The following is a 46015-nucleotide window of genomic DNA, read 5'->3' on the forward strand; positions in this document are numbered from 1 at the left end:
GGCACCGCTGTCCGGCCGGGTCAGCAGGGCTCGGTAGACCTGCTCGTCGAAGGCGCTGATGCCGAGCGCGTCCAGCATGACCGGCCCCCTGCCAGGCGGGTGGCGTGTTCGGACAGCACGCCATAGACGCCACGCAGACTACCTGGACAACCGTTGATCGTCCGGCGTTCACTTCAGTCGAACCCCGCACCGGACGCATCAACTGTCCACTCCCACACGGCCCTTGAAGGCTCTTGCACGCCCGAACCCGGGAGGATTCCCGTGGCGTTCCTGTCACGAAGATCAGCACGTCCCGGGCGCCGCACGATCGGCGCCACCCTCACCACTCTGCTCCTGGCCGCCTCGCCGCTGGCCGCTCCCGCCGCCCCGGCCTGGGCCGCACCCGCACACCCGGTCGCCGGCCGCTACCTCGTCACCCTGGCCGACCAGCCGATCGCCACCTACGACGGCGGCGTCGAGGGCATTCCCGCGACCAAGCCCGCCGAGGGCGGCAAGGTGGACGTCACCACGGCCGGCGCCCGCCGCTACCGCACCCATCTGCTCGACGAACAGACCGAGGTCGCCCAGAAGGTGGGCGCCAAGGTCAGCCGGCACTACGCGGTGACCCTCAACACCTTCGCCGCCGAACTGACGGCCGCTCAGGTCCTCCGGCTGGCCGTGACGAAGGGCGTCACCTCGGTGACCCCCGACCGGCTGTACAAGGTGGCGGACGACAAGAACTCCACCGACTTCCTGGGCCTGTCGGGCCGCAGCGGCCTGTGGGCGGCGCTCGGCGGCACCGCCAGAGCCGGCCGGGGCGTCGTGATCGGCGACATCGACACCGGCATCTGGCCGGAGAGCGCCTCGTTCGCCGCACCGGCCCTGAAGAAGTCCAGGCCGCCGGCCTCGGACCGCTACCGGCCCTACCTGCGCGGCACCACCACCGTCATGCGCAAGGCCGACGGCTCCACCTTCACCGGCGCCTGCGAGACCGGCGCGCAGTTCACCGCCGCCGACTGCAACCGGAAGATCGTCAGCGCCCGCTCCTTCGGTGACGGCTGGCGGGCCGTGGTGCCCGAGTCCAACCGCGCCGACTACGCCTCGCCCCGGGACGGCCTCGGCCACGGCACCCACACCGCCGCCACCGCGGCCGGCGACGCGAACGTGCGCGCCGTCGTCGCCGGCCGCGACTACGGCACCGTCTCCGGCGTGGCACCGGGCGCGGCGATCGCGGTCTACAAGGCGCTGTGGGAGAGCAAGGACGGTTCACAGAGCGGCGGTCTGTCGAGTGACATCGTTGCCGCGATCGACCAGGCCGTCGCGGACGGCGTGGACGTGATCAACTACTCGGTCGGCAGCCTCCTGGAGGACTCACCCGGCTCCCCGGTCCAGACCGCCTTCCGCAACGCGGCGGCGGCCGGGGTGTTCGTGTCCACCTCCGGTGGCAACGCGGGCCCCGACGCGAGCACCCTTTCCAACACCTCGCCGTGGACGACGACCGTCGCGGCCGGGACCGTCGCGCCGTACAAGGGCACGGTCGTGCTCGGCAACGGCGAGCGCTACACCGGCATCAGCACCTCGGTCGACCGGACCGTCGGCCCGGCGCCGCTGGTGCGGGCCGAGGCGGTGAAGAAGGACGGCGCGAGCGCCTTCGACGCCTCGCTGTGCCAGGACGGCACCCTGGACCCGGCGAAGACCGCCGGCGCGATCGTCGTGTGCGACCGGGGCGTCAACGCCCGGGTGGCGAAGTCCGCGGAGGTCGCCCGAGCCGGCGGCGTGGGAACGGTACTGGTCAACCTCTCCGAGGGAAGTACCGACGGCGATCTGCACACCCTGCCCACGGTGCATCTGGACATCCCCGACGCCACCGCCGTACGCGACTACGCGGCCACCGGCGGGGCCACGGCGAGCCTGGTCACCGGCGGCGCCGACATCCCGTACCCGCAGGTCACGGGCTTCTCCTCGCGCGGCCCTTCCGCGAAGAACCACGGCGACGTCCTCAAGCCGGACATCACCGCCCCGGGCGCGTCGATCCTGGCCGCGGTGGCCCCGCCCACCAACAGCGGACACGCCTTCGACTTCTACTCCGGTACGTCGATGGCGGCGCCGCACATCTCCGGTCTGGCGGCTCTGTACCTGGCCGAGCACCCCAAGTGGTCGCCGATGGCAGTGAAGTCGGCGATGATGACCACCGCCACGCCCACGAAGACACCCGAGGGCAAGGACAGCGACGACGCCTTCGCGCAGGGCGCGGGCGAGGTCGACGCGCGGGCGATGCTTCGCCCCGGTCTGGTCTACGACTCGTCGGACCGGGACTGGCTGGGCTATCTGGAGGGACTCGGCACCGACACCGGCACCGGCACGAAGGCGATCGACGCCAGCGACCTCAACTCGGCGTCCATAGCGATCGGCGACCTGTTCGGCAGCCAGACGGTGACCCGGACCGTCACCTCCGTCACCCCGGGCACGTACAAGGTCCACGTCGACCTGCCCGGGGTGAAGGCGACGGTCACGCCGTCCACGCTCCGCTTCACGAAGCCGGGTCAGCGGCGCACGTTCACCGTCCGCTTCGACGTCGACACCGCGCCCGCCGGCGTCACCGACACCGGTTCGCTGACCTGGACCTCCGGCCGTACCGCCGTACGCAGCACGGTCGTCGTCACCCCGCAGACCACCCGGGCACCCGCGCAGGTGACCGGCAGCGGCGCCGACGGCCGGGTCTCCTACTCGGTCACCCCGGCCTCCACGTCGTTCACGGCCACCGCCTACGGCCCGGTCTCCACCACGCCCGAGCACGGCACCCTGACCGGGACCGTCGAGCGGGACCACTTCCCCGTCGTGCCCGAGGGCGCCAAGGCCACCGAGTTCAGTGTGAAGTTCGAGCCGACCTCCGCGATCACCGGCATCGCCTACGGCCGGTGGATCGACGGGCACCTCCAGGAGGGTTACATCGTCCTGCCCGACGCGCACGGCGTGGCGGACGTGGTGCTGCCGCATCCCGACGCGGGCACATATCTGGTCGCCGTCGTGCGGGTGGAGACCGCGTCCACCCCCGCCACCAGTGGGTACACCTACCAGGCCAACACGGTCGGCGCGGACAGCGCCCCGGCCGGCACGTTCACCGTCGCACCCGAGCGGGCCACCGCGGACCCCGGAGTACCCCTGGACGTCACCGCCACCTGGTCCGGTATGTCCCCGGACGCCCGGTCGACCGGATGGATCGAGTACTCCAACGGCGCGGGAACAGTTGTGAGCCTCAACTGACCGGAGCCGCCCGAACCGTTCCCTTACCAGCGTGCCGCACCTTTCGGACGCGGGTAAGGGAACGGTAAAGCGGTGCCGTTCGTTTCCCCGGCATGACAGCTATGACCCCCGGCTCGAACATCCCTCTCTCCACCGCGCGCGTGACGGTGGACGTCGCCGCCCCGGTGCGGCTCGACGTTTCGGGCCTGCTGCTCACCGCCGACGGCAAGGTGCGCTCCGACGACGACTTCATCTTCTACAACCAGCCGGCCGGCCCCGGCGTGAACTACCGCTCCGGCGGCGGCACGTCCCCCGACGCGATCACGGTCGACACGGCCGCCGTCCCCCCGGGCATCGAGAAGATCGTCGTCACGGCGAGCCCGGACGCCGCGGGTCAGACCTTCCAGGGCATCGAACCGACGGCCACGATCCGCAGCGCGGACGACAACAGCGTCCTGGCCACGTTCACACCCCCTCAGCTCGGCAGCGAGACGGCGCTGGTGGTCGTGGAGATCTATCTGCGCAACGGCGCCTGGAAGGCACGCGCGGTGGGCCAGGGGTACGCGAACGGCCTGGCGGGCATCGCGACCGACTTCGGCGTGACGGTGGAGGAGCCGGCGGCCGCGGCGGCACCGGCGGCTCCCGCCGCACCGGTAGCGGCGGCCGCCCCCGTCGCCGCCCCGCCGATGCCCCAGACCCCGCCGCCGTCCGCACCGCCGGCCCCGGCCCCGGGCGCGGGGAAGATCAACCTGGACAAGGGCCGCGTCAGCCTCCAGAAGAACCAGACCGTGTCCCTCGTCAAGGGCGGCGCTCCGCTCCTCTCGCAGGTCAAGATGGGCCTGGGCTGGGAGCCCGCCTACCGCGGCAAGGACATCGACCTGGACGCGTCCGTCATCGCCTACGGCCCCCAGCGCAACCACATCGACAGCTGCTACTTCGGCAAGCTGTCCATCGTGAACGGCGCGATCAAGCACTCCGGCGACAACCTCACGGGCGAGGGCGGGGGCGACGACGAGGTGATCGTGGTCGATCTCGGCCGTCTCCCCCAGGAGGTCACGGGCCTGGTCTTCACCGTCAACTCCTTCACCGGCCAGAAGTTCACCGAGGTGGCGAAGGCCTACTGCCGCCTCCTGGACGCCGCGACCGGCGAGGAACTCGTCCGCTTCGACCTCACCAGCGCCGAAGCCCAGACGGGCGTGATGATGGCCAAGCTCGTCCGCCAGTTCTCCGGCGAATGGGACATGACAGCCATGGGCACCTTCGTCAAGGCCCGCACGGTCCGCAACATGGTGAAACCGGCGGCGGAGGCACTGTAACCGTAGCTGCGGGCAATCGTGCCTCCCCCAGCGCCTCAAGGGCCTGGGGGGACCCCAGGCGGCATGGGTGGGCGCAGCTGCACCCCGCAAGCGCGGGCAAGCGAAACCCACCCCCGCCCAGCCCCAGCACACGGAACCTTTCCAGCGCCTCTACGCCCGCATCCCCTCCATCAGCAACCCCACATACCGCCGGATGACCGCGTCGTCCCCCTTGGCCAACTCCGACGCCGTAGCCACCCCATGCGCCAACCGCAGCACATCGATCGCGTCGACGTCCCCCCGCAGCACCCCCTCCCGACGCGCCGCCGCCACCAGCCGCCCCGCCGCGTCCTTCATATGCGTGCCGCAGGCGGTCACCGCCGCCGCGCTCCCGTCGGTGACGGCGGAGCCGAGCAGTGACTTCATCCCGCGCACCTGGATCGTGCCGACGCACAGCTCATTGAGCCACTCCACCAGCGCCTCCCCCGCCGGCAACTCCCGCCCCAGCTCGTCGGCGCGCGCGGCCAGCGCCTCGATCCGGTCGACATACGCCGACTCCAGCAGCGCCTGACGTGTGGGGAAATGCCGGTACAGCGTCCCGGACCCGACCCCGGCCCGCTTGGCGATGTCGTCCAGGGAGGCGCCCTCCCCGTGCTCGCCGAAGGCCTCCGCCGCAGCCTTCAGCAACCGCTCGTAGTTACGGCGAGCGTCCGCCCGCATAGGCCTGACCTGCGTCATCCAGTTACTCCTTGCGAACCGGGGACCCTCTCCGTATCTTATCGAGCACTAAACGGAGACAGTCCCCGCTTACTGCGTCGTCTCTGCGGGCTGATTCGTGCTGCCCGCATGCTCCACCACTTCACGCGGGGACACCAGACAGGGAGCACCCATGTCCAGCCCGTCCCCCGCCGCCACAGGCCCGCACCCTCACCCCCACCCCGCGCCGGACACCTCCCCGGCCCACCTCCGCACCGTCCTCCTCATCGTCGTGACGGCCTATCTGATGGTCGGAGTCGACTCGACCGTCGTGAACGTCGCCCTGCCCGCCATCCAGCACGACCTCGGCTTCTCTCCCACCGGCCTGTCGTGGGTGCTCAACGCCTACACGCTCACCTTCGGCGGTCTGCTGCTCCTCGGCGGCCGTGTCGGCGACCTCCTCGGCCGCCGCCGCACGCTCACCCTCGGTGTGCTGCTGTTCGCCGGTTCGTCCCTTCTCGGCGGACTCGCCGGAGACGGCGGCTGGCTGCTCGCCGCCCGCGCGCTCCAGGGCGCCGGCGCCGCCCTCGCCGCGCCCAGCACGCTCGCCCTGATCACCACCAACTTCCCCGAGGGCCCCCGCCGCCACCACGCCCTGGGCGTCTACTCGTCCACGGCCGGCATCGGCGCGTCCGTCGGGCTGATTCTCGGCGGCATGCTCACGGCCTGGGCGTCCTGGCGCTGGGCGCTGCTCATCAACGTCCCCATCGGCCTGGCGGTCGCCTTCGCGCTCCCGCGTTCCGTCGCCGAGACCCCGCGCCACGCGGGCCACTTCGACGCGACGGGCGCGCTGACCGGCACCGCCGGGACGACCTCACTGGTGTACGCGTTCATCCGGGTGTCGGAGGCGGGCTGGAGCGACCCGCGCGCTCTGCTCGGCTTCGCCGCCTCGGCCGTACTCCTGCTGGCCTTCGCCCTCGTCGAGTCCCGCGCGCGGCAGCCGATCATGCCGCTGCGGCTGTTCGCGGACCGCGACCGGGCGGGCGCCTACGCCGGCATCCTGCTGCTGCCGGCGGGGATGTTCGGCGCGTTCTACTTCCTCACCCTCATCTGCCAACAGGTCCTGAACTACAGCCCGTTGCGGACGGGGCTCGCGTTCCTCCCGCTGACCGTCGTGATGTTCACTACCGTCCGGCTGGTGCCGCGCCTGCTGGCCCGCTCCGGCGCGAAGCCGCTGATCCTGACCGGTCTCGCGCTGCTCGGCGCGGCCGGTGCCTGGCTGTGGCGGCTGCGCCCCGGCGACGGCTACGCGGCGGGCCTGCTGGGCCCGCTGCTCCTGCTGGGCGTCGGTGTCGGCCTGGCGATGATGCCGCTCAGCGCCACGATCCTCGCGAAGATCCGCCCGCAGGAGGCCGGCGCCGCCTCCGGCCTCCTCCAGACCCTCCAGTGGCTCGGCGGCACCCTGGGCCTGTCCGTCCTGGTCACGGTCTACGGCACCACGACCCGGCACGCCGGCCCCGGCACCCCCGCCGAGATCCTCACCCACGGCGCGTCCCGCGCCTTCGGCGCCGGCGCGCTGATCGCGCTCACCGCCCTGCTGGTCACGGCGTTCGCGCTGACCGGCCGACGTACATCGAGGTAGGGCTCACATCTTCGTCGCCCCCGCCGCGAGGTCCCGCAGGAAGTGCCGTGCCCCGATCAGGAAGACGACGATCAGCGGGATCACGCTCATCAGCGCGCCTGCCATCACCAGCGAGTAGTCGGTGTTGTAGAGGACGTTGAGGTTGGCCAGCGCCACCTGGAGGGTGACCTTCTCGGGATCGATCATGACGACCAGCGGCCAGATGTAGTCGTTCCAGAGGCCGATGAAGGTGAAGATGCCGAGGAAGGCGAGGGCCGGGCGGAACAGCGGCAACGCGACCTGCCAGTAGAGGCGGAAGAAGCCGGCGCCGTCGATCCGTCCGGCGTCCAGGAGTTCGTCGGGCAGCGAGTTCTGCGCGTACTGGCGCATCCAGAAGATGCCGAAGGCGTTGGCGGCACCGGGAATGATCAGCGCCTTCAGTGAGCCGGCCCAGCCGAACTCGGCCATGGTGACGAACTGCGGCACCAGCGACAGCTGCGCCGGGATCATGTACGTGACCAGGAGGGTGCCGAAGAGGAACTTCTTCGCGGGGAACTCGTACTTGGCGAAGGCGAACGCGGCCAGCGAGTCGAAGAACAGCACCAGCACGGTCCCGAGCACGGCGACCACGACGGTGTTGAGCAGCGAACCCCAGAAGTCCACGGTGTCGAGGACCCGCCCCATGTTGTCCAGGAGATGCGTTCCCGGCACCAGCTTGGGCGGATAGCGGTAGATGTCCTGGGTGGTGCCGGAGGCCATCACCACCAGCCAGTAGAAGGGGAGGAGCGAGATCAGCACACCGAGCAGCAGCGCCGCCCGGACACAGACCCGGGTGAGCCTGCTGCCGGCTCCGATGGCGAGCCCGGCGTTGCCGGTCGCCCTCTCGTGGGAGTCAGCGGCCATTGCGGGCCCCCTTCCGGCGCAGCAGACGGGGACGGTCGTCGCGGTCGGAGCCGGAGACCAGCCGCCAGTTGACGATGGTGAAGACCGCGATGATCGCGAAGAGGAGCCAGCCCATCGCGGCGCCGTAGCCGAACTGGTGGTCCTTGAAGGCCTTCTGCCACAGATAGAGCACGATGGTCATACCTTCCTGGCCGGGTCCGCCCGTGGTGCCGACGTCGTCGGACTGGAAGAGCACCTGGGACTCGGTGAAGATCTGCAGGCCGTTGATGGTGGAGGTGACGGCGGCGAAGAGGATCACCGGCCGCAGCTGCGGCACCACCACCCGGAAGAGCGTCTGCCAGCTGTTCGCGCCGTCGACGCGGGCGGCCTCGAAGTGCTCGGTGGGGATGGCCTGGAGGCCCGCCAGGAAGATCAGCGCGTTGTAGCCCACCCACCGCCAGATGATCATGATGGACAGGGCCGACTTGATCCCCCACTCGGAGGACAGCCAGCCGACGCCGTCCAGTCCGACGGCCCGCAGCGCCGAGTTGGCCAGGCCGCTCTGGGCGAAGACCGAGCCGAAGACGATGGTCATGGCGACCATCGAGGTGACGTTGGGGACGAAGTACGCCACCCGGTACGCGCCGGTGAACCGGACCTGCGAGTGCAGCAGGAACGCCAGCACCAGGGCCAGGAACAGCATCGGGACGGTGGACAGGAACCAGATCTCGAAGGTGTTGAGCACCGAGTGCCAGAACACCGAGTCCTCGACCAGCCAGCCGTACTGCTTCAGGCCGACGAAGCGCATGTCGCCGATGCCGTCCCAGTCGTGGAAGGACAGGTACAGCGAGAAGACCACCGGGAAGGCGCCGAAGACGGCGAACAGCACATAGAACGGGGAGATGGCGAGGAGGGGCGGAAGGCTGCGTCCGCGTCCGCGCGGGGCGGTGGAGCGGAGACGGCGAGCAGGGCGCCGTTCGTCCGCCGCCGGCGCGCCCGCCGGGTCGAGCACCGTGGCCATGTCAGCTCACCCCCAGCCGGGACAGCGTGGTCTCGGCGGTGTCCACCGCGTCACGCCAGGCCCTGTCGGGGTTCTTGCCGAGCATTTCCACGTTGGTCAGCTCCTGGAAGAAGGGGGTGTTGGCGGTCTCCTCGTAGGGGCTGAAGTAGACAACCGGGGCCTTCTGGGCGGCGGGGCCGAAGACGTCGATGGGCCGCTGGCCGCCGAAGAAGGCGTCGGGCGCGTGCATCGCGGAGTCGGCGTAGGCGGCCGGAGTGGTGGGGAACAGGGCCATCTCCTGGTAGCTCTTGAGCTGGTTCGCCGGGCTGAGCAGCCACTTCAGGAAGGCGAAGGCGCCCTCCGGGTCCCGGCAGTAGCGGGTGAGGGTGACGTACGACCCGCCGTAGTTGGCCGGGCCGTCCGGCATGGTGGTCAGCCGCCAGGTCCCGGAGGTCTTCGCGGCGGCTTCCTTCAGGCCGTTGATCGCCCACACCGCGGTGGTCATGGTGGTGACCCGGCCCCCGCTCATGGCCGCGTTGTAGTCGGGTGTGCCGTCCGAGATCCTGGCGCTGAGCCCCTGGCGGAGGATCTCCACGGACAGGTCCCAGGCGCGTCGGACATGCGCCTGGTCGCCGATGAAGCGGTTGTCGGCGTCCACGAACTGCTTGGTGCTCTGGAGCAGGACCTGCTGGAAGACGTTGCCGATGTTGCTCACCAGGTACGGCTTGCCCGGTGCCTTCGCCCGGAGCGTCAGTCCGGCGGCGAGGAACTTCTCCCAGGTGGAGGTGGCCTCGGCGACCTCCTGCGGCTCGGCGGGCAGTCCGGCCTTCGCGAAGAGGTCCCTGCGGTAGTAGAGCGCGGTGGGGCCGGCGTCGAGGGGGAAGCCGATCATCCGGCCCGACGGGGTGAAGCAGCTCTTCCACTTCCAGTCGAGGTACTGGTCGCGGACGCTCTGGGCGCCGAGCGTCCGCAGGTCCAGGAACTCGTCCTCGTCCGGGAAGAACGTGGCGAGGTTGTCGGAGTTCACGACCGTCAGGTCCGGCACATAGGCACGGGCGGCCAGACTGGTACGCACTTTGGAGTCGATGTCGCCGTCGGGGATCTGCGCGCCCTTCACCCTCAGCCCCGGCACACCCGGTACGGCGCGCTCGGCGGTGGCGAGCAGTTTGTCGCTCAGCGCGCCCTTCCAGTACCAGAGACTGAGATGGTCCGTGCCGGCCGAGGCCGAGCCGCTGCTCGCCCCGCATCCCGACAGGCCCAGCAGGGCTCCGCCGACGCCACCGAGGGAGACCCCCAGCAGACTTCGACGGGACAGCGTTCGGTGTGGCATGGGCGCGCACTCGCTTTCCGGGCACGACAACGATGTCGGGGCCTCCGTGAACGTTCACGTGAACGTTGCCGTCGAGTATTGAGGCGGCCGAAAACGAGTGTCAAGACACCTGCGTCGGTAATGTGTTGACACCATGCCAGCCGGGCGGACGGGTCAGGCGGAGTCTCGCACGACCAGTTGGGGCTGCACCCACGCGTGCGCGCCGCTCAGCGGCTCCTCGCCGGCCCTCAGTCGGGCGACCTGCTCGACGGCGAGCCGTCCGAGCCGGCGTTTGTCGATGTGCAGGGTGGTGAGGGCGGGCTCCACCAGTTCACCCAGGGACAGCCCGTCGAAGCCCAGGACCGCCAGGTCGTCGGGCACCTGTCGGCCACGGCGCCGGGCGGCACGCATCGCACCGACGGCGATCAGGTCGTTGAAGCCGAACACCGCCGTCATGTCGGGCCGCTTGTCGAGGAGTTGTTCCATGGCCGTCTCCCCGGACGCCACGCTGTGGCCTCCGGAACACAGCACGATCCAGCTCTCGTCGACGGGCAGCCCGTGCCGCCGGACCTCGGCCAGGAAGGCCTCCCGTCGGGGGCCCGGGGCGCCGATCCGGTCGCCGTCCAGCATGCCGATCCGGCGGTGTCCGGTACGGACCAGGTGGGCGATGCCCTGTTCCAGGCCGGCGGCGGCGTCGATGCCGACGGCCGCGAACCGGGTCTGCTGCGGGCCGCGTTCCAGCAGGACGATCGGTATGCCGCCGATGTGCCGGGCGAGCACCTCGTCCTCGTTCTTGAAGTAGCCGACGACCGCGTCCGCCTGGTGGGAGAGCACGTCCAGGGCCTCACGCTCCCTGACGCCGTCGGTGCGGGTGTCCCACACCACCACCTGCCAGCCGCGCTGTTCGGCGGCCTCCAGCACCCCGGCGGCCACCTCGGGGAAGAAGGGGTTCATCAGGTCCGGGATCACCAGTCCGGCCGTCACCGTCCCCTTGCGCACGAGTCCCCGCGCGAACCGGCTCGGCCGGTAGTCGAGGAGCCGGGCGGCCTCCAGCACCCGCTCCTTGGTGGCCGGGTCGATCTCGCCCTTGTCGTTCACCGCCCGGGACACCGTCTGGCGCGACACCCCGGCCAGCTGGGCGACGTCATGGATGGTGGCCCGGCGGCGGGGGCCGTCGGACGCGTCGGAGAGCGGCTCCCGCTGCTGCTTGTCGGCCCACACGCAGTGCACTGTATCCGGCCACCGGGAGAACGCGGTCCGCACGGGCGGGCCCGGGGGCCGTCCAGAACAGCGCGCGGCACGCACGGGCGGACCCGGGGGCCGTCTAGAACAGCGCGCTGTACGCGTTCAGGGCCGGCTGGCCGCCGAGGTGGGCGTAGAGGACCGTGGAGTCCGGGCCGATCTCCCCGCACGCGACCAGATCGATCATCCCGGCCATCGACTTCCCCTCGTAGACGGGGTCGGTGACCATGCCCTCGGTGCGTGCGGCGAGCCGCATCGCCTCCAGGGTCGTCTCGTCCGGGACGCCGTAGATCCCGGCGTGGTAGCGCTCGTCGAGTTCGACGTCCTCGACGGTCAACTCGCTGCGGACTCCTATGAGTCGACCGGTCCGGTGGGCGATGCGGGCGATCTGCTCCCGGGTCTCGGCGGGCTTGGCCGAGGCGTCGATACCGATCACCCGGCGGGCGCGCCCGCCCGACTCCTCCAGTGCGGCGAACCCGGCGACCATCCCGGCCTGCGTCGAGCCGGTCACCGAGCACACGATCACGGTGTCGAAGAAGACGCCCGACTCCCGTTCCTGCTCGGCGACTTCGTACGCCCACCCGGCGAACCCGAGCCCGCCGAGCGGATGGTCGGAGGCCCCGGCCGGAATGGCGTACGGCTTCCCGCCCGACTCCTCGACCTCCCGCAGCGCCAGCTCCCAGCTCTCCTTGAACCCGATCCCGAACCCGGCCCGCACCAGCCGTACGTCCGCCCCGGCCAGCCGGCTGATCAGGATGTTGCCGACCTTGTCGTACACGGAGTCCGGCCACTCCACCCAACTCTCCTGTACCAGCACGCACTTGAGCCCGGCGCGGGCGGCGCAGGCGGCGACCTGACGGGTGTGGTTGGACTGCACTCCGCCGATCGAGACGAGGGTGTCGCAGCCCTGGGCGAGGGCGTCGGCGACCAGGTACTCCAGCTTGCGGGTCTTGTTGCCGCCGTACGCGACACCGGAGTTGCAGTCCTCCCGCTTGGCCCAGAGGGCGGCTCCGCCGAGATGGGCGGTGAGCCGTTCCAGCGGGTGGACCGGCGAGGGGCCGAAGAGCAGGGGGTAACGGTCGTACGAGGAAAGGGACATGGGGTCTCCCTGGTCAGTCGTCGTCGGCCGGATCGGCCAGGTCGGCGAGGTCGGCGAGGCTGCGCCAGATCTCCGCCGTGACCCGGACGGCCTCGTCCACGTCGCCGGCGGCGCAGGCCTCGATCAGCCGCTCGTGCAGCCCCGTCGAACGGCAGTTGCCGCCCTCACCGAAGCGGCGGCGCTCCAGGCGGCGGACGAGCGGTGTGTAGCGGGCGATCGTGGCGGCGGCAGCGCGGTTGCCGGCGGCGCGGACGAGGACGTCGTGCACCTCGTCGTCGGCCTGCAGGGCGCCGTCCACATCGCCTGTGCGTACAGCGGCGGCGAACCGTGTGTTGGCGGCGCGCATCGTCTCCACGTCGGCGGCGAACAGGCCGGGCACGGCGACGCGGGTCACCAGCTCGTGCATGGCGCCGACCACGGCCGCCGCGTCCCGTACGTCGGCGGCGACGACCGGCGTCACCCGGGTGTAGCTCTGCGGCTTGCTCTCCAGCAGCCCCTCGTCGACCAGCCGCGCGAACGCCTCCCGCACCGGCGCCCGGGACAGCCCGAGCCGCTCGGCGAGATCGGCGTCCCGCACCACCGCACCGGGCTCGATGGCCCCGGTGACGATGGCATCCCGGATCGCCGCGTAGGCGCGATCCCTGAGCAGAGTGCGTGGCACGGGCTCCATGAACTGAAATGTTAGATGTCAGTTCGCGTGAGCCACAAGGGCTGGGCGATGGAACGGGAGACGGCTGCGGCTTGCGTGGCCGGCGTTTCTGGTGCGCTGGGTATGTATGTGGGGGGCTGGGGGCGACGGAGGCTGACCGACGTGCTGGAGAGCGGGCCGGCTGCGGCGCTCGACGCGGGTGGGAGACCGGCGCGGCCCCGGGTACCCCGGCGCCGCGCCGCCGCCGTCCGCCGTCCGCCGGGTCGGGCTCGATGCGGGTGCCGGTGCCCGGTTCGGGCCGGTTACCGCTTGTGGCGCTTCCAGGGGCCGGTAATCGCCAGCATGATGCCCGGGTCCTGGATGTTGGCGAACAGGGTCCGGCCGTCGGGCGAGAAGGTCACGCCGGTGAACTCGCTGTACTCCGGCTCGTCCTCGGTGCCGATGTTGAGGTCGTTGCGGGCGATCGGGTAGGTGCGCCCGCTGTCGGTGGCGCCGAACAGGTGCTGGACGCCCTCGCCGTCCTCGGCGATGACGAGCCCGCCGTACGGGGAGACGGTGATGTTGTCGGGGCCGTCGAAGGCGCCGTCGACGGACGGGTCAGGGTTCACACCGAGCAGCACCTTCAGGGTGAGGGTGCGGCGCTTGGGGTCGTAGAACCAGACGGCGCCGTCGTGCTGGACGGGGCTCTCGTCACGGGCGTAGGAGGAGACGATGTAGGTGCCGCCGTCGGCCCACCACATGCCCTCCAGCTTGCGGGCGCGGGTGACCTGGCCGTCGGTGAACTGCTTGCGGACGGGGGTGGTCTTCGCGTCGCGGTCGGGGACGGTCACCCAGTCGACGCCGTACACGGTGCCGATCCTCGTGGCGCGGGAGAGGTCGTCGACGAACTTGCCGCCGGAGTCGAAGCACTTGAACGCCTCGAGGACACCGGCGTTGTCGGCGAGGGTGCGCAGCTTGCCGCGGCCGTGGTGGAAGCCGGCCGGCGGGGTCCAGCGGTAGAGCAGGCCGTTGGGGCCGGAGGCGTCCTCGGTGAGGTAGAGGTGGCCTCGCCCGGGGTCGACGACGACCGCCTCGTGGGCGTAACGGCCCAGCGCCTTGACGGGTTTGGGGTTCTTGTTGGCACGGCGGTCCTCGGGGTCCACCTCGAAGACATAGCCGTGGTCCTTGGTCATGCCGTTCTGGCCGGCCTTGTCCTCGGTCTCCTCGCAGGTGAGCCAGGTGCCCCAAGGGGTGTTGCCGCCGGCGCAGTTGGTGGAGGTGCCGGCGATGCCGACCCACTCGGCGACATGGCCGCCGGGGCGGACCTCGACGACCGTGCAGCCGCCGGACGCGGCGGGGTCGTAGACCAGGCCCTCGGTGAGCGGCACCGGGTACTTCCAGTCCGCCCGGGGGCCCTTCAGCTCGTGGTTGTTGACCAGCAGGGTCGCGCCGCGCGGGCCGTCGAAGGTGGAGGTGCCGTCGTGGTTGGACGGGGTGAACTCGCCGGACTCCAGCTTGGTCTTTCCGCTGTAGGTGACGATCCGGTACTTGAACCCGGCGGGCAGCGCGAGGATGCCGTCGGGGTCGGCGACCAGCGGTCCGTAGCCGACTCCGCCGTGGTGACCGGCTGCGCCGTGGTGACCGGCCGCCGACTCCTCTGTCGTGGTCTCGGTCTCCGTGGACGCGAGGGCGTTCGGCGCGGTGGCGAGTGCGCCGACACTGCCCGCCAGTGCGACCCCGGCACCGGTGAGCGCGGATTGGCGGGTGAAGTCCCTGCGGGTGAGCGACATGGTGTCTCCTGATACGGGGGGTGTGCCGTGGAGGATGGCGGAGCACGGTCCGGCGTTACCGTTCCGCCCATGCCTGAACGGGGGTTGAACAGAGGATGTTTTCGGGTGTCCCGGTTCCATGAATCCGTACAACCCGAGTCACTGGATCGCCAAACAGCCTCCTCGATGACATCACCCGGAAAGCTCAGCCGCCCCACCAGACCGCGCCGCGAAGACGGTGGTCAGCCACCCCACCACGACCGCGCCCGCGAAGACCGTGGTCAGCCGCCCTGCTGCGACCGCGCCTTGAAAGCGGCCTTGCGGGCCTCCTTCGCGATCCGCTTGTCCGGGTGGAGGCGGCCCATCGCCTCCAGGACGTCCGGGGTCGCCGGGTGCTCGACCCGCCAGGCCGCCGCGAAGAAGCCGCTGTGCTGCTGGGCCAGCCCCTCCACGAGTGCCTGGAGCTCCTCGGAGTGGCCCTCGGCGGCGAGCTGCGCGGCCAGGGTGTCGATGGTGAGCCAGAAGACGAGGTCCTCGGAGGGGGCCGGTACGTCCGTCGCGCCCAGCTCGGTGAGCCACACCCGGGCGAGTCCGCCGAGCTCGGGGTCGTCGAGGACTTCGCGTACGGCGGGTTCGGCGGCGGCGCCGACGAGCGAGAGGGCCTCCTGGCAGCGGAGCCGGCGCAGCGGCGCGCCGGGGTCCGAGCCGCGCGCGGCGGACAGCAACTCGCGGGCGGCGGCGACGGGTTCGCGGCGGGCCAGCCACTGCTCGGTCTCCGCGCGGGCGGCACGCGGCCCGTACGCGGCACTGCCGTCGAGGAGGGCGTCGGCGCCCTTGTCGGAGAGTTCACCGACGGCCGGGGCCGTGAAACCGGCTTCCAGCAGGCGCGCCCGCAGCCCGTAGAGGCCGAGCGGGGTGAGGCGGACCATGCCGTAGCGGGAGACGTCGGTCTCGTCGACGGGAGTCGCGGCGCCCTCCTCGGGATCGGCCATCAGCGCCTCGTCGACGGGCTGGTAGACGACGAGCCCGATCGGCTCCAGCAGCCGGAACTGGTCGTCGAGGCGCATCATCGCGTCGGAGACCTGTTCCAGCATGTCGTTGGTGGGCTCGCCCATGTCACCCGGGACGATCATGGACGCGGCGAGCGCGGGCAGCGGGACGGGGCCGTCGCCGGGGCCGTCCTCGCTGCCGGTGAGCAGGTAGAGGTTGCCGAGGACGCCGTCGAGGAACTCGGCCTCGCCCTCGGGGTCCCAGTCGAGCTGGGAGAAGTCGACGGTGCCGCCCTCGTCCATGACGTCGATCACGGCGTCGAGATCGGGTACGGCCGCGTCGGCGATCACCGACTCCAGGGCGCCGAGCCAGACGGTGAGCACGTCGTGCGGGGTGCCGTCGGTGATCAGGGCGAGGTCCTCGCCGGCCATGACCGTGTCGGCCTGGTCGTCGACGACCTCGAGGAGGCCGACGTCCATGGTGACCCGCCATGCCTCGCTCACGAGGGCGGCCGCGTCGTCACCGGTGAGTCCGAGCACCTCGGCGGCGGCCGGCAGCTGCTCCTCGACGAGTCCGCCCCCCGCGTCGACACGGGTGTCGGGGCCGGCCCAGCGGGCGAGCCGGACGGCCCGGGAGAGCAACGGCGTGGACAGCGCGTCGCGCGCCAGCTCCGCTTCGGTGTGCAGCCGTACGGGCGGCAGGGGGGAGCTGTCTGACATCGGCGGGTTCTCCTAGGACACTCAGGCACTGAGCCACTCAGCCTAGACGGATATCGCCCCATGCCGCCCGGTTCATGTTCACGTCAGGATCCGTACATGGCTGAAACCTTGACAACTGACCTGGCCAGGCACGAGATTGACGCGCGTAGAAACTCGCTGGACAGCTGTACACCCGTTTCGCGGGTTCCGCCGATTTATCTACGCGCGTCGCGCACCGCTTTCCACCGGTCGCGGCCCCGGAAACCGTGCTCCACTCCTCGTCCCGGCGCCATGTACGTCCCCCGGAGGGATCCCCTTGCCGAGCAAGAAGTCCGCGCGTCTCGCCGCGCTCACCGTCGCCGCCGTCTGTTCCGCGGCCTCCACCGTCGCCCTGACCTCGCCCGCGCACGCCGACACCGTGGCGATCCATGACATCCAGGGCACGACCCGGCTCTCGCCGTACGCCGGCCGGGCCGTCACGGGTGTGGCCGGAATCGTCACCGGTGTGCGCGCCTACGGCTCGTCCAGAGGGTTCTGGATCCAGGATCCGAACCCGGACGCTGACCCGGCCACCAGTGAGGGCGTGTTCGTCTTCACCAGTTCCATCCCGAAGGTCGCCGTCGGCGATTCGGTCACCGTCTCCGGCACGGTCTCGGAGTACGTCCCGGCCGGTACGGCGTCCGGAAACCAGTCGGTCACCGAGATCACCAAGCCGACGGTGACCGTCGTCTCCAGCGGCAACCCGGTCCCGGCCGCGACGGTGATCGACGCGAAGTCGGTGCCGGGCAAGTACACCCCGGCGGGCGACGCCGCCGCGGGCAACTCGGTCAACGGCGTCACCCTGCGGCCCAAGAAGTACGCCCTGGACTACTACGAGTCCCTGGAGGGCATGAACGTCCAGGTCGCGGACACGCGCGTGGTCACCGCCACCGACCCGTACACCGAGCTGTGGGTGACGGTGAAGCCGCGCGAGAACGCCACCGAGCGCGGCGGCACGCTGTACGGCTCCTACACCTCGCAGAACACCGGCCGGCTCCAGATCCAGTCGCTCGGCGCGACGGCCGACTTCCCTGTCGCGAACGTCGGCGACACCCTGGCCGGCCGGACCACCGGCCCCCTGGACTACAACCAGTTCGGCGGCTACACCCTGGTCGCGAACACCCTGGGCACGCTGAAGAGCGGTGGCCTGGAGCGGGAGACGACCCGTAAGCAGCGCACCGGCGAGCTGGCGGTCGCGACGTACAACGTCGAGAACCTCGACCCGTCGGACGGCACGTTCGAGGAGCATGCGTCCGCGATCGTGAACAACCTGAAGTCGCCCGACATCGTGTCCCTGGAGGAGATCCAGGACAACAACGGCGCGACGGACGACGGCACGACCGCCGCCGACGTGACCGTGAACAAGCTGATCGACGCGATCGTCGCGGCCGGCGGCCCGACGTACGACTGGCGATCGATCGACCCGACGAACGACACCGACGGCGGCGAGCCGGGCGGCAACATCCGCCAGGTGTTCCTGTTCAACCCGAAGCGGGTCTCCTTCACCGACCGCGCGGGCGGCGACGCCACGACGGCGGTCGGTGTGAAGAAGGAGCACGGCAAGGCGGCCCTGACGGTGTCCCCGGGCCGTATCGACCCCGCGAACACCGCCTGGACCAGCAGCCGCAAGCCGCTGGCCGGCGAGTTCGTCTTCCGTGGCCGGACGGTCATCGTGATCGCCAACCACCTCAACTCCAAGGGCGGCGACCAGGCGTTGCACGCGCAGTACCAGCCGGTGGTGCGCAGCTCGGAGGTCCAGCGCCACCAACAGGCCACGCTGGTCAACGCGTTCGTCAAGGGCCTCCTCAAGGTGCAGAAGGACGCGGACGTCATCGCGCTCGGCGACATGAACGACTTCGAGTTCTCCGACACCACGAAGATCCTGGAGAGCCACGGCGCGCTCTGGTCGGCGATCAAGTCGCTGCCCAGGAGCGAGCGTTACACCTACGACTACCAGGGCAACCAGCAGGTCCTGGACCAGATCCTGGTGAGCCGGTCGATCAAGCGGTCCTCCGACTTCGAGTACGACAGCGTGCACATCAACTCGGAGTTCCACGACCAGGTCAGCGACCACGACCCGCAGGTGCTGCGCTTCGAGCCGTAGGCCCGTCAGGCGCTCAGGGGCTGAACACCCCGTCCAGCCAGCCCTGCCAGGCGCTCTCGTTCGCCTTGGCGTCGGCGTCCGCGGCGAAGTCGTGGACGCTGACGCCGACCGGGGCGCCCCAGTGGTTGCGGCCGAAGATCCGCACGAGGGCGCCCTCGGTGCGCAGTCCGACGAAATACGGGTTGCGGTAGTCGAGTACGGCGTCGAACTCCCGGGGTCCGCGCACCGTCACCCGGGCGCCCGTCGCCGTGTCGTCCGCGAGGCCCAGGGCCCGCTCGACGGCGGTGAGCGCGTCGGGCGCCTTGGACGCCTCGGGTCCGTCGAGCTGGGCGAAGGTGACGGGGCGGGGCGCGAAGTGCGTGAGGTACTCGCGCAGGGTGTGCAGATAGAAGTCGGTGTGCCTGCTCGCTCCGTCGTACTGGTTGTCCCAGTCGTCGGTGAAGATCCCGCTGTGCACGTACCGCACCCAGGCACGCCGGCCGCCGTCGCGCGACTCGATGACGTGCTCGAGCTGGTTGACGCTCTGGACGGAGAACCCGACGTCCTCGCTGCGGATGGTGAGGTGGTGCGGCGGGTCCCAGGCGGCGACCGTCGACCCGAACGCCGCGGTGCCGCCCACCCGGGGCTCCGGCGCCTCCATCGGCCACAGGTAGCCCCCGGTGCCGTTGGTGATCGCCTCCCACACCTCCTCCGGCGTGGCGTCGACCTCGAACTCGCGGACGATCTCGAATTCCTTGGACATGGCTGTCTCCTGAACGGTGCTCATTGCTCTGTCGTGTCGGCGATCTCTGGGTTCTGCGGCTTGACCGTGGGATGTACGGCGACGACGATCCGGTGGTCCCGGCCGCTCTCGGCGCCGGGGGCGTCGTACTTGCGGATCAGGGTGGTGACACCGGCGGTCAGTTCCTGGATGAAGGCGGCGCGGTCGGCGGCGGAGGCGAAGCGGACCTCGCCGTCCAGCGCGTAGGTCGCCAGTCGCTGCCGGGCCCTCGTGGCGCCGGTGATCAGCGAGCCGACGTCCCGCACCAGCCGGGCGCCGAGCGCGAGCAGCCAGCGCGCGGAGAGCTGGTCGCGGAAGCGGTCCGGGTCCGGCTGCACGGCGGCGAGCGCGAGCGGTGAGATCACGTACGACGCGGCGGTCGCGCGCATCAGCCGCTCGGTGACGTTGCCCTTGCGGCGCTCGCCGGCCAGTTCGACCAGGCCGTGCCGCTCCAGCGCCTTCAGGTGGTAGTTCACCTTCTGCCGGGGCAGCCCGACCCTTCCGGCCAGCATCGCCGCCGACGCGGGCCCTTCGGCCAGCTCGGCGAGCAGTCTGCCCCTTATGGGGTCCAGCGAGACGGCGGCGGCCTCGGGGTCCTCGATCACGGTGACGTCCAGCATGCGTCCACCGTCCCACCGAAAACTTTTTTTGTCCAGGAGGGAAGAGTTTTCGGTGAAACTCGTCAGCATTGCTTACTCGTCAGCGTTACTTATGGGTACCGCGTAGCAGATTTAAGTGGAGCTTCATCGTCGCGGCCCCGAAACTACCCCCATGACAACTGCGCCCTCCCCTCCCCTCTTCGGCCGCGCCCTCTGCGCGATGGTCACGCCCTTCACCGAGTCGGGCGCGCTCGACCTCGACGGGGCGCAGCGCCTCGCCGAACGGCTGGTGGGTCGGGGCTGCGACGGGCTGGTGCTGTCCGGGACCACCGGTGAGTCGCCGACCACGTCGGACACCGAGAAGGCGGAACTGATCGCGGCCGTACGGGAGGCGGTCGGCGCCCGGGCGTCGGTCGTCGCGGGTGTGGGCACCTTCGACACCCGGCACACCGTCGAACTCGCCCGGTCCGCCGAACGGGCGGGCGCGGACGGGGTGCTGGTCGTGAGCCCGTACTACAGCCGGCCCCCGCAGGACGCCCTGGAGGCGCACTTCCGGGAGATCGCCGACGCGTCCGGACTACCGCTGATGCTGTACGACATCCCCGCCCGCACCGGCACCCGTATCGAGCCCGACACCGTCCTCCGGCTCGCCGAGCACCCCCGGATCGTCGCCGTCAAGGACTGCTCCTACGACTTCCTCGGGACCCAGAAGGTGCTGGCCCGGACCGGGTTGGCGTACTACGCGGGCTGCGACGAACACAACCTCGCCCTGTACGCGGTGGGCGCGGCGGGCTATGTCAGCACGGTCGCCAACGCTGCCCCTGAGCAACTGCGCACCGTACTCGACCTGTTCGACGCGGGCGACACGGCCGGCGCGGCGGCCCTCCAGCAACGGGCCACGGAACTGGTGGAGTTGATGATGACCTCGGGCCTCCCGGGCGCGGTCACGGCCAAGGCCCTCCTCGACGACCTGGACCTCCCGTCCGGCCCGGTCCGCCCGCCCCTGCGCCCCGCCGACCGGAGGACGACCGAGGAACTACGGGCGGCCTACGAACGGTTGGCGGGCTGAGCGACCGGAATTCCAGGGCGCCGGACCCGTCGGCGGCCCTACCGTGAGCGGATGAGCCGTCCGCTGCTGTACCTCGACGTCGACGGGCCCCTTAGCTTTGCGGTTTGAGCGTGTCTCACTGTCTCACTCGCAAGGGTGACAATCCCACCGTTATCGCTTGCACTCCACGACGTCTCACATAACGTGCCGGGCGTGATCCTGCACTTCTTCTCCCCCACTGGCTGGAAGAACTGGGGCTTTCCATCGCGCCCCCTCATCCGAGACGGGATGCCCGTCCTCATCGATGAAGACCTCCGCTTCGAAGACGACAACGGCCCTCGGCCCACTGTGGCGATGAACCGGTGGCTCCAGGAGTTACCCGTCAGTGGAGCCCCCAGCCCCAACACTTGGCGGACCTACGCGCAGCAGCTCAAGTCCTGGTCCGAGTTCCTGGCCGCGCACAGTGTCAACGTGTTTGCCGACCAGTCTCGACTCCGCGCTGCACTGTCCGCCTACGCCGAACACCGTCTGTCCGGGCCCTTGGGAGCTCGGCTGGAAGGCACGAGCTGGAACCTGGCGGTCAAGACGATCGGCACCTTCTACGAGTGGTCCATGCGCAACGGGTACTGCACCGCCGTGCCGTTCAGCTACGCCGAAGGCTCGTACCTGCGGCCCGATGGCGTGCGAGTGCAGTCGGCACGCAATCTGGCGATTGTACGAGGCGCCAAGCGCCACGCCACCCGCAAGTACCTGGAGCGCCCCTACGCCGAGCTGCTGATGAACGCCTTGGCCGGCAACCATCCCGATGGTGAGCCAGACCGCAGCTTCCGCGGCCGGGAAACCGGCCGGAACGCGGCTGGAGTCGCCCTGGCTCTCTCTACGGGACTACGGCTGCGCGAGCTGTCCCACCTGACCGTGTGGGAGCTCCCACCGCTACCCCGGCAACACACCCCTGTACCGATCCCTCTGCCACTCGCTCCGCCTACAGCAAAGGGCAGCAAGGGACGGCAGACGTGGATCGACTACGAGGCTTTGGCCGGTGTCCACGACTATGTGTCGCTGGAGCGCGCCGCCTCCGCTGATGCCTCCCGCTGGCTGCCCGGAGATCCTCTGTACGTCGAAGAGCCCACTTATGCGGGTGCCCGCATCAACGGCACGTACCGGCGGTGGCACGTCCTCACCCCAGCCGAACGACGCCGTCTCGTCGCCCCCTGCGGAGGTAGCGCCTTGCTCGCCGTGCAGTCGGACGGCTCCCCCTTCGTGGACTGGGCCACTGTGTTGCGACGCACCTCAGCCCGCGTCCGCGAACGGTTCGATCCTGCGTTCCCGCACGTCTCCCCCCACATGACCCGGCACACCTTTGCCATGACCACCCTGGAGCGGCTGGTACGGGGCTACTACCAGCGGGCCGCTCAGCTCGTGGTGGACACCGACGGCGACAACGCCATGGCCCTCTACCTCACCAAGGCCGATCCACTGCTGGTTCTGCGGGACCTGATGGGACACGCCAGCGTCGCCACCACTCAGGCATACCTCCACTTGCTGGACACGCAACGGATCTTCCGCGAGGCATACGAGGAAACCTCCCCCACCCCGTGCGAACAGATCGAGGCCGCCACCGAATTCCAGGACAGCGATGCCCGCTGAACTCCGCCATCCTCTCGCCGTCCAATTCGTTCTTCCTGGGCAGCGCCCGTACCTCGGCACCCTCCACGAGCTCCCCGATGCCGTCCTCGCCGCCGATCTCGCCCAGGGGCTCATCTCCGCGACCCACCCCGTCGGGCCGATCCGTACTTACCGCGAGGCCAGGCATGCCGTCCGCTGCGCGCGCCACTTCGCCCGGCACTTGAGCGGTGCCGACTTCAGGGGCAGTCTCAGCGGCCTCACCCCCGCCCAGGTCACCCAGTACTGGCTTGCATCCGGGTTCACCTTCGAACGGCACAGCCGGATCATGCTGACCGGCTACCGCACGAACGGCGGCCAACTCCACGTCGGCATCCAAGCCCATCTCGATGGGCGGTCCGTCAACCGGATGCGCGACTCCACTCCCAACCGGCCCTACAGCGAAGCCGAATGGCGCCGCCTCGATGAGGCCACCAACGCCACCATCACCACCGCCTGGCGGGACCACCGCAAGATCCTGGAAGCCGCCGGCCGAGGAGCCGACCCAGCGACGCACGGCATCACCTTCGACAACCTCGCCTGGATGGTCCACCGCACCGGCCCCCTCACAGCCAAGGCCATCCGCACCATGATCCTGGCGGCTCCCACAACGGCAGAGAAGACGATTGCCGAAATCCGTAACGCCTTCCATCCCACGGCCCCGGTCGCACTCGCCTACAACCTACGTCTGGCGATGCTGACCGGCATCGTTCCGGACGGCATTGATGCCCTCACCTGCACCAACCTCACCCGCACAGGCCCTTCCACCGCCCTGCTGTCCTACTTCAAGGGACGCACCGGCCGCGAATCCCTCAACATCAACGGGCCCGCGGTCCGGCTCCTGGACCAATGGCTCAAGCACTCCGCGCTGCTCCGGGAGCACGCCGCAGACATCGCCGATGACATGTGGATCCACTATTCGGGCAGACACGGCCTGTTCTCGGCCCCACGCACCCCGTGGTGGCGAACACGGTGGGCGCAGGAGATTGGCCTGCTCGACGACAACGGACAGCCACTCGTCCCGCACAGCGGCCGGATCCGCGCCACCTACCACCACCGTCGCGACCGATCCGCCTGGACCGGTCGCACCACCATCGACCCGAACCACACCCCGACGGCCGAAGGCGACCACTACCTGTCCCACCACACCCCCGCGCAGGTGGACGCCATCGAGGGGGTCATCGAAGACGCCCAGCGAGACATTCGACGCAAAGCCGAGCCACCGGTCATCGTCACTCACCAGGACGCAGCCCGCTTCGTAGCCGACTTCCCTCGCCTCGCCGGGCAGAACGGGCTCGACGCCGACGCCGTCAAGCGACTGCTGGCCGGAGAACAGGATGTGTTTCTGGCCTCCTGTGTCGACCCTTACAGCAGCCCTCACGCCCCAGCCGGAACGCTGTGTCCTGCCCGTCCCTGGGTCTGCCTGCTGTGCCCGCTCGCGGTCTTCGCTCCACGTCACCTACCGAACCTGCTCCGCCTCAAGAAGTACTTCTCGGACCAGGCAAGGAATATGACGGCGCCGCAGTTCCTGGCGGTCTTCGGCCCTTACGCCGATCGACTCGATGCCGACGTACTGCCGCGCTTCAGTCCTGCGGCCATCCGAGCCGCCACCGACACCGCCTTCGCACCCCTACACCCGGAGGAGGCTCCATGAGCAGCGCCATTCCGCTGCCTCAAATCGACTCGAACCGGCACCCCTTCCGTGGGATGGACATCCTCCAAACCGCTGGATACCGCACCAAGCCCGGTATGCGCGGCCCCTGCTTCGATCAAGACATCTGGGACCTGACGGCGGTGGCCGACGCTCCTGCGTCCTGGCCCCGCAGCGAGAAGATCCTGGACTTCACCACCATCGCCAACCCTCGCTGGCGGACCGTCGCCCGTGCCTACCTGATGGCTCGCATCCTGCCCACCCACCCGGACGTCGCTGTTCTTCCACAGGCCTACCGAACCCCCCTCGCACTCCCCACCCTTCGTCACGAGGTCAATCGGCTGACAGCCTGGTTCAACCACCTCTCCGGGGCTGGGATCAGCAGCCTCTCGCTCGTCAGGCAGCCCCATTGCGACACCTACCTGAGCGTCATCTCCCGCAGCCGCACGGACCCGGAACGGTCCGTCACTCCCGGCACCGTCGCGGGATACGTCCTGACAGCCCAAGCTCTCATGGCCTACTCGCCGTTGCTTCCAGACTGCTACGCACCCGGCTTCCGTCCCTGGGGTGACCGCAGCGCCGCCGAAGTCGCTGGCTACGAACGCGCCGACGTCAATCAGACCGCCCCTGTGCCCGACGACATCCTGCGGCCCCTGCTCTGCAACTCGATCTACCTCATCAACGTGGTCGGGCCTCACGTCGCAGCCGAAGCCACCCGAGCCCGACAAGCCATCACCTCACGGGCAGGAATCAGATCCTCGCTGCGCCTCGATCAGTACTCGCAGGTCATTGATGAAGTACAGCGGCAGATGAGGGCAGGAGTTCCCGCCCCGCGCACCACACCCGGCTACATCGCCCGGCGACTCGCTGCGGGCTGGGGGCAGGACGACCCACTGCTGCCGTTCGCCTTCGACTCGTTCGTGAGGGACACCGCACTCTCGCTCTCCAAGAGGCGCGATCTGGAACGTCTCCGACCTCACCTGGAAGCCTGGATCAGGCAGTGCGGAACCGAGCCGCCATGGTGTCGGGATGCCACCGCTGTTCCCCGGGCCGATGACCGCTCCGCCGTTCCGTTCGCCATCCCTGTGGACCACTTCGGACTGGAGACCATGGTCCATGTCATCGCCAGCGCCGCGTTCTACCTCACCGCCGCGCTCTCCGGTATGAGGGCCTCCGAGCTGGCCGAGCTCACCGGCGGGGCCTGCCGACGCGAAGACCGCTCCCAAAGTCCCCGATTCTGGGTGGACTCCCGCCGTATCAAGGGAGAGGACTTCGGCGGGGTACCCGACTCCTGGGTGGTGATCGAAGAGGTTCACCGTGCCCTGGCCGCGGCCGAGGCCGTCACTGGAACCAAACTCGGCGAACTCCTCTTCTCTTCGGGAAGTAACTCCGGCAACCGCTATGCCGCTCTCCGAAACTGGGTCAACGGACCTTGCGGACAGCGTCTGGGCCTTGCCCCCATCCCTGATGGGCCGGTGCACCCGCGCGCTCTCCGCCGTACTCTCGCGCTGTCCATCGCCCAGCGCCCGCATGGCCTCCTGGCTGCGAAGTGGCATCTCAAGCACGTATCCGTGGCTACGACAGAGGGCTACGCCGCTCGGCCAGGCGGGCACCAAGCAGCGTTCCTCGCCGAGGTACAAGCCGAAGAGGAAGCCGAGCACACCCGACTGACCGTCGCAGCTTACGAAAGCTACCAGCAGGGGGAGCTACCGTCCGGCCGGGGAGCACGCGATCTCATCGCGGCCTTTCGTGCGGTGGATGAGGAACTGGCCGCGCACGAAACTCAACCCCCCGTCCTCACAGATGACCGGCGGCTCGAACGGCTACTCAAGACCAGAGCGAAGACCCTGCACGTGGGGGCTGCAAACTACTGCTGGTTCACCGACCCGAAAAAGGCTCTGTGTCTGACACTGGCTGGAACTCCGGACGCGACGGAACCGCTCATCGGCATGTGCGACTCTGCGCGCTGCCCGCAGGCTACCCACCATCCGCAGCACCGACAGACATGGGCGAACCAGGCAAAGAACACTCAGGCAGTGTTCCTCGGCAACCCGAGGCTGACCCCGCTGGAGCGGCGGCGGGCTGAGGACGCCTACGACCGAGCGATGCGGATCGTATACGCCATCGATGCCGCATCGACGGGCTTGAACAGCGAGGGGACCGACAGTGGCCAGTGAACGCCACGCCCAGGCGGAGGCCCGAATCCGGGCCGCGATGGAACAGCTCCTGGGCGGGGACATCCCCGAAGGGCTGAGGTGCGACATCAAGTCTCTGAGCACCCTGTCACGTGTCCCCAGAGCGACGCTGTACCGCACCTATCCACACCTCAAGCAGGAATTCGAGCAGCGACTGGGCCGGGTACGGGAAACCGGAGGCGAGCCGGACCCCCGGATTGTCCAAATCGACCGACTCAAGGAGGAAGTCGCCCGGCTACGGGGGCGGATCGCAGGCATGAGCCAAGAACTCTCCGAGGCAGAGGATCTCCGAACCACGGCTCTGTCCCGGCTGGCCGCCCAGCACGAGGAGATCGTGTTGCTGAGACGCGAGCTCAGCGACACCACCGCAGGAGGTCTGCGCATGGTGCCTCCGCGATGAGCCGAATCACCCAGGGGCGCAATGGCTATGTACGCGAGTAGCGGTTCCGATCAACCTTCTTGATCAGTAACGCTTTATGGCTCGATATCGAAAAGCGAGAGGGACGGTGGGGTCGGGGCAAGTACAGCACGAAGGCGGTTGAGCATTGTCTGCCATTGCTTCCAGTCCCCCGGATCGACCCAGTTCGAGGCCGGCCCAGCCTCGTCGCTGATGATGCGGGCAAGGGCGTCGTCAGCGAGCGTCCGAAGGTCGGCAGGAAACACGGGCATGGTGGATTCAGGACCGTACGGACTGTCGATGGGCTCGCCGCCTGGGCACTGCGCCCCGATCAATGCGGCGGCGGCCACCGCCTCTTCCGCTTCCGTGAGGTAGCCGGCGGCGTCCACGGTGCGGGTGAGGACACCGCGGATCAAAGCCTCGCGTTCTGCGGGCTCGGCGTCGTCGAGAGCATCGGCGAAGTCTGCGGCTGTGTCGTTGTCGAAGTGGCCGGTGTCCCAGGTGCCCATGATGATCTCCTTCCTTCAGCACAGGTAGAGCCCCGCGATGCGCGGGAGTCTGGCGGCGATCTTGCAGTCGTCCTCGAAGTCGAAGCTCCAGGCAGGATCGAGAGCGGGATAGTTGATCGTGAAGGCGTCTCCGGGAAGCTCTTCACCGGTTGCTGCTTTGTAGGCGTTCCAGGCGATGTTCAGGGTCTGCTCGTTTTCCAGATCGATGCCCTCGGCTGCCACAGCCCGGACAACCGGTAGATCGGCGAGCTGGTCGGCATCTGCGATGACCTGCTCGAAAGCCGTACGGCCTTGGGCGATCAGCCAACCACGGAAGTAGTCGAAGCCATCGTCGGAGCATCCGCCATTGATGACGTAGGCCGCAGCCCAAAGGGGAGCTTGGTAAGAGGCAGCCATCAGGTCCCACAGGATCTGCTGGGCATCGATGATCTGCTGGGGCTCATGGGCAGCCAGTAGTGCTACGGCCCGGTCGGCGATGTCCTCGGCATCGGTTGCATCGGTGGCTCTACCGCGGGCATGTTCCATCAGGTTCCGGAACTGTTCGAGATCCATGACCGCGCAGCATGGCACCCGGGTCTGACAGTTCCGCTGACGTCAAGGGTGTGACTCGACCGCACGCCCCCAGATCTTCGGCAAGGACTTCCGACCGCGCGGGCGGTTGCCTCATCCATGCCTGACGGTGCGGCCGATCCGTTCCCTCTGCTTCGTCTCTGCCCAGCCGCCGAAAGGTGCGGACATGTCTCATGCCCGCATAAGGCCCCTCAATCCGTACGCCGCCAAGCCCACGAAGCGGCCCGCGGGCTATACGACGATCAGGGCGTCGGTCCGCCCCGGGCGGCCGTTGCGGGTCTGGCTGAACCCCGGTCACGGTGCGGCTCTTCTGGACCTGCCCTACGAGCTGTGCTGGGCGACGACGTGGATGGCCGAGGCCAACCGGTGGATCGGGCCGGTGGTGGGGCTGCCCGAGCTGCCGTACGTCGACTTCACCGCGGTCCTCTTCGCCCACCGTGACGACCGGGTGCACTGGAAGACGGAGACGATCGTCGCCCACGCGGCGGGGCGCCCCTTCGCCTGGGTGGACGACGAGTTGTCGCCCGCGGACTCGGCGTACGTCGCCGGACATCACCCCGCGCCGGCCCTGCTGCACCACGTCAGCCCTCGACTCGGGCTGCGCGACGGGGACTTCGGCACCCTGGCCGAGTTCGCGGCCGGTCTGTCGACATGACGGAACGCGCGTCAGCCGAGTACCAGCGGGAGTCTCAAGGCCAGTTCACCGAGTTCGGAGCGCTCCGCGTCGGTGGCTGTCCGGCGGCCGGTGCCGACGAGGAGGGCGGTCTCGTCGGTGAACGACCGGGGAAACGGGCTGCCCGCGATGCTTTCCAGCAGGGCACGGGAGCGGGCCAGGCCCTCACCGGTCGGCCGCGTCACGTTCGCGCTCGCGCTCGGGAGGTGCGCGATCAGGTCCAGGTGGTGCAGCGTCCATTCCAGGACGTACGCGGTGAGGTAGTCGGCGACGGTGAGGACCTGGTCCTGGGTGCTCACCCGGGCGCCGGGGTCGGCCAGTCCGGCCGCGCGTCCGGCGGCGGAGCCGACGTCGTCGAGGTGGAACCTCAGCAGCGCCGGGTCCTCGTACGCGGCGGCCAGCCGGACGGTGAGCGCGTCGAGCGGGTCCTCACCGGTCGGGGGCTGGTCCGCGACGTGCCAGTAGGTCGCGGCGTTCACGGTCGGTTCCGTCTCGGCGGGCGTGACCAGGGTGATCAGGACGTCCTGCGCGTCGATGACCAGGTGGCACACCAGATCCCGCACCAGCCAGCCCGCGCACCCCGAGGGCCGCTGGAAGTCCTCGTCCGGCAGTTCGGCGACCGCCGCGCGCAGCGCCGTCCATGAGTGCGAGAAGAGATCCACACCGGCACGGTAGTGCACCGCCGGGCGCCCTCCCGGTGGAAGGGCGCCCGGAGCGGATGCCGGCGGTCAGTTGTGGCTGTGCAGGATCTCGTTCAGGCCGCCCCACACCGCGTTGTTCGGGCGGGCCTCCACCGTGCCGGTGACCGAGTTGCGGCGGAAGAGGATGTGGGAGGCGCCGGAGAGTTCGCGGGCCTTGACGATCTGGCCGTCGGGCATCGTCACCCGGGTGCCGGCGGTGATGTACAGGCCGGCCTCGACCACGCACTCGTCGCCCAGCGCGATGCCGACGCCCGCCTCGGCGCCGATCAGGCAGCGCTCGCCGACGGAGATGATCACGTTGCCGCCACCCGAGAGGGTGCCCATCGTGGAGGCGCCGCCGCCGATGTCCGAACCGTCGCCGATGACCACGCCGGCCGAGATGCGGCCCTCGACCATCGAGGTGCCGAGGGTGCCCGCGTTGAAGTTCACGAAGCCCTCGTGCATGACGGTCGTGCCCTCGGCGAGGTGCGCGCCGAGGCGGACCCGGTCGGCGTCGGCGATACGGACGCCCTTCGGCGCGACGTAGTCCGTCATACGCGGGAACTTGTCGACGGACGTCACCTGGAGGTGCAGTCCCTCGGCGCGGGCGTTCAGGCGGACCGTCTCGAGGTCGTCGACGGCGACGGGGCCGAGGGAGGTCCAGGCCACGTTGGCGAGGTGGCCGAAGATGCCGTCCAGGTTCTGGCCGTGCGGCTTGACCAGGCGGTGGGAGAGGAGGTGGAGGCGCAGGTAGACGTCGTGGGCGTCGAGCGGCTTGTCGTCGAGGGAGCCGATGACCGTCCGGACCGCGACCACCTCGACGCCTCGGCGGGCATCCCTGCCGATCGCCTTCGCCGCACCCTCGCCGAGCAGTTCCGCGGCCTGCTCGGCGGAGAGGCGCTCGGTGCCGGAGGGGCCGGGTTCGGCGGTGAGTCCGGGAGCGGGGAACCAGGTGTCGAGGATCGTGCCGTCGGCGGCGACGGTGGCGAGGCCGGCGGCCACCGCGCCGGTGGTGCTCGGAACAGTCGTGTCGGTCATGAGGGAAACCTAACCGGATGGGGGGTTCGGAAGCTAACCAGCGGCACCCTGTCTCAGGTACCGGGCGGCGGGACGAGCCGGGCCAGTGCCTGGCGGGTGTACTCCTCGTCGTAGGGCGTGTCCGTCAGGAGGACCTGGAGGCAGATGCCGTCCAGGAGGGCGACCAGGGCGCGGGCCGTGAGCGGGTCGGTGCGGCGGGCGAGTACGGCGGCCAGGTCGTCGGCCCATTCGGCGGCCACCGGGCGCAGCGCGGGGCGGCGCAGGGCGGCCAGATAGAGCTCGTACTCGAGTTCCACGCCGGTGCGGTCGCCGGACAGCCAGTCGCCGAGCCAGCCTGCCAGTTCGGCGGGCAGGTCCGAGCGGGGGTCGGACAGCGCGCCGCGGGACTCGATCACCTTGGCGAAGCCCTCGTTGGCCTGGCGCAGGGCGGCCACCAACAGGTCGTCGAGGGTCGAGAAGTGGTAGGTCGTGGAGCCGAGGGGGACGTCCGCCTCGGCGGCGACCGAGCGGTGGGTGAGACCGGCCAGGCCACTGCGTCCCACCACGCGGATCGCCGCGTCGATGATCCGCTGCCGGCGCTCGGGGTCGTGACGGCGGGGCATCAGTGCGCGCCTCCGAGGTTGAGCACCACAACGCCGCCCACGATCAGCACGATCCCGGCGACCTTGGTGAGGGTGAGCGACTCGCCGAACAGGGCCAGGCCGAGAAGCGCGATCGTCGCCGTGCCGACACCGGCCCATATGGCGTACGCCGTGCCGATGCCGACCGTCTTCAGGGTCTGGGCGAGGAGGGTGAAGGACACGATGTAGCCGAGCGTCGTGAGGACGGTGGGCCAGAGCCTGCTGAAGCCCTCGCTGTACTTCATGGCGGTCGTCGCGGCCACCTCGGCGGCGATGGCTCCGCAGAGCATCACATATCCCATGTGTACGAGCGTACATAACGAGGGAGCGCGATGCGTACGCGCGTACATAACGTGTGGATGACGGTTCCGGTGACGGCCCCCTGTCGAGGGCGGCGGCGAAAGTGTTATCGAAAGCGCTCACTGAAACGGCTGAACACAGGCCACAGCGTCCACTACTGTTTCACCGTTCATGCACATCGGGCCATCGCAGTCGCGGCCGCCCGATCGAGGCGCCGCTGGAGGAACAGCGCATGCCAGAAAACAAGTCCCGGCCTCCCCAGGATCAGCCCTGGGAGAACGGCTGGGCCCCGGACAGCTCCCGGGCTCCCGGAACCCGGCGGCTCTGGCTGGCCGGTGGCCTCGCCGTGGCCACCGTCATCGCCTGCGTCACCACGATCGCCGTGTCCGACCGGACCCCTGACGAGCAGTCGGACGCCCGCGAGGGGCAGACGTTGTCCGACGACGAGACCGGGTCGGGCCTGATCTCTTTCACCACACCCTCGCCCTCGCCCTCGGCGAGTGGCAGCGCCACGGCGTCGGGCGGTGAGAAGAGCCCCCAGAACACCTCGTCGTCGGCCTCGAGTTCGGCCGCGTCGTCCTCCCCCTCGGCGGAGGGCGGAAAGGGCGGCTCGGCGGAGGAGGGCGGCAACAGCAGCCCCACGGCGCACAGTTCGGGCACGACCACGCCGAAGCCGACGAAAAAGCCGTCCGACCCGAAGCCGCCGTCCAGCTACGAGAGGTCGGTGCAATCGGTCAACTACCCGGACCGCTACTGGCATGTGAGCGACGGTCTGGTGAAGCTCGACGCGCCCCGCGGCTCGGAGTCCCGCGAGGACTCGACGTTCACCGTCGTCAAGGGCCTGACCAACAGCTCCTGCTTCTCGTTCAAGACGTCCGACGGCAAGTACCTGCGGCACCGCAACTTCGTCCTGCGTGCCGAACGCAACGACGGCTCCGGCCTGTTCAAGCAGGACGCCACGTTCTGCTCCCGCCCCTCCTCCTTTTCCGGGGCGGTCATGCTGGAGTCGGTGAACTACCCCGGCCGCTTCCTGCGCCACCAGAACTTCGCGCTGCGCCTGGACCCCTACGGCTACGCCACGACCAACCGCCCGGACTTCTCGTTCCGTGTGGTGGCTCCCCTCGGCTGACCGGAACCGAACCCGCATGCAGGTGTGGCCCCCGGCCTGTGCCGGGGGCCACACCTGCATGTCACGTTCTCAGACGTTGAAGCCCAGCGCCCGCAGCTGCTCGCGGCCGTCGTCCGTGATCTTGTCCGGTCCCCACGGGGGCATCCAGACCCAGTTGATGCGCAGTTCACTGACGAGGCCGTCCGTGGCGGACTTGGCCTGGTCCTCGATGACGTCGGTCAGCGGACAGGCCGCCGAGGTCAGGGTCATGTCGATGGTCGCGATGTTCGCGTCGTCGATGTGAACGCCGTAGATCAGGCCCAGGTTGACGACGTCGATGCCCAGTTCGGGGTCGACGACGTCCAGCAGGGCCTCACGGACCTCCTCCTCGGAGGCGGGCTTCATCTCGATGGTCTCGCTCATGCCGTCTTCCTTTCGAACGCCTGGGCCGTCGCGTCCTTCCATGCCATCCAGCTCAGCAGGGCGCACTTGACCCGGGCCGGGTACTTGGAGACTCCGGCGAACGCGACCGCGTCCTCCAGTACGTCCTCCATCGCGTCGTCGGGCTCGATCCTGCCCTTGGACTGCATCAGTTCCAGGAACGTCTCCTGGATCCGCTGCGCGTCCGCGAGGTCCTTGCCGACCAGCAGTTCGTTCAGCACGGACGCCGAGGCCTGGCTGATGGAGCAGCCCTGGCCCTCGTAGGAGACGTCCTCGATCGTCGTGCCGTTGTACTTCACCCGCAGGGTGATCTCGTCGCCGCAGGTCGGGTTGACGTGGTGAACCTCGGCATCGCCGTCCCGCAGACCACGCCCGTGGGGGTGCTTGTAGTGGTCCAGGATGACTTCCTGGTACATCGAGTCCAGCTTCACGGTCTCAGCTCACGCCCCTCAGCCGAAGAAGTTCCGTACGTGCTCCAGACCGTCGACCAGAGCGTCGATCTCGGCCGGCGTGGAGTACAGATAGAACGACGCTCGCGTGGTCGCGGGAATTCCGTACCGGAGGCAGACCGGCCGCGCGCAGTGGTGGCCGACACGGACCGCGATGCCCTGTTCGTCGAGGACCTGGCCCACGTCGTGCGGGTGGATGTCGCCGAGCGTGAAGGAGATCGCCGCGCCGCGGTCCTCGGCCGTGGCCGGGCCGATGATCCTCAGGCCGGGGACCTCCGCCAGCCGCTTCACCGCGTACTCGGTGAGCGCGTGCTCGTGGGCGAGGATCCTGTCCATGCCGATGGCGTTGAGGTAGTCGATGGCCGCGCCGAGGCCGACCGCCTGGGCGACCGGCGGCGTGCCCGCCTCGAACTTGTGCGGTGCGGGGGCGTAGGTCGAGGAGTGCATCGACACCGTCTCGATCATCTCGCCGCCGCCGAGGAACGGGGGCAGGTCCTCCAGCAGCTCCTGGCGGCCCCAGAGGACGCCGATGCCGGTCGGACCGCACATCTTGTGGCCGGTGAAGGCCACGAAGTCGGCCTGGAGGGCCTGGACGTCCATCGGCATGTGGGGAGCCGCCTGCGAGGCGTCGATGCAGACCAGGGCGCCGACCTCCTGGGCGCGGCGCACTATCGCCTCGACCGGGTTGACCGTGCCCAGGATGTTCGACACCAGCACGAAGGAGACGATCTTCGTCTTCTCGGTGATGATCTCGTCGATGTCGGACAGGTCGAGACGGCCGTCGTCCGTGAGGCCGAACCACTTCAGCTTCGCTCCCGTGCGCTGCGCGAGCAGCTGCCACGGCACGATGTTGGAGTGGTGCTCCATCTCGGTGATGACGATCTCGGTCTCGTGGTCCACCCGGTAGGGCTCGTCGGCCCAGCCGAGCATGTTCGCCACGAGGTTCAGCGACTCCGAGGCGTTCTTGGTGAAGATCACCTCGTTGCGGCTGGGCGCGTTGATGAACGCGGCGACCTTGTCCCGCGCGCCCTCGTACAGCGCCGTGGCCTCCTCGGCGAGCACATGCACACCGCGGTGGACGTTGGCGTTGTGGCGCTCGTAGTACTCGCTCAGGGCGTCCAGCACCTGGCGCGGCTTCTGCGAGGTCGCCGCGTTGTCCAGGTACACGAGCTTCTGACCGTCGTGGACCTGCCGGTCCAGGATGGGGAAGTCCTTGCGGAGCGCCTCGGTGTCGAGGAGGCCCGGCAGCTGTGTCACGCGGATGCGCCACCCTTCACGTATGCCTCGTAGCCCTCGTTCTCCAGCTTGTCCGCGAGCTCGGGGCCGCCGGACTCGGCGATCCGCCCGTCGGCGAAGACATGGACGTGGTCGGGCTTGATGTAGCGCAGGATGCGCGTGTAGTGCGTGATCAGCAGGGTGCCGACCTCGCCGGTCTCGCGGACGCGGTTGACGCCCTCGGAGACGATACGAAGGGCGTCGACGTCGAGGCCGGAGTCGGTCTCGTCGAGGATCGCGATCTTCGGCTTGAGCAGTTCCAGCTGAAGGATCTCGTGACGCTTCTTCTCACCGCCGGAGAAGCCTTCGTTGACGTTGCGCTCGGCGAAGGCGGGGTCCATGTTGAGGCGCTGCATGGCCTCCTTGACCTCCTTCACCCAGGTGCGCAGCTTGGGGGCCTCGCCGCGGATGGCGGTGGCGGAGGTGCGCAGGAAGTTCGACACGGAGACGCCGGGCACCTCGACCGGGTACTGCATCGCCAGGAACAGGCCCGCGCGGGCGCGCTCGTCGACGGACATCTCCTGGACGTCCTCGCCGTCGAGCAGCACGGTGCCGCCGGTGATCGTGTACTTCGGGTGGCCCGCGAGGGAGTAGGCGAGGGTCGACTTGCCGGAGCCGTTGGGGCCCATGATGGCGTGCGTCTCGCCCTGCTTCACGGTCAGGTCGACACCCTTGAGGATCTCCTTCGTGGCGTTGTCGGCCTCGACGGTGACGTGCAGGTCTCGGATTTCAAGCGTTGCCATGGGTGCCTCAGGACTCCTGGGTGAGGGAGACGAGCACGTCGTCCCCTTCGATCTTTACGGGGTAAACGGGGACGGGGCGCGTCGCGGGGAGGCCGGACGGCTTGCCGGTGCGGAGGTCGAACGACGAGCCGTGCAGCCAGCACTCGATCTGACAGTCCTCCACCTCGCCCTCGGAGAGCGAGACGTTCGCGTGCGAGCAGATGTCGTGTATCGCGAACACCTCTCCCTCGGTCTGCACGACCGACACCGGCGTGCCGTCGAGTTCCACCCTTTTGGGGGTGTCCTCCTCCAGCTCGCTCAGCGCACAGGCCCGAACGAAACGGGCGCGGTCGAAGGCCATCAGACCGTGGCCTCCAGCTCGGTCTCGATCCTGCCGAGCAGGCGCTCCTGGAGGTCCGGGACACCGATCTGCTGGACCAGTTCGGCGAAGAAGCCGCGGACCACCAGGCGGCGGGCCTCGTCGGCCGGGATGCCGCGGGCCATCAGGTAGAAGAGCTGCTCGTCGTCGAAGCGGCCGGTGGCACTCGCGTGCCCGGCGCCGACGATCTCGCCGGTCTCGATCTCCAGGTTCGGCACCGAGTCGACCCGCGCGCCGTCCGTGAGGACCAGGTTGCGGTTCATCTCGTAGGTGTCGGTGCCCTCGGCCTTGGCCTCGATCAGCACGTCACCGATCCACACGGCGTGCGCGTCCTCGCCCTGGAGGGCGCCCTTGTAGACGACGTTGGACTTGCAGTGCGGGACGTTGTGGTCGACCAGCAGACGGTGCTCCTGGTGCTGGCCGGCGTCGGTGAAGTACAGGCCGAACAGCTCGGCCTCGCCGCCGGGGCCGGCGTAGGACACACGCGGGTGCAGTCGTACGACGTCGCCGCCGAAGGTGACGACGACGGACTTGAAGGTGGCGTCGCGGCCGATCAGGGCGTTGTGCTGGGCCACGTGCACGGCCTTGTCGTCCCAGTCCTGGACGGAGACGACGGTCAGCTTGGCGCCGTCCCCGAGGAGGTAGTCGACGTTGGCGGCCACCACGGCGTCACCGGTGTGGTCGATGACCACGACGGCCTCGGCGAAGGCGCCCAGCTCGATCACCTGGTGGCCGAAGGAGACCCCGCCCTCGCCGTGCACGGCGATACGGATCGGCTCGGCGAGGACCGTCTCCTTGGGGACGGTGATCACGCCGGCCTGCTCGAACGCCGAGTACGCCTGGGCGGCGACGCGGTCCGCCGGGGTGCCGGCCCTGCCGAGCCGCGCGTCGTCACGGCCTACGAGTTCGACGGTGACGCCCTCAGGGGCCTGCACGTCGACCTTGACGCCCTGGCCGTTGGCGACGGCGGTGCCGTCGTGCAGGCCGCGCAGGCGCTCCAGCGGGGTGAACCGCCACTCCTCCTCGCGGCCGTGCGGGACCGGGAAGTCCGCCACGTCGAAGGACGGGGGCGCACTCATGCGCGTGGCGACGGTCGACTCGGCGGCGACCGCGATCGCGCCGGCGGTGGTGGACCCCGCCGGGATGTTCTGAGCCTCAGCCATGGCTGTCGGTTTGCTCTCTTCCTACGTCAGAATCTGCGTGCTGCTCGAAAGGCGGGGTCTTAACCGACCGAGCCCTCCATCTGCAGCTCGATCAGCCGGTTGAGCTCCAGCGCGTACTCCATCGGCAGCTCCTTCGCGATGGGCTCGACGAAGCCGCGCACGATCATGGCCATCGCCTCGAACTCGGTCATGCCACGGCTCATCAGGTAGAAGAGCTGGTCGTCGCTGACCTTGGAGACGGTCGCCTCGTGGCCCATGGACACGTCGTCCTCGCGGACGTCGACGTACGGGTACGTGTCCGAGCGGGAGATGGTGTCGACGAGCAGCGCGTCGCACAGCACGTTCGACTTGGAGCCGTGGGCGCCCTCGCCGATCTCGACGAGACCGCGGTAGGACGTACGGCCACCGCCACGCGCCACGGACTTCGACACGATGTTGGAGGAGGTGTTCGGCGCCATGTGGACCATCTTGGAGCCGGCGTCCTGGTGCTGGCCCTCGCCCGCGAAGGCGATGGAGAGGGTCTCGCCCTTGGCGTGCTCGCCCATGAGGTAGACGGCCGGGTACTTCATCGTCACCTTGGAGCCGATGTTGCCGTCGATCCACTCCATGGTCGCGCCCTCGTACGCCACGGCGCGCTTGGTGACCAGGTTGTAGACGTTGTTCGACCAGTTCTGGATGGTCGTGTAGCGGCAGCGGGCGTTCTTCTTGACGATGATCTCGACGACCGCGCTGTGCAGCGAGTCCGACTTGTAGATCGGGGCGGTACAGCCCTCGACGTAGTGCACGTAGGCACCCTCGTCGACGATGATCAGGGTCCGCTCGAACTGGCCCATGTTCTCCGTGTTGATCCGGAAGTAGGCCTGGAGCGGGATCTCGACCTGCACGCCCTTGGGCACGTAGATGAAGGAGCCGCCCGACCACACGGCGGAGTTCAGCGACGCGAACTTGTTGTCGCCGACCGGGATGACCGTCCCGAAGTACTCCTTGAAGAGCTCCGGGTGCTGCTTCAGCGCGGTGTCGGTGTCGAGGAAGATGACGCCCTGCTCCTCCAGGTCCTCGCGGATCTGGTGGTAGACGACCTCGGACTCGTACTGGGCGGCGACACCGGCGACGAGGCGCTGCTTCTCGGCCTCCGGGATGCCCAGCTTGTCGTAGGTGTTCTTGATGTCCTCGGGCAGGTCCTCCCAGGACTCCGCCTGCTTCTCCGTGGAGCGCACGAAGTACTTGATGTTGTCGAAGTCGATGCCGGAGAGGTCGGAACCCCAGTTCGGCATGGGCTTCTTCTCGAACAGGCGCAGGCCCTTGAGACGGAGCTTGGTCATCCACTCCGGCTCGGACTTCTTCTGGGAGATGTCGCGGACGACGTCCTCGTTGATGCCGCGCTTGGCGGAGGCACCGGCCACGTCGGAGTCGGCCCAGCCGTATTCGTACGTGCCCAGACCCTCGAGCTCGGGGTGGGCGGTCTCCTCGATGGGGAGCGTCATGCGGGGTTCCTCCCGGCGGTACTTGCAGATGCGTTGGGCAGATCGGAAACGGTCTTGGAAATCTTTGGGATAAACGTCGTGCAGACGCCGTCGCCGTGGGCGATGGTGGCCAGCCGCTGGACGTGCGTGCCGAGCAGTTGGGAGAAGATCTCGGTCTCCGCCTCGCACAGTTGCGGGAACTGCTCGGCGACATGTGCGACCGGGCAGTGGTGCTGGCAGAGCTGCTCGCCCTTTTGCGGGAGGGGCGCGCTACGCGCCGTAGCAGCGTACCCGTCGGCGCTCAGGGCCCTGGCCAGGGCCTCGGTGCGCTCCTCGGGGGAGGCTGCCTCGACGACCTTGCGGTACGCGGCGGCCTGGTCGGCCATCCGGGAACGGGCGAAGGCGACGACTGCCTCGTCGCCGCCGAACCGCTCCTGGATCCAGCGCAGGGCTTCCGCGGCGAGCTTGTCGTAGGACTGGTCGAAGGCGTCCCGGCCGCAGTCGGTCAGGGCGAACACCTTGGCGGGACGGCCACGCGTCCGCGCCCCGTACACCCGCTGCTCACGAGCCTGTACGACGTCGTCGGCGAGCAGTGCGTCGAGGTGGCGGCGTACGGCGGCCTGGGTCAGGCCCAGCCGGCCGGCCAGCTCGGCGACGGTCGACGGCCCGTGGTCCAGGATGGACCGCGCGACCCGGTTGCGGGTGGACCGCTCTCCGGTCGCGAGCTCCTCACGAGCCTCGCCGACGTATTTCACAACGCCATTGTTGCGTAATTCGTCGAACCCAGGCAAGCCGCGTCCGGACGGGCGGACGGTGCCCTACGTCACTTAGGTATACCTAATCTGACCTGCGGAAACGATCACTGATCGATCAAACGGCAGGCTAATTCACTGGCCGACGGACCCTCCGCGGAGGACACTCCGAACCATGTCCACACCCCCTCCCACCGGCCCACTTGTCACCCGCGCCACCCTCGCGGCAGAACTTCGTGCCGTGGGCGTCGAAACGGGTGAAACCCTCCTCGTCCACTCCTCCCTCAGCGCACTCGGCTGGGTCTGCGGCGGCCCCGTCGCGGTCGTCCAGGGACTGCTCGACACCCTCGGCCCGGACGGCACACTCGTGGTCCCGACCCAGACCGGGGACCTGTCCGACCCCGCGGAGTGGAGCCGCCCGCCGGTGCCGCGCGAGTGGTGGGAGACGATCCGGGCCACCATGCCCGCCTACGACCCCCTGATCACCCCCAGCCGAGGCGTCGGGGTGATCCCGGAGACCGTCCGCACCTGGCCCGGCGCCCTGCGCAGCGCGCACCCGCAGACCTCCTTCGCGGCGCTCGGGGCACGCGCCTCCGAGATCACCGGGGGACACGCCCCGGACTGCCGGCTCGGCGAGCACAGTCCGCTGGCCCGCCTGGAGAAACTGGGCGCCCGGGTGCTGCTGCTCGGCGCGGGATACGACACCTGCACCGGCTTCCACCTCGCCGAGTACCGGATCCCGGCCCCGCTCGTGGAGGTCGGCCGCCCCGGGCCGGACGGCTGGGAGATCATGACCGAGGTGTCGATCGACTCCGACCGGTTCGACGAGCTGGGGCACGACTTCGAACGGGACCGTCCCGTCGTACGGGGCCGGGTGGGCGCCGCCGACGTACGGCTGTTCCCGGTCGCGGACGCCGTGGCCTACGCCGAGCGCTGGCTCGCGGTGCACCGGCCCCGCGAGGAGGAGTGGTGAGGTCCGCCCGCGTCACGCGCCGTCGGGCGTGACCGGTTTCCATACCCGCCGATCTGAGCCCCCTGCGCCGAACCTAGACTCTGGACCCATGCGAACCGATCCTGTCGTCCGGGTCCAGGCCCTGGTGAAGCAGTACGGCGCCAAGACGGCGGTGGACGGCCTCGACCTGACGGCCCGCGCGGGCGTCACCGCCGTACTCGGCCCCAACGGCGCCGGGAAGACGACCACGATCGAGACCTGCGAGGGATACCGCAGACCGGACTCCGGCAGCGTGCGGGTACTGGACCTCGACCCGGTGAGGCAGGCGTCCGAGCTACGGCCCCGGATCGGCGTGATGCTCCAGTCCGGGGGCGTGTACTCGGGCGCGCGCGCCGACGAGATGCTCCGGCACATCGCGAAACTGCACGCGCATCCGCTGGACGTGGACGCGCTGATCGAGCGGCTCGGCCTCGGCTCCTGCGGCCGTACGACGTACCGCCGCCTCTCCGGCGGCCAGCAGCAGCGCCTCGCGCTGGCGATGGCCGTGGTCGGCCGCCCCGAACTGGTGTTCCTGGACGAGCCCACCGCCGGCCTCGACCCACAGGCCCGCCGCGCCACCTGGGACCTCGTACGGGATCTGCGCGCGGACGGCGTCTCGGCCATCCTCACCACGCACCACATGGACGAGGCCGAACAGCTCGCCGACGACGTGGCGATCATCGACGCGGGCCGGGTCATCGCCCAGGGCTCCCCGGAGGAGCTGTGCCGCGGCGGCGCCGAGAACACCCTGCGCTTCACCGGCCGCCCCGGACTCGACGTGGCCTCCCTGCTCAAGGCCCTGCCCGCGGACTCCCTGGCCGCCGAGCTGACCCCGGGTTCGTACCGGGTCAACGGCAAGGTCGACCCGCAGCTGCTGGCGACGGTGACGTCGTGGTGCGCGCAGCACGGGGTGATGCCGGACCGGATCTCGGTCGAACGGCACACCTTGGAGGACGTCTTCCTGGAACTGACCGGCAAGGAGCTGCGCTCGTGACCGCCACTGGCACCTACACCCCGAAGCCGGGCGCGGCACCCCTCTCCCGCATGATCGCCGCCCAGGCCGCGCTGGAGACGAAGATGCTCCTGCGCAACGGCGAGCAGCTGCTGCTCACCGTGGTGATCCCGACGCTGCTGCTGGTGCTGTTCAGCACCGTGGACGTCGTCGACACCGGCGCGGGCGAGGCGGTGGACTTCCTCGCCCCCGGCATCCTCGCCCTCGCGGTCATGTCCACGGCCTTCACCGGCCAGGCCATCGCCACCGGCTTCGAACGCCGGTACGGCGTCCTCAAGCGGCTCGCCTCCTCACCCCTCCCCCGCTGGGCCCTGATGACGGCGAAGACCGCGTCGGTGCTGGTCACCGAGGTCCTCCAGGTGATCCTGCTGACGGTGATCGCCCTCGCCCTGGGCTGGGACCCGCACGGCAACCCCGCCGCCGTGCTGCTCCTCCTGGTCCTCGGCACGGCGGCCTTCTCCGGCCTCGGCCTGCTGATGGCGGGCACCCTGAAGGCGGAGGCGACCCTGGCCGCCGCCAACCTGGTCTTCCTGCTGCTGCTCGTGGCCGGCGGGGTCATCGTCCCGCTGGACAGGTTCCCCTCCGCCGCCCAGGACGTCCTCGGCCTGCTCCCGATCTCGGCCCTCTCCGACGGCCTGCGGGACGTCCTCCAGCACGGCGCGGGCACGCCCTGGGGCGACCTGGGGATCCTGGCGGTGTGGGCGGTCGTGGGACTGGCGGCGGCCGGGAGGTTCTTCCGCTGGGAGTAGGCACGCCGGTGGGAGTGGGCACCCCTCGTGAAAGCGTGCACAAGCGGCGCCCTACGATGGTGGCGTGCCGAACGTGACCCGCGCCGACGCCCTGGCGGCCGTGCGCAACCCCCTCGCCTTCATCGCCGCACGCTGGACGCCCGAACCCCGGACGGTCCAGCGGGCGGCGCTCTCCGCGCTCGTGATGTCGGTGGTCATCGTGGTCACCGGCGGTGCCGTACGGCTCACCGGCTCCGGCCTCGGCTGCCCGACCTGGCCCAAGTGCACCGCCGACTCGCTCACCGCGACCAGCGCCATGGGCTTCCACGGAGCCATCGAGTTCGGCAACCGCATGCTGACGTACGTGCTGTGTGCGGCGGTCGGCTGGGCGATCATCGCGGCACGCTCAGAGAAGCCGTACCGCCGGAGTCTGACCCGGCTGGGCTGGGCGCAGTTCTGGCTGGTGATGAGCAACGCGGTCCTCGGCGGGATCGTGGTGCTCGTCGGTCTCAACCCGTACACGGTCGCGGCGCACTTCCTGCTCGCCTCGGCGCTCATCGCGGTCGCCGCGGTGATGTGGCAGCGCACCCGGGAGGGCGACGGGAAGCCCCGGCCGCTGGTCGGCAGGCCCGTGCAGCAGCTGGTGTGGGTCCTGGTGACCGCCTCGGCGCTGCTGATCGCCGTCGGCACCGTGGTGACCGGCGCGGGCCCGCACGCGGGTGACTCCAGCGAGGTCGAGCGGATGCCGCTGGACTGGGAGACGGTGGCCAAGCTGCACGCCGTGCTCGCCTGGATCGTGGTGACCCTGACCTTCGCCCTCTGGTTCATCCTCAAGGCGGTCGAATCCCCCAAGAGCCCCCTGGACCGCACCCGCGACCTGTTCCTGGTGCTGCTCTCACAGGGCGTCATCGGTTACGTCCAGTACTTCACGGATCTTCCCGAGGCGCTGGTCGGCCTGCACATGCTCGGCTCGGCCCTGGTGTGGATCGCCGTACTCCGGGTGCTGCTGGCGCTGCGCGAGCGCCCGGAGACGGCGGTGGAGCTGCCGGGGCGGGCGGCCGAGGCCACGGTCGGTTCCCACACGTAGGCAGGACAGGTCCTGGGCATTCACCCCAGCCCGTACACCCGCCGCGCGTTCCCCGCCGCCACCATCCCCGCCACCCGCTGCGCGTCCGTCAGCGACCACGCGCCTTCCGCGACCCAGGTGCCCAGCACCCGTCCGAGGGCCTCGCGGAACAGCCGGGCGCCGACCACGTGCAGCTCGGGCAGGCCGCGTGCCCCGCTGGAGAAGAGGATCTTGCCGAAGGGGGCCAGCTCCAGGATCTCCGCGAGGACGGTCGCCGCACGGGCGCCGGTGCGGACGAGGGCGGCGCCGGAGTCGGCGTACACATGCGGGAAGACCCCGGCCAGATGGGCGGCGTGGCGGTGGTAGGGGTAGCCGTGCAGCAGGACCAGGTCGGTGCCGAGACCCGCCGTCGCCCGGACGAAGTCCGTCAGCAGGACGGGGTCGGTGCGGTCGATGCGCAGGCCCGGCTCGCCCAGCCCGGCGTGCAGTTGGAGGGGCAGCCCGGAGGCGACGGCGATCCACAGCAGGTGTCGTAGCAGCACGGGGTCGCTCAGCTCACCGCCGACCCGGCGGGCCGCCAGCCAGCGGCCGGCCGCGCCCCGCACCTCCCCCGCGCCGGGCGGCTCCGGCGCCAGGGCCAGGCCGTGGCGGACGCCGGCGACGGAGGTGAAGGCGACCGCGTTCGCGGCGGCCGAGTGGACCGCCTCGGCGAGGTTGGCGAGGAGGGACTCGACGGTCCCGGAGGTGTCGGCGACCTGCTCGGCGAGGAGTTCCAGGCGGACGATCTCGCGGGCCTCGGCGGCTCCCGCGGAGGCGAGTTCACCCGGTCCGGTGAGGTCGCCGGGCAGGCCCGTGTCGACGAGGTACGTCGTGATGCCGCTGCCGCGCAGCAGCCGGCGGCCCGACTCCAGCACGCCTAGTTCACGGCGCCGGGCGAGATAGTGGGCGGGCGCGCAGTGCGGTTCCAGACCGAGCAGCGGGGGGCACCAGCGCCGTACCGCGAAGCCGGTCTGGGTGTCGAACAGGGTGGTGCCCGGGGCGGGCGGGCCCTCGGTGCGGGCCAGTTGGGCCTCGAAGGTGCCGAGGCCCAGCTCCGTTCTCAGGATGCCGTGGCAGTACTGGTCCACCAGGGACGGCGTATCGATCATCGGGACTCCCGCGACTGGACCTCGTACTCCTAAGGTCCTAACGGGTGAACCGGGTGTCAGGTAGTGCCGGAGAGCCGCTCAGCCGTTCTTGGGGCCGCCGACCTGGATCCCCGCCATGCGGGTCCACTCGTACGGGCCTGTCTTCACCTTGGCCGCGAACTCGCCGTCGAAGGACTCGTGGACCGTGACGCCGGACTTCTCCACGGCCGCGCGGGCGATGTCCACCGAGGGCGCCACCAGGTCGCCCCAGCCGCCGTCCTCACCGACGAGGACGATCCGGGCGCCGCGCTCGCCGATGTGGGCGACCTGCGCCTCGGCGCCGCCGTGCTCCTTGGCGAAGGCGTTGATCTGCTTGGTCAGGCGGGCGGTCCTGCGCTCGGCCTTCGCGTCAACCTGCTGCGTGTCTGCCATGGCCAGGATGCTACCGAGGGGTACATCGACTGACGAGAGCGGACCGGTGTGACGTACGTCAGCACGTGTCAGCGCAGGAAGGGGTCGACCGCCACGGCCACGAACAGCAGCGACACATAGGTGATCGACCAGTGGAACAGCCGCATCTCCTTCAGCTTCCCGCCCGTCACCTCGGCCTTCGCGCGGTTCTGCAGACCGTGCGCCTCCCACAGCCACCAGCCGCCCGCGACCAGCGCGACCGAGGTGTAGAACCAGCCGGTGTAACCCAGCGGGGTGAGCAGCAGCGAGACGGCGACCATCACCCAGCTGTAGAGGACGATCTGCTTGGCGACGACCTTGTTGGAGGCGACGACCGGCAGCATCGGCACGCCCACGCGCGCGTAGTCCTCCCTGACCTTCATGGACAGCGGCCAGTAGTGCGGCGGCGTCCAGAAGAACATGACGAGGAAGAGGACGACCGGCGCCCAGGACACGGAGTTGGTGACGGCCGACCAGCCGATGAGGACCGGCATACAGCCCGCGATGCCGCCCCACACGATGTTCTGCGAGGTGCGGCGCTTGAGGATCATCGTGTAGACGACCACATAGAAGAGGAGTGCCCCGAGGGCGAGCCAGGCGGACAGCCAGTTGACCGTGAGTCCGAACAGCAGCGTCGAGACCACCGCGAGGGCGATGCCGAAGGCGAGGCACTCGCGCGGGCTGACCATGCCGGTGACGAGCGGGCGCTGCGAGGTGCGGTCCATCAGCGCGTCGATGTCGCGGTCGATGTACATGTTGAGCGCGTTGGCGCCGCCCGCGGAGAGGTAGCCGCCGACGCAGGTCAGCAGCACCAGGCCCAGGTCCGGAACGCCCTGCTGCGCCAAAAACATCACCGGGACGGTGGTGATCAGCAGCAGCTCGATGATCCGCGGCTTGGTCAGCGCCACGAACGCCTTGACCCGGGCCCCGAACGGCCGCCGGCTCGGGCTCTGGCTCGTCCCGATCATCCCTACTGGACGGGATTCAACGGCCGTCACGCACACCCCTGACAGAGACTCCCAGCGAGCCTCCCCATGTGAATACGGGGTAAAGGCTCGCGCGTACCACGCCACTCTAGACGTTGCCCATACCCCGCTCTTCGCGGGGGTGGGGTCGTGTTGGGAGACCCCCCGGAGGGACAGGGAAGGCGACAGGGAAAGGGGGTACGGATGAGTCGTACTCAAGCTCGATTGAGCAGTCGGATCAAAGGCTCCGTATTCAAGTGCCAAGCGCGATTCCGGCCAGTCACCAGGCGGATCGCAGCAACGCCCGGCAGTCTGGAACAGCTCGAAAAAACGCACGTCCCCGCAGGGGTAGGCTCGACAGCGGCCGGTGGGCTTCCAGTGCGCCGGCAGCCGGTGGGCGCGTGCCCAGAACAGCCGGTATTCGACATGTGGAGAGGAGCCCTGACTCAGGGTGAGCACCAAGCCGACCACCACAGACCTCGAGTGGACCGAGTTGGACCAGCGCGCGGTTGACACCGCCCGGGTCCTTGCCGCCGACGCCGTACAGAAGGTCGGCAACGGCCATCCGGGTACGGCGATGAGCCTGGCTCCCGCCGCCTACACCCTCTTCCAGAAGGTGATGCGGCAC

Annotated in this window: 45 protein-coding genes (1 of these 45 only partly in view); 16 read left to right on the forward strand and 29 right to left on the reverse strand. The window is 69.6% G+C overall.

What is annotated here, in order from left to right; all coding sequences use genetic code 11:
* On the reverse strand, positions 1-78 hold the 5' portion of the coding sequence (locus tag ACFPIH_RS20555; protein ID WP_381173453.1) for a helix-turn-helix domain-containing protein. It extends 921 nt beyond the left edge of the window; only the first 78 of its 999 coding nucleotides appear in the window; its start codon is at positions 76-78; its stop codon lies beyond the left edge, outside the window.
* Between the two features lie 183 nt (positions 79-261).
* Here ACFPIH_RS20555 and ACFPIH_RS20560 point away from each other — a divergent pair, with 183 nt between their 5' ends.
* Together ACFPIH_RS20560 and ACFPIH_RS20565 are read left to right on the forward strand one after the other, a co-directional pair.
* Positions 262-3243, forward strand: a complete 2982-nt coding sequence (locus ACFPIH_RS20560) for a S8 family serine peptidase (RefSeq protein ID WP_381173451.1) — start codon at positions 262-264, stop codon at positions 3241-3243.
* 101 nt (positions 3244-3344) lie between these two features.
* Positions 3345-4538: a TerD family protein gene (locus tag ACFPIH_RS20565; RefSeq protein WP_381173893.1), complete on the forward strand. Its 1194-nt coding sequence runs from the start codon at positions 3345-3347 to the stop codon at positions 4536-4538.
* A gap of 150 nt (positions 4539-4688) precedes the next feature.
* On the opposite strand, the gene ACFPIH_RS20570 is transcribed toward ACFPIH_RS20565, so the two are convergent.
* A complete protein-coding gene (locus ACFPIH_RS20570) occupies positions 4689-5255 on the reverse strand; it encodes a TetR/AcrR family transcriptional regulator (RefSeq protein ID WP_381173449.1) in 567 nt (188 codons plus the stop codon).
* A 151-nt stretch (positions 5256-5406) separates the two neighbouring features.
* Between ACFPIH_RS20570 and ACFPIH_RS20575 the strand changes: the two genes are divergently transcribed.
* Positions 5407-6855, forward strand: a complete 1449-nt coding sequence (locus tag ACFPIH_RS20575; protein ID WP_381173447.1) for an MFS transporter — start codon at positions 5407-5409, stop codon at positions 6853-6855.
* A gap of 3 nt (positions 6856-6858) precedes the next feature.
* Here the strand turns inward: ACFPIH_RS20575 and ACFPIH_RS20580 are convergent, their stop codons facing one another.
* The 8 genes from ACFPIH_RS20580 to ACFPIH_RS20615 all read right to left on the reverse strand — a co-directional run bounded on the left by ACFPIH_RS20580 (position 6859) and on the right by ACFPIH_RS20615 (position 16472).
* Positions 6859-7737, reverse strand: a complete 879-nt coding sequence (locus tag ACFPIH_RS20580; RefSeq protein WP_381173445.1) for a carbohydrate ABC transporter permease — start codon at positions 7735-7737, stop codon at positions 6859-6861.
* Positions 7727-8737: a carbohydrate ABC transporter permease gene (locus ACFPIH_RS20585; RefSeq protein ID WP_381173443.1), complete on the reverse strand. Its 1011-nt coding sequence runs from the start codon at positions 8735-8737 to the stop codon at positions 7727-7729. The genes ACFPIH_RS20580 and ACFPIH_RS20585 overlap by 11 nt, the downstream gene beginning before the upstream one ends.
* Before the next feature lies 1 nt (position 8738).
* A complete protein-coding gene (locus ACFPIH_RS20590) occupies positions 8739-10046 on the reverse strand; it encodes an ABC transporter substrate-binding protein (RefSeq protein WP_381173441.1) in 1308 nt (435 codons plus the stop codon).
* Between the two features lie 153 nt (positions 10047-10199).
* The gene (locus ACFPIH_RS20595) at positions 10200-11246 is read right to left on the reverse strand and encodes a LacI family DNA-binding transcriptional regulator (RefSeq protein WP_381173439.1); all 1047 of its coding nucleotides are present in this window, start codon (positions 11244-11246) and stop codon (positions 10200-10202) included.
* Between the two features lie 103 nt (positions 11247-11349).
* The gene (locus tag ACFPIH_RS20600) at positions 11350-12366 is read right to left on the reverse strand and encodes a 1-aminocyclopropane-1-carboxylate deaminase (RefSeq protein ID WP_381173437.1); all 1017 of its coding nucleotides are present in this window, start codon (positions 12364-12366) and stop codon (positions 11350-11352) included.
* Positions 12367-12379: 13 nt separating this feature from the next.
* The gene (locus ACFPIH_RS20605; protein WP_381173435.1) at positions 12380-13036 is read right to left on the reverse strand and encodes a GntR family transcriptional regulator; all 657 of its coding nucleotides are present in this window, start codon (positions 13034-13036) and stop codon (positions 12380-12382) included.
* A gap of 281 nt (positions 13037-13317) precedes the next feature.
* A complete protein-coding gene (locus ACFPIH_RS20610) occupies positions 13318-14784 on the reverse strand; it encodes an alkaline phosphatase PhoX (protein ID WP_381173433.1) in 1467 nt (488 codons plus the stop codon).
* 260 nt (positions 14785-15044) lie between these two features.
* The gene (locus ACFPIH_RS20615) at positions 15045-16472 is read right to left on the reverse strand and encodes a hypothetical protein (protein WP_381173431.1); all 1428 of its coding nucleotides are present in this window, start codon (positions 16470-16472) and stop codon (positions 15045-15047) included.
* Positions 16473-16767: 295 nt separating this feature from the next.
* On the opposite strand from ACFPIH_RS20615, the gene ACFPIH_RS20620 reads away from it, so the two are divergent.
* Complete coding sequence (locus ACFPIH_RS20620; RefSeq protein ID WP_381173429.1) at positions 16768-18594, forward strand: endonuclease/exonuclease/phosphatase family protein; 1827 nt, start codon at positions 16768-16770, stop codon at positions 18592-18594.
* 13 nt (positions 18595-18607) lie between these two features.
* Here ACFPIH_RS20620 and ACFPIH_RS20625 read toward each other — a convergent pair whose 3' ends face one another.
* Together ACFPIH_RS20625 and ACFPIH_RS20630 are read right to left on the reverse strand one after the other, a co-directional pair.
* Positions 18608-19336, reverse strand: coding sequence for an SRPBCC family protein (locus ACFPIH_RS20625; RefSeq protein WP_381173427.1), 729 nt, complete (start codon positions 19334-19336; stop codon positions 18608-18610).
* Positions 19337-19356: 20 nt separating this feature from the next.
* Positions 19357-19974, reverse strand: coding sequence for an ArsR/SmtB family transcription factor (locus ACFPIH_RS20630; RefSeq protein WP_381173425.1), 618 nt, complete (start codon positions 19972-19974; stop codon positions 19357-19359).
* Between the two features lie 151 nt (positions 19975-20125).
* On the opposite strand from ACFPIH_RS20630, the gene dapA reads away from it, so the two are divergent.
* The 5 genes from dapA (at position 20126) to ACFPIH_RS20655 (ending at position 26909) form a co-directional block, all read left to right on the forward strand.
* Positions 20126-21022, forward strand: coding sequence for a 4-hydroxy-tetrahydrodipicolinate synthase (dapA, locus tag ACFPIH_RS20635; RefSeq protein WP_381173423.1), 897 nt, complete (start codon positions 20126-20128; stop codon positions 21020-21022).
* Between the two features lie 192 nt (positions 21023-21214).
* Positions 21215-22648: a tyrosine-type recombinase/integrase gene (locus ACFPIH_RS20640; RefSeq protein ID WP_381173421.1), complete on the forward strand. Its 1434-nt coding sequence runs from the start codon at positions 21215-21217 to the stop codon at positions 22646-22648.
* Positions 22638-24317, forward strand: a complete 1680-nt coding sequence (locus ACFPIH_RS20645) for a hypothetical protein (RefSeq protein WP_381173419.1) — start codon at positions 22638-22640, stop codon at positions 24315-24317. Before ACFPIH_RS20640 ends, ACFPIH_RS20645 begins: the two co-directional genes overlap by 11 nt.
* A complete protein-coding gene (locus ACFPIH_RS20650; protein ID WP_381173417.1) occupies positions 24314-26491 on the forward strand; it encodes an integrase in 2178 nt (725 codons plus the stop codon). Before ACFPIH_RS20645 ends, ACFPIH_RS20650 begins: the two co-directional genes overlap by 4 nt.
* Positions 26492-26528: 37 nt before the next feature.
* Positions 26529-26909 (forward strand): hypothetical protein, encoded by a 381-nt coding sequence (locus tag ACFPIH_RS20655; protein WP_381173415.1) that lies wholly within the window; start codon positions 26529-26531, stop codon positions 26907-26909.
* Positions 26910-26983: 74 nt separating this feature from the next.
* Here ACFPIH_RS20655 and ACFPIH_RS20660 read toward each other — a convergent pair whose 3' ends face one another.
* Positions 26984-27415 (reverse strand): DUF4259 domain-containing protein, encoded by a 432-nt coding sequence (locus ACFPIH_RS20660; RefSeq protein WP_381173413.1) that lies wholly within the window; start codon positions 27413-27415, stop codon positions 26984-26986.
* Between the two features lie 15 nt (positions 27416-27430).
* Positions 27431-27967, reverse strand: coding sequence for a DUF4240 domain-containing protein (locus ACFPIH_RS20665; RefSeq protein ID WP_381173411.1), 537 nt, complete (start codon positions 27965-27967; stop codon positions 27431-27433).
* A gap of 184 nt (positions 27968-28151) precedes the next feature.
* On the opposite strand from ACFPIH_RS20665, the gene ACFPIH_RS20670 reads away from it, so the two are divergent.
* On the forward strand, positions 28152-28640 hold the full coding sequence (locus ACFPIH_RS20670) for a hypothetical protein (protein ID WP_381173409.1): 489 nt from the start codon (positions 28152-28154) through the stop codon (positions 28638-28640).
* 11 nt (positions 28641-28651) lie between these two features.
* On the opposite strand, the gene ACFPIH_RS20675 is transcribed toward ACFPIH_RS20670, so the two are convergent.
* The 4 genes from ACFPIH_RS20675 to ACFPIH_RS20690 all read right to left on the reverse strand — a co-directional run bounded on the left by ACFPIH_RS20675 (position 28652) and on the right by ACFPIH_RS20690 (position 31298).
* A complete protein-coding gene (locus ACFPIH_RS20675) occupies positions 28652-29320 on the reverse strand; it encodes a maleylpyruvate isomerase N-terminal domain-containing protein (protein WP_381173407.1) in 669 nt (222 codons plus the stop codon).
* 66 nt (positions 29321-29386) lie between these two features.
* Positions 29387-30376, reverse strand: a complete 990-nt coding sequence (gene dapD / locus ACFPIH_RS20680) for a 2,3,4,5-tetrahydropyridine-2,6-dicarboxylate N-succinyltransferase (protein ID WP_381173404.1) — start codon at positions 30374-30376, stop codon at positions 29387-29389.
* Positions 30377-30429: 53 nt separating this feature from the next.
* The gene (locus tag ACFPIH_RS20685; RefSeq protein ID WP_381173402.1) at positions 30430-30978 is read right to left on the reverse strand and encodes a TetR/AcrR family transcriptional regulator; all 549 of its coding nucleotides are present in this window, start codon (positions 30976-30978) and stop codon (positions 30430-30432) included.
* Positions 30978-31298, reverse strand: coding sequence for a DMT family transporter (locus ACFPIH_RS20690; protein ID WP_381173400.1), 321 nt, complete (start codon positions 31296-31298; stop codon positions 30978-30980). Before ACFPIH_RS20690 ends, ACFPIH_RS20685 begins: the two co-directional genes overlap by 1 nt.
* Positions 31299-31528: 230 nt before the next feature.
* Between ACFPIH_RS20690 and ACFPIH_RS20695 the strand changes: the two genes are divergently transcribed.
* Positions 31529-32425, forward strand: a complete 897-nt coding sequence (locus ACFPIH_RS20695) for an AbfB domain-containing protein (protein ID WP_381173398.1) — start codon at positions 31529-31531, stop codon at positions 32423-32425.
* Between the two features lie 69 nt (positions 32426-32494).
* On the opposite strand, the gene ACFPIH_RS20700 is transcribed toward ACFPIH_RS20695, so the two are convergent.
* From ACFPIH_RS20700 to ACFPIH_RS20735, 8 genes are read right to left on the reverse strand one after another with little or no spacing between them, the layout of a single operon-like run.
* Positions 32495-32827, reverse strand: coding sequence for a metal-sulfur cluster assembly factor (locus tag ACFPIH_RS20700; RefSeq protein ID WP_381173396.1), 333 nt, complete (start codon positions 32825-32827; stop codon positions 32495-32497).
* Positions 32824-33276 carry a Fe-S cluster assembly sulfur transfer protein SufU gene (gene sufU / locus ACFPIH_RS20705; protein WP_381173394.1) on the reverse strand — a complete coding sequence of 151 codons (453 nt, stop codon included), beginning with the start codon at positions 33274-33276 and terminating at the stop codon, positions 32824-32826. The genes ACFPIH_RS20700 and sufU overlap by 4 nt, the downstream gene beginning before the upstream one ends.
* A gap of 18 nt (positions 33277-33294) precedes the next feature.
* Positions 33295-34551, reverse strand: a complete 1257-nt coding sequence (locus tag ACFPIH_RS20710; protein ID WP_381173392.1) for a cysteine desulfurase — start codon at positions 34549-34551, stop codon at positions 33295-33297.
* Positions 34548-35312 (reverse strand): Fe-S cluster assembly ATPase SufC, encoded by a 765-nt coding sequence (gene sufC / locus ACFPIH_RS20715; protein WP_381173389.1) that lies wholly within the window; start codon positions 35310-35312, stop codon positions 34548-34550. Before sufC ends, ACFPIH_RS20710 begins: the two co-directional genes overlap by 4 nt.
* A 7-nt stretch (positions 35313-35319) precedes the next feature.
* Complete coding sequence (locus ACFPIH_RS20720; RefSeq protein ID WP_381173387.1) at positions 35320-35652, reverse strand: non-heme iron oxygenase ferredoxin subunit; 333 nt, start codon at positions 35650-35652, stop codon at positions 35320-35322.
* Positions 35652-36833 carry a Fe-S cluster assembly protein SufD gene (sufD, locus tag ACFPIH_RS20725; protein WP_381173386.1) on the reverse strand — a complete coding sequence of 394 codons (1182 nt, stop codon included), beginning with the start codon at positions 36831-36833 and terminating at the stop codon, positions 35652-35654. Before sufD ends, ACFPIH_RS20720 begins: the two co-directional genes overlap by 1 nt.
* 59 nt (positions 36834-36892) lie before the next feature.
* A complete protein-coding gene (sufB, locus tag ACFPIH_RS20730; RefSeq protein ID WP_381173384.1) occupies positions 36893-38317 on the reverse strand; it encodes a Fe-S cluster assembly protein SufB in 1425 nt (474 codons plus the stop codon).
* On the reverse strand, positions 38314-39051 hold the full coding sequence (locus tag ACFPIH_RS20735; RefSeq protein ID WP_381173382.1) for a helix-turn-helix transcriptional regulator: 738 nt from the start codon (positions 39049-39051) through the stop codon (positions 38314-38316). Before ACFPIH_RS20735 ends, sufB begins: the two co-directional genes overlap by 4 nt.
* 172 nt (positions 39052-39223) lie before the next feature.
* On the opposite strand from ACFPIH_RS20735, the gene ACFPIH_RS20740 reads away from it, so the two are divergent.
* From ACFPIH_RS20740 to ACFPIH_RS20755, 4 genes are all read left to right on the forward strand, one after another.
* Positions 39224-40021, forward strand: coding sequence for an AAC(3) family N-acetyltransferase (locus ACFPIH_RS20740; RefSeq protein WP_381173380.1), 798 nt, complete (start codon positions 39224-39226; stop codon positions 40019-40021).
* A gap of 88 nt (positions 40022-40109) precedes the next feature.
* Entirely contained in the window at positions 40110-41033 is a 924-nt protein-coding gene (locus tag ACFPIH_RS20745) for an ABC transporter ATP-binding protein (RefSeq protein ID WP_381173377.1), read from the forward strand.
* Positions 41034-41083: 50 nt separating this feature from the next.
* Positions 41084-41800 carry an ABC transporter permease gene (locus ACFPIH_RS20750; protein WP_381173891.1) on the forward strand — a complete coding sequence of 239 codons (717 nt, stop codon included), beginning with the start codon at positions 41084-41086 and terminating at the stop codon, positions 41798-41800.
* 73 nt (positions 41801-41873) lie between these two features.
* Positions 41874-42866, forward strand: a complete 993-nt coding sequence (locus tag ACFPIH_RS20755; RefSeq protein ID WP_381173889.1) for a COX15/CtaA family protein — start codon at positions 41874-41876, stop codon at positions 42864-42866.
* 20 nt (positions 42867-42886) lie between these two features.
* Here ACFPIH_RS20755 and ACFPIH_RS20760 read toward each other — a convergent pair whose 3' ends face one another.
* From ACFPIH_RS20760 to ACFPIH_RS20770, 3 genes are all read right to left on the reverse strand, one after another.
* The gene (locus ACFPIH_RS20760) at positions 42887-43993 is read right to left on the reverse strand and encodes an amidohydrolase family protein (RefSeq protein WP_381173375.1); all 1107 of its coding nucleotides are present in this window, start codon (positions 43991-43993) and stop codon (positions 42887-42889) included.
* A 78-nt stretch (positions 43994-44071) separates the two neighbouring features.
* Positions 44072-44404: a hypothetical protein gene (locus ACFPIH_RS20765; RefSeq protein WP_381173373.1), complete on the reverse strand. Its 333-nt coding sequence runs from the start codon at positions 44402-44404 to the stop codon at positions 44072-44074.
* Positions 44405-44472: 68 nt separating this feature from the next.
* Complete coding sequence (locus ACFPIH_RS20770) at positions 44473-45390, reverse strand: heme o synthase (RefSeq protein WP_381173371.1); 918 nt, start codon at positions 45388-45390, stop codon at positions 44473-44475.
* A 448-nt stretch (positions 45391-45838) separates the two neighbouring features.
* Here ACFPIH_RS20770 and ACFPIH_RS20775 point away from each other — a divergent pair.
* Positions 45839-46015 (forward strand): hypothetical protein (locus ACFPIH_RS20775; RefSeq protein WP_381173887.1); only part of this gene is annotated, 177 nt, incomplete at its 3' end.

Origin of the sequence: Streptomyces vulcanius, from assembly GCF_042653945.1 — a bacterium.
GTDB classification, from domain to species: Bacteria; Actinomycetota; Actinomycetes; order Streptomycetales; family Streptomycetaceae; genus Streptomyces; species Streptomyces mangrovi.

Coding starts and splice junctions, on each gene's coding strand:
- ACFPIH_RS20565 (WP_381173893.1), top strand. CDS start 3,345: ATGACCCCCGGCTCGAACATCCCTCTCTCCACCGCGCGCGTGACGGTG.
- ACFPIH_RS20570 (WP_381173449.1), bottom strand. CDS start 5,255: ATGACGCAGGTCAGGCCTATGCGGGCGGACGCTCGCCGTAACTACGAG.
- ACFPIH_RS20575 (WP_381173447.1), top strand. CDS start 5,407: ATGTCCAGCCCGTCCCCCGCCGCCACAGGCCCGCACCCTCACCCCCAC.
- ACFPIH_RS20580 (WP_381173445.1), bottom strand. CDS start 7,737: ATGGCCGCTGACTCCCACGAGAGGGCGACCGGCAACGCCGGGCTCGCC.
- ACFPIH_RS20585 (WP_381173443.1), bottom strand. CDS start 8,737: ATGGCCACGGTGCTCGACCCGGCGGGCGCGCCGGCGGCGGACGAACGG.
- ACFPIH_RS20590 (WP_381173441.1), bottom strand. CDS start 10,046: ATGCCACACCGAACGCTGTCCCGTCGAAGTCTGCTGGGGGTCTCCCTC.
- ACFPIH_RS20600 (WP_381173437.1), bottom strand. CDS start 12,366: ATGTCCCTTTCCTCGTACGACCGTTACCCCCTGCTCTTCGGCCCCTCG.
- ACFPIH_RS20605 (WP_381173435.1), bottom strand. CDS start 13,036: ATGGAGCCCGTGCCACGCACTCTGCTCAGGGATCGCGCCTACGCGGCG.
- ACFPIH_RS20610 (WP_381173433.1), bottom strand. CDS start 14,784: ATGTCGCTCACCCGCAGGGACTTCACCCGCCAATCCGCGCTCACCGGT.
- ACFPIH_RS20615 (WP_381173431.1), bottom strand. CDS start 16,472: ATGTCAGACAGCTCCCCCCTGCCGCCCGTACGGCTGCACACCGAAGCG.
- ACFPIH_RS20625 (WP_381173427.1), bottom strand. CDS start 19,336: ATGTCCAAGGAATTCGAGATCGTCCGCGAGTTCGAGGTCGACGCCACG.
- ACFPIH_RS20630 (WP_381173425.1), bottom strand. CDS start 19,974: ATGCTGGACGTCACCGTGATCGAGGACCCCGAGGCCGCCGCCGTCTCG.
- dapA (WP_381173423.1), top strand. CDS start 20,126: ATGACAACTGCGCCCTCCCCTCCCCTCTTCGGCCGCGCCCTCTGCGCG.
- ACFPIH_RS20645 (WP_381173419.1), top strand. CDS start 22,638: ATGCCCGCTGAACTCCGCCATCCTCTCGCCGTCCAATTCGTTCTTCCT.
- ACFPIH_RS20650 (WP_381173417.1), top strand. CDS start 24,314: ATGAGCAGCGCCATTCCGCTGCCTCAAATCGACTCGAACCGGCACCCC.
- ACFPIH_RS20655 (WP_381173415.1), top strand. CDS start 26,529: ATGGAACAGCTCCTGGGCGGGGACATCCCCGAAGGGCTGAGGTGCGAC.
- ACFPIH_RS20660 (WP_381173413.1), bottom strand. CDS start 27,415: ATGGGCACCTGGGACACCGGCCACTTCGACAACGACACAGCCGCAGAC.
- ACFPIH_RS20665 (WP_381173411.1), bottom strand. CDS start 27,967: ATGGATCTCGAACAGTTCCGGAACCTGATGGAACATGCCCGCGGTAGA.
- ACFPIH_RS20670 (WP_381173409.1), top strand. CDS start 28,152: ATGTCTCATGCCCGCATAAGGCCCCTCAATCCGTACGCCGCCAAGCCC.
- dapD (WP_381173404.1), bottom strand. CDS start 30,376: ATGACCGACACGACTGTTCCGAGCACCACCGGCGCGGTGGCCGCCGGC.
- ACFPIH_RS20685 (WP_381173402.1), bottom strand. CDS start 30,978: ATGCCCCGCCGTCACGACCCCGAGCGCCGGCAGCGGATCATCGACGCG.
- ACFPIH_RS20690 (WP_381173400.1), bottom strand. CDS start 31,298: ATGGGATATGTGATGCTCTGCGGAGCCATCGCCGCCGAGGTGGCCGCG.
- ACFPIH_RS20695 (WP_381173398.1), top strand. CDS start 31,529: ATGCCAGAAAACAAGTCCCGGCCTCCCCAGGATCAGCCCTGGGAGAAC.
- ACFPIH_RS20700 (WP_381173396.1), bottom strand. CDS start 32,827: ATGAGCGAGACCATCGAGATGAAGCCCGCCTCCGAGGAGGAGGTCCGT.
- sufC (WP_381173389.1), bottom strand. CDS start 35,312: ATGGCAACGCTTGAAATCCGAGACCTGCACGTCACCGTCGAGGCCGAC.
- ACFPIH_RS20720 (WP_381173387.1), bottom strand. CDS start 35,652: ATGGCCTTCGACCGCGCCCGTTTCGTTCGGGCCTGTGCGCTGAGCGAG.
- sufD (WP_381173386.1), bottom strand. CDS start 36,833: ATGGCTGAGGCTCAGAACATCCCGGCGGGGTCCACCACCGCCGGCGCG.
- sufB (WP_381173384.1), bottom strand. CDS start 38,317: ATGACGCTCCCCATCGAGGAGACCGCCCACCCCGAGCTCGAGGGTCTG.
- ACFPIH_RS20740 (WP_381173380.1), top strand. CDS start 39,224: ATGTCCACACCCCCTCCCACCGGCCCACTTGTCACCCGCGCCACCCTC.
- ACFPIH_RS20745 (WP_381173377.1), top strand. CDS start 40,110: ATGCGAACCGATCCTGTCGTCCGGGTCCAGGCCCTGGTGAAGCAGTAC.
- ACFPIH_RS20750 (WP_381173891.1), top strand. CDS start 41,084: ATGATCGCCGCCCAGGCCGCGCTGGAGACGAAGATGCTCCTGCGCAAC.
- ACFPIH_RS20760 (WP_381173375.1), bottom strand. CDS start 43,993: ATGATCGATACGCCGTCCCTGGTGGACCAGTACTGCCACGGCATCCTG.
- ACFPIH_RS20765 (WP_381173373.1), bottom strand. CDS start 44,404: ATGGCAGACACGCAGCAGGTTGACGCGAAGGCCGAGCGCAGGACCGCC.
- ACFPIH_RS20770 (WP_381173371.1), bottom strand. CDS start 45,390: ATGATCGGGACGAGCCAGAGCCCGAGCCGGCGGCCGTTCGGGGCCCGG.